General features: G+C 71.5%; 46 protein-coding genes and 1 pseudogene. 31 read left to right on the top strand and 16 right to left on the bottom strand.

Translation table 11 applies throughout. The annotated features are described in order from the left end of the window. Positions 1-646: 646 nt before the first annotated feature. The 5 genes from ABZ845_RS28740 to ABZ845_RS28720 all read left to right on the top strand — a co-directional run bounded on the left by ABZ845_RS28740 (position 647) and on the right by ABZ845_RS28720 (position 5358). The gene (locus tag ABZ845_RS28740; RefSeq protein ID WP_360985249.1) at positions 647-2266 is read left to right on the top strand and encodes an ATP-binding protein; all 1620 of its coding nucleotides are present in this window, start codon (positions 647-649) and stop codon (positions 2264-2266) included. After that, positions 2263-2670, top strand: coding sequence for a roadblock/LC7 domain-containing protein (locus ABZ845_RS28735; RefSeq protein ID WP_360985246.1), 408 nt, complete (start codon positions 2263-2265; stop codon positions 2668-2670). Before ABZ845_RS28740 ends, ABZ845_RS28735 begins: the two co-directional genes overlap by 4 nt. Continuing rightward, entirely contained in the window at positions 2667-3125 is a 459-nt protein-coding gene (locus ABZ845_RS28730) for a DUF742 domain-containing protein (protein ID WP_360985243.1), read from the top strand. Before ABZ845_RS28735 ends, ABZ845_RS28730 begins: the two co-directional genes overlap by 4 nt. Next, positions 3106-3726: an ATP/GTP-binding protein gene (locus tag ABZ845_RS28725; protein WP_360985240.1), complete on the top strand. Its 621-nt coding sequence runs from the start codon at positions 3106-3108 to the stop codon at positions 3724-3726. Before ABZ845_RS28730 ends, ABZ845_RS28725 begins: the two co-directional genes overlap by 20 nt. A gap of 99 nt (positions 3727-3825) precedes the next feature. Next, positions 3826-5358 (top strand): cytochrome P450, encoded by a 1533-nt coding sequence (locus ABZ845_RS28720; RefSeq protein WP_360985237.1) that lies wholly within the window; start codon positions 3826-3828, stop codon positions 5356-5358. Between the two features lie 6 nt (positions 5359-5364). On the opposite strand, the gene ABZ845_RS28715 is transcribed toward ABZ845_RS28720, so the two are convergent. From ABZ845_RS28715 to ABZ845_RS28705, 3 genes are all read right to left on the bottom strand, one after another. After that, positions 5365-6312: a pseudouridine synthase gene (locus ABZ845_RS28715; RefSeq protein ID WP_360985234.1), complete on the bottom strand. Its 948-nt coding sequence runs from the start codon at positions 6310-6312 to the stop codon at positions 5365-5367. Between the two features lie 191 nt (positions 6313-6503). Beyond that, the gene (locus tag ABZ845_RS28710; RefSeq protein ID WP_360985231.1) at positions 6504-7364 is read right to left on the bottom strand and encodes a siderophore-interacting protein; all 861 of its coding nucleotides are present in this window, start codon (positions 7362-7364) and stop codon (positions 6504-6506) included. Positions 7365-7466: 102 nt separating this feature from the next. Then, positions 7467-8396, bottom strand: a complete 930-nt coding sequence (locus ABZ845_RS28705) for a 5'-3' exonuclease (protein ID WP_360985261.1) — start codon at positions 8394-8396, stop codon at positions 7467-7469. A gap of 179 nt (positions 8397-8575) precedes the next feature. Here ABZ845_RS28705 and ABZ845_RS28700 point away from each other — a divergent pair. From ABZ845_RS28700 to ABZ845_RS28690, 3 genes and pseudogenes are all read left to right on the top strand, one after another. Further along, positions 8576-9330 (top strand): annotated as a pseudogene (locus tag ABZ845_RS28700) (glycine betaine ABC transporter substrate-binding protein); the annotation flags it as partial. A 509-nt stretch (positions 9331-9839) separates the two neighbouring features. After that, positions 9840-10415 carry an XRE family transcriptional regulator gene (locus tag ABZ845_RS28695; protein ID WP_360985228.1) on the top strand — a complete coding sequence of 192 codons (576 nt, stop codon included), beginning with the start codon at positions 9840-9842 and terminating at the stop codon, positions 10413-10415. Positions 10416-10419: 4 nt separating this feature from the next. Then, complete coding sequence (locus ABZ845_RS28690) at positions 10420-11142, top strand: helical backbone metal receptor (RefSeq protein WP_360985225.1); 723 nt, start codon at positions 10420-10422, stop codon at positions 11140-11142. Here the strand turns inward: ABZ845_RS28690 and ABZ845_RS28685 are convergent. Continuing rightward, entirely contained in the window at positions 11108-12235 is a 1128-nt protein-coding gene (locus ABZ845_RS28685; RefSeq protein ID WP_360985222.1) for a TDT family transporter, read from the bottom strand. The genes ABZ845_RS28690 and ABZ845_RS28685 overlap by 35 nt on opposite strands. A gap of 72 nt (positions 12236-12307) precedes the next feature. Between ABZ845_RS28685 and ABZ845_RS28680 the strand changes: the two genes are divergently transcribed. Continuing rightward, on the top strand, positions 12308-13231 hold the full coding sequence (locus ABZ845_RS28680; protein WP_360985219.1) for a LysR family transcriptional regulator: 924 nt from the start codon (positions 12308-12310) through the stop codon (positions 13229-13231). Between the two features lie 257 nt (positions 13232-13488). After that, positions 13489-14145, top strand: a complete 657-nt coding sequence (locus ABZ845_RS28675; RefSeq protein ID WP_360985216.1) for a hypothetical protein — start codon at positions 13489-13491, stop codon at positions 14143-14145. A gap of 73 nt (positions 14146-14218) precedes the next feature. Here ABZ845_RS28675 and ABZ845_RS28670 read toward each other — a convergent pair whose 3' ends face one another. Both ABZ845_RS28670 and ABZ845_RS28665 read right to left on the bottom strand, forming a co-directional pair. Then, complete coding sequence (locus ABZ845_RS28670; protein ID WP_360985213.1) at positions 14219-14908, bottom strand: gamma-glutamyl-gamma-aminobutyrate hydrolase family protein; 690 nt, start codon at positions 14906-14908, stop codon at positions 14219-14221. 85 nt (positions 14909-14993) lie between these two features. Continuing rightward, positions 14994-15764 carry an FCD domain-containing protein gene (locus ABZ845_RS28665; protein WP_360985210.1) on the bottom strand — a complete coding sequence of 257 codons (771 nt, stop codon included), beginning with the start codon at positions 15762-15764 and terminating at the stop codon, positions 14994-14996. Positions 15765-15839: 75 nt separating this feature from the next. Here ABZ845_RS28665 and ABZ845_RS28660 point away from each other — a divergent pair, with 75 nt between their 5' ends. From ABZ845_RS28660 to ABZ845_RS28650, 3 genes are read left to right on the top strand one after another with little or no spacing between them, the layout of a single operon-like run. After that, positions 15840-17210: a glutamine synthetase family protein gene (locus ABZ845_RS28660; RefSeq protein ID WP_360985207.1), complete on the top strand. Its 1371-nt coding sequence runs from the start codon at positions 15840-15842 to the stop codon at positions 17208-17210. A gap of 11 nt (positions 17211-17221) precedes the next feature. Next, a complete protein-coding gene (locus ABZ845_RS28655; protein WP_360985205.1) occupies positions 17222-18619 on the top strand; it encodes an aldehyde dehydrogenase family protein in 1398 nt (465 codons plus the stop codon). After that, positions 18616-19407, top strand: coding sequence for a 3-oxoacyl-ACP reductase (locus ABZ845_RS28650; protein WP_360985202.1), 792 nt, complete (start codon positions 18616-18618; stop codon positions 19405-19407). Before ABZ845_RS28655 ends, ABZ845_RS28650 begins: the two co-directional genes overlap by 4 nt. Positions 19408-19509: 102 nt before the next feature. Here the strand turns inward: ABZ845_RS28650 and ABZ845_RS28645 are convergent, their stop codons facing one another. Next, positions 19510-20712 carry an amino acid deaminase/aldolase gene (locus ABZ845_RS28645; RefSeq protein WP_360985199.1) on the bottom strand — a complete coding sequence of 401 codons (1203 nt, stop codon included), beginning with the start codon at positions 20710-20712 and terminating at the stop codon, positions 19510-19512. Between the two features lie 291 nt (positions 20713-21003). Here ABZ845_RS28645 and ABZ845_RS28640 point away from each other — a divergent pair, with 291 nt between their 5' ends. Then, the gene (locus ABZ845_RS28640) at positions 21004-22557 is read left to right on the top strand and encodes a hypothetical protein (protein WP_360985196.1); all 1554 of its coding nucleotides are present in this window, start codon (positions 21004-21006) and stop codon (positions 22555-22557) included. Continuing rightward, on the top strand, positions 22554-23744 hold the full coding sequence (gene mycP, locus ABZ845_RS28635) for a type VII secretion-associated serine protease mycosin (protein WP_360985193.1): 1191 nt from the start codon (positions 22554-22556) through the stop codon (positions 23742-23744). Before ABZ845_RS28640 ends, mycP begins: the two co-directional genes overlap by 4 nt. Before the next feature lie 47 nt (positions 23745-23791). Here mycP and ABZ845_RS28630 read toward each other — a convergent pair whose 3' ends face one another. Continuing rightward, positions 23792-24748: a serine hydrolase gene (locus tag ABZ845_RS28630; protein ID WP_360985190.1), complete on the bottom strand. Its 957-nt coding sequence runs from the start codon at positions 24746-24748 to the stop codon at positions 23792-23794. A 150-nt stretch (positions 24749-24898) separates the two neighbouring features. Between ABZ845_RS28630 and ABZ845_RS28625 the strand changes: the two genes are divergently transcribed. Continuing rightward, positions 24899-25630 (top strand): SseB family protein, encoded by a 732-nt coding sequence (locus ABZ845_RS28625; RefSeq protein ID WP_360985258.1) that lies wholly within the window; start codon positions 24899-24901, stop codon positions 25628-25630. A 36-nt stretch (positions 25631-25666) separates the two neighbouring features. On the opposite strand, the gene ABZ845_RS28620 is transcribed toward ABZ845_RS28625, so the two are convergent. After that, positions 25667-26044 (bottom strand): DUF1844 domain-containing protein, encoded by a 378-nt coding sequence (locus ABZ845_RS28620; protein WP_360985187.1) that lies wholly within the window; start codon positions 26042-26044, stop codon positions 25667-25669. 429 nt (positions 26045-26473) lie between these two features. Between ABZ845_RS28620 and infC the strand changes: the two genes are divergently transcribed. The 7 genes from infC (at position 26474) to pheT (ending at position 34063) form a co-directional block, all read left to right on the top strand. Then, positions 26474-27121, top strand: coding sequence for a translation initiation factor IF-3 (infC, locus tag ABZ845_RS28615; RefSeq protein WP_360985255.1), 648 nt, complete (start codon positions 26474-26476; stop codon positions 27119-27121). A 188-nt stretch (positions 27122-27309) separates the two neighbouring features. Then, positions 27310-27504: a 50S ribosomal protein L35 gene (gene rpmI / locus ABZ845_RS28610; protein ID WP_360985184.1), complete on the top strand. Its 195-nt coding sequence runs from the start codon at positions 27310-27312 to the stop codon at positions 27502-27504. Between the two features lie 95 nt (positions 27505-27599). Beyond that, entirely contained in the window at positions 27600-27983 is a 384-nt protein-coding gene (gene rplT / locus ABZ845_RS28605; RefSeq protein ID WP_055492778.1) for a 50S ribosomal protein L20, read from the top strand. A 115-nt stretch (positions 27984-28098) separates the two neighbouring features. Then, the gene (locus ABZ845_RS28600) at positions 28099-28959 is read left to right on the top strand and encodes an RNA methyltransferase (RefSeq protein WP_360985181.1); all 861 of its coding nucleotides are present in this window, start codon (positions 28099-28101) and stop codon (positions 28957-28959) included. A gap of 123 nt (positions 28960-29082) precedes the next feature. Beyond that, positions 29083-30216, top strand: a complete 1134-nt coding sequence (locus tag ABZ845_RS28595; RefSeq protein WP_360985178.1) for an ATP-binding protein — start codon at positions 29083-29085, stop codon at positions 30214-30216. Between the two features lie 212 nt (positions 30217-30428). After that, complete coding sequence (gene pheS, locus ABZ845_RS28590) at positions 30429-31553, top strand: phenylalanine--tRNA ligase subunit alpha (protein WP_360985175.1); 1125 nt, start codon at positions 30429-30431, stop codon at positions 31551-31553. Then, positions 31553-34063: a phenylalanine--tRNA ligase subunit beta gene (gene pheT / locus ABZ845_RS28585; RefSeq protein ID WP_360985172.1), complete on the top strand. Its 2511-nt coding sequence runs from the start codon at positions 31553-31555 to the stop codon at positions 34061-34063. Before pheS ends, pheT begins: the two co-directional genes overlap by 1 nt. 275 nt (positions 34064-34338) lie before the next feature. Here the strand turns inward: pheT and ABZ845_RS28580 are convergent, their stop codons facing one another. Further along, entirely contained in the window at positions 34339-35028 is a 690-nt protein-coding gene (locus ABZ845_RS28580; RefSeq protein ID WP_360985169.1) for a TetR family transcriptional regulator, read from the bottom strand. 116 nt (positions 35029-35144) lie between these two features. Between ABZ845_RS28580 and ABZ845_RS28575 the strand changes: the two genes are divergently transcribed. The 3 genes from ABZ845_RS28575 (at position 35145) to ABZ845_RS28565 (ending at position 38351) form a co-directional block, all read left to right on the top strand. Further along, positions 35145-36017 (top strand): SDR family NAD(P)-dependent oxidoreductase, encoded by an 873-nt coding sequence (locus tag ABZ845_RS28575; protein ID WP_360985166.1) that lies wholly within the window; start codon positions 35145-35147, stop codon positions 36015-36017. A 299-nt stretch (positions 36018-36316) separates the two neighbouring features. Next, entirely contained in the window at positions 36317-37657 is a 1341-nt protein-coding gene (locus ABZ845_RS28570; RefSeq protein ID WP_360985163.1) for a transcriptional regulator, read from the top strand. Positions 37658-37805: 148 nt separating this feature from the next. Continuing rightward, positions 37806-38351 (top strand): NUDIX hydrolase, encoded by a 546-nt coding sequence (locus ABZ845_RS28565; RefSeq protein ID WP_360985160.1) that lies wholly within the window; start codon positions 37806-37808, stop codon positions 38349-38351. Positions 38352-38383: 32 nt separating this feature from the next. On the opposite strand, the gene ABZ845_RS28560 is transcribed toward ABZ845_RS28565, so the two are convergent. Both ABZ845_RS28560 and ABZ845_RS28555 read right to left on the bottom strand, forming a co-directional pair. Then, on the bottom strand, positions 38384-38641 hold the full coding sequence (locus ABZ845_RS28560) for a hypothetical protein (protein ID WP_360985157.1): 258 nt from the start codon (positions 38639-38641) through the stop codon (positions 38384-38386). A gap of 502 nt (positions 38642-39143) precedes the next feature. After that, entirely contained in the window at positions 39144-40004 is an 861-nt protein-coding gene (locus tag ABZ845_RS28555; RefSeq protein ID WP_360985154.1) for a 3-hydroxybutyryl-CoA dehydrogenase, read from the bottom strand. Between the two features lie 174 nt (positions 40005-40178). Here ABZ845_RS28555 and ABZ845_RS28550 point away from each other — a divergent pair, with 174 nt between their 5' ends. Next, on the top strand, positions 40179-41405 hold the full coding sequence (locus tag ABZ845_RS28550) for a family 10 glycosylhydrolase (RefSeq protein WP_360985151.1): 1227 nt from the start codon (positions 40179-40181) through the stop codon (positions 41403-41405). A 180-nt stretch (positions 41406-41585) separates the two neighbouring features. Here ABZ845_RS28550 and ABZ845_RS28545 read toward each other — a convergent pair whose 3' ends face one another. Continuing rightward, positions 41586-41792 (bottom strand): DUF1918 domain-containing protein, encoded by a 207-nt coding sequence (locus tag ABZ845_RS28545; protein ID WP_360985148.1) that lies wholly within the window; start codon positions 41790-41792, stop codon positions 41586-41588. 74 nt (positions 41793-41866) lie between these two features. After that, a complete protein-coding gene (locus ABZ845_RS28540; protein ID WP_360985145.1) occupies positions 41867-42790 on the bottom strand; it encodes a DMT family transporter in 924 nt (307 codons plus the stop codon). On the opposite strand from ABZ845_RS28540, the gene ABZ845_RS28535 reads away from it, so the two are divergent. Both ABZ845_RS28535 and ABZ845_RS28530 read left to right on the top strand, forming a co-directional pair. Continuing rightward, complete coding sequence (locus ABZ845_RS28535) at positions 42789-44240, top strand: PLP-dependent aminotransferase family protein (RefSeq protein WP_360985142.1); 1452 nt, start codon at positions 42789-42791, stop codon at positions 44238-44240. The two genes, ABZ845_RS28540 and ABZ845_RS28535, sit on opposite strands and share 2 nt — an antisense overlap. 31 nt (positions 44241-44271) lie before the next feature. Continuing rightward, positions 44272-44859, top strand: a complete 588-nt coding sequence (locus ABZ845_RS28530) for a histidine phosphatase family protein (protein WP_360985139.1) — start codon at positions 44272-44274, stop codon at positions 44857-44859. Here ABZ845_RS28530 and ABZ845_RS28525 read toward each other — a convergent pair. After that, positions 44842-45312, bottom strand: a complete 471-nt coding sequence (locus ABZ845_RS28525; RefSeq protein WP_360985252.1) for a DUF6314 family protein — start codon at positions 45310-45312, stop codon at positions 44842-44844. The genes ABZ845_RS28530 and ABZ845_RS28525 overlap by 18 nt on opposite strands. A gap of 156 nt (positions 45313-45468) precedes the next feature. On the opposite strand from ABZ845_RS28525, the gene ABZ845_RS28520 reads away from it, so the two are divergent. Further along, on the top strand, positions 45469-47040 hold the full coding sequence (locus tag ABZ845_RS28520; RefSeq protein WP_360985136.1) for a hypothetical protein: 1572 nt from the start codon (positions 45469-45471) through the stop codon (positions 47038-47040). Here ABZ845_RS28520 and ABZ845_RS28515 read toward each other — a convergent pair. Beyond that, on the bottom strand, positions 46985-47458 hold the full coding sequence (locus ABZ845_RS28515; protein WP_360985133.1) for an SgcJ/EcaC family oxidoreductase: 474 nt from the start codon (positions 47456-47458) through the stop codon (positions 46985-46987). The genes ABZ845_RS28520 and ABZ845_RS28515 overlap by 56 nt on opposite strands. Before the next feature lie 92 nt (positions 47459-47550). Between ABZ845_RS28515 and ABZ845_RS28510 the strand changes: the two genes are divergently transcribed. Then, positions 47551-48000: a MarR family transcriptional regulator gene (locus ABZ845_RS28510; RefSeq protein ID WP_360985130.1), complete on the top strand. Its 450-nt coding sequence runs from the start codon at positions 47551-47553 to the stop codon at positions 47998-48000. Positions 48001-48254 lie beyond the last annotated feature (254 nt).

Here is a 48254-nt window from a genome sequence, read left to right as displayed (position 1 = left end):
GGCCACTTCTTCTGCGAACCCATAACAACAGACCTGCCTGACAAGGGAGAAGGAACCTGACCGATACCAGTCTCCCAAACATGCAAGAACTAAGCCGCGACAACCTACTAGCATCCCCCCACCCCTGTCAGTGCCCCGCGGAGACGCGGGGCACTGTCCGGTCGCCCTGCTCTGAAGCGGGTGGCCTCCGGGCCTGTCCGGCCGACGGTGCCGACGCGGGCGTCGTCGCCTTCCGGGTCGGCAAGAACCCGGTGCGCCGGGCCAGTTCGAGGTCCCGTTCGCTCAGCCCGTAGAAGTCGCCGGTGAGCGCGATCGGCCGCACCGTCACGCCGTCGTGGCGCACATCGATGGAGCGGGGTCACGTACGCCCGTTCCTCGTGACACAGTGTGTTCGAATTGTGGCACAGCGTGCAAATGGAGTTGAGCGTACTCCTGCGTGGTGGGCTTTTCAGGTGGTTGCTGAATATGACACAGCGATGATCCGGTCGGACTAGGCTCGCCCGCGGCGCACCAAGTTGAGGTGAAATCGTGCGCCTGTTCCCAAAAATAACGAAGATCCTATAGATCCTCATGTCTGATCCAGTACCTACCCCCACGTTCCTCCGCAAAGCATCCCGACCCCGCCGATTCATCTCAGAGGGCATACATGGTGAGTGTTCAATCGCCTCCCGGTGGCCGTGAACTTCCCTACGCACGCGAGTTGTTGCTGCCCGCCATACTGATGGGGGCCGCCACGGGTGCCGCCGTCGCGACGGTCCCGGCACAGGCCCGGATCGCCGTCGGCCTGTGCGGAGCCGTCGCCACGCTCCTCGTCACCGTCTTCGCGACCGTCGCGGCACGCCGCGGCCGGACCCTGCGCGGCCTGCGCGCCGACTTCGCGCAGCGCGCGGCCTACCTCGAACAGCGCATCGCCTCCCAGGACGAGGACATCGAGTACTTCCGCACAGAAGTGCTGCCGCAGGCGCTCGACGGCCTGCGTGGCGGTGTCTCGCCCCGGGAGGTGATGCGGACGGTCATCGACGGCAACCCCCAGTTCCGCGGGCTGCCCCAGCCGCAGCGGCAGTTGCTCCGCGCCGTACTGAAGATCGTCGACCGCGAGACCGCGATGCGCGACTCCATGCAGCGCGCCTTCGTCAACATCGCCCGCCGAGTCCAGGCCATCGTCCACCAGCAGGCCAACGAGCTCAGGGAGATGGAGGAGGACCACGGCCGCAACCCCGAGGTCTTCGACGACCTGCTCCGCATCGACCACGGCACCGCGCTGATCGGCCGCCTCGCCGACTCCATCGCAGTCCTCGGCGGCGGCCGGCCCGGCCGCCAGTGGCCCGCGCCCGTACCGCTATACAGCGTGCTGCGCGGCGCGATGTCCCGCATCCTGGAATACCGCCGTATCGAACTGCACTCGATCGCCAAGGTCAACATCAAGGGCATCTCGGTCGAGCCGATCATCCACGCGGCGGCCGAACTCCTCGACAACGCCACGCGCTACTCGCCGCCCCAGACCAAGGTGCACGTCACCGCCACCGAGGTGCAGACCGGCATCGCCGTCGAGATCGAGGACGGCGGCATCAGCCTCAGCGAGGAGAACCGCGCCAAGGTCGAGCGGATGCTCGCCGAAGCCCAGGCCGGTGTGGACATCCAGGAGCTGGGCGAGGCCCCGCGTCTCGGCCTCGCCGTCGTCGGACGACTGTCGACGATGTTCGACATGCATGTCTCGCTGCGGCAGTCCGCGTACGGCGGTGTCCGCGCGATCCTCGTCATCCCGAACGACATGCTCACCACCGAACCCGCCCCCGGCTTCGCCCACGGGATCGGCGCCACCTCCGTACCGACGCTGGACAACGACGGAGTCAAGGCCCCCGAGCGCAAGACCAAGAAGCGGCACCCGACCACCGGGCCCCGGATCCCGGACCAGTTCGCCATGGAGGACGACGTCCCCGTGGTCACCGAGTGGACGCCGGGCGGGCTGCCGCAGCGCCGCAGCAGGGTCACGATCCCGCTGAGCCAGCGGATCGCGGAGGCCGCGGCGGCGGAGGCGGCGGCGCAGGCCGTCGAGGCCACGACGCACTCCCCGTGGACGCCGGAGCCCGAACCGAAGAAGGAGGAGCCCGCTCCCGGACTGTGGGTCGAGGCGTTCATGAACGGCCTCAAGACCGCACCGGATCCGAACGCCTTCTCCGCCAGGCCCCCGGCCGACGACCCGCACGCACTCATCAACGACGAGCCGGCCCCCGCCCAGGCCGACGACGAGGGGGACTTCAAGTGATCCAGCAGCGAGGCAACTTCGACTGGTTGCTGAAGGAACTCGCCGACGGAGTACCGGGCATCCACCAGGTCGTGGTGCTCTCCGCCGACGGACTGCGCATCGCCCGCTACGGCGGCGACCCCGACGGGGCCGACCGCCTGGCCGCCGCGTGCGCCGGCCTGCAGAGCCTGGCCGGGGCGGTCGCGACGGAGATCCCGGACAGCGACGGCCGGATGCGCATGGTCATCATCGAGATCGACGGCGGCTACTTCTACATGATGGCGGCCGGTCCGGGGGCCTACCTCGCGGTACTCGCCGACACGGTCGCGGAGGCCGGCCTCATGAGCAACCGCATGCGCGATCTGGTCATCCGCATCGGCTCCCACCTCACGAGTCCGCCGAGGCGCAACGGGCAGACCGTATGACTCCTCCGCAACGACGCCGACGCCGCGCCGAGCGCCGTCCCGATCGCAACCCCGGGCAGCAGCCCCCGCCGGAGCCCGTCACAGCGGGCGACTCCGGGGGCGGCAGCGGCGAGGGCGAGGGCCGGCGGAAGAACCCCGAACGGCTGTACATCCTCACCAGCGCGGCCGGTGGGGACGAACGCGCCCCCATCGACCTGGTCACCCTGATCGTGTCGAACGCCGAGGCGCCGCCCACCGTGTCGCCGGAGCAGTCGGCGTTGCTCCGGCTGTGCCGGGCCCCCCTGTCCGTGGCCGAGATCTCGGCCTATCTCAGCCTGCCGTTCAGCGTGGTGACCGTCCTGCTCACCGATCTGCTGGCGGCCGAACTGGTCCAGGCGCGCGCCCCGATCGTCCGCAAGGCGATGCCCGACCGTTCCCTCCTCGAAGCGGTGATGCATGGACTACAAAAGCTCTGACACCGTCCCGGGTCCACGGGCCGAGGACCACCTGCCGCACACGACACAGGCCGCGGTCAAGATCGTGATCGTGGGCGGCTTCGGGGTCGGCAAGACGACCATGGTGGGTTCCGTCAGCGAGATCAGACCGCTGACGACCGAGGAGACCATGACGCAGGCAGGCATCGGGGTCGACGACAACTACGGTTCCGACAGCAAGACGGCCACCACCGTCGCCATGGACTTCGGCCGGATCGGCATCACCGAGCAACTGGTGCTGTACCTGTTCGGCACCCCGGGCCAGGAGCGCTTCTGGTTCCTGTGGAACGGCCTGTTCGAGGGGGCGCTCGGCGCGGTCGTGCTGCTCGACACCCGGCGCCTCGAGGTCAGCTTCGACGTCATCGGGCGGCTGGAGGAGCGCGGTGTGCCCTTCGTGATCGCCGTCAACTCCTTCCCCGACGCGCCCCGTTACCCGGTGGATGAACTACGGCTCGCGCTCGACCTGGCCCCGGAGATCCCGATCGTGGAATGCGACGCACGGCGCCGGGCCTCCAGCCGCGACACCCTGATGACGCTGATGCGGTTCCTGCACTCCCTGGCGGTGACCCGCGCCTCGGTCTGACCCGCGCCGTGTACCCATACGACCGTTCGCCCCCGCCCCGCCCCGCCTCCACTCCCACCCCCCAGACACCGGATCCACCTCAGCTTCGGAGCGATCACCGTGACGTCTGAATCCCACTCCCTGACCGGCAGGGACCTCACCGGTACGGACGACCCCACCCGTGTACCACCCCCCGGCTGCCCGGCCCACGGCCGCGGCCCCGGCGGCGCCTGGCGGCTGTACGGCCCCGAGGTGGAGGACCTGGGAGCCCTGTACGAGAAGATGCGCGCCGAGCACGGTGCCGTGGCCCCCGCGCTCCTCCATGACGACGTACCGATCTGGGTGGTGCTCGGACACAGCGAGAACCTGCACATGGTGCGATCCCCGGCGCACTTCACTCGCGACAGCCGGACCTGGGCCCCGCTGCGCTCCGGCGAGATCAAGCCCGACCACCCGCTGACGCCGCACTTCGCCTGGCAGCCCATCTGCTCCTACGCCGAGGGCGATGAACACCTGCGGCAGCGCGGCGCGGTCAACGGTGCCATCTCGACCATCGACTACCGGGGTCTGCGCCGGTACATCAACCGGGAGACCCAGGCCCTCGTCAACCGGTTCTGCGAGGAGGGCCGGGCCGAGCTGGTCGGCCAGTTCGCCGACCATCTGCCGATGGCGGTGATGTGCGAGGTCCTCGGCATGCCCGAGGAGTACAACGACCAGATCGTGCACGCCGCCCGGGACATGCTCAAGGGCACCGAGACCGCGATCACCAGCAACCAGTACATCGTGGACGCGCTGACCCGCCTCACCGCCCGCCGCCGGGCCCGGCCCGAGGAGGACTTCACCAGTCATCTGGTCATCCACCCCGCCGGGCTCACCGACGAGGAGATCCGGGAGCATCTGCGGCTGGTCCTGATCGCGGCCTACGAGGCGACGGCCAACCTCCTGGCCAACGTACTGCGCGTGGTGCTCACCGATCCGCGCTTCAGGGCACGGCTCAACGGCGGCCAGATGACGGTGCCGGAGGCGGTGGAGCAGTCGCTGTGGGACGAGCCGCCCTTCAGCAGCATCCTCGGCTATTTCGCCAAACAGGACATCGAGTTGGGCGGGCAGCGCATCCGCAAGGGGGACGGGCTGCTGCTCGGCATCGCGCCAGGCAATGTCGACCCCAGGGTGCGGCCCGACCTCGCCGCGAACATGCAGGGCAACCGTTCGCACCTCGCCTTCAGCGGAGGTCCGCACGAATGCCCCGGCCAGGACATCGGCCGCGCCATCGCCGACACCGGCATCGACGCGCTCCTGATGCGGCTGCCGGACATCCGGCTCGACTGCGCGGAGGAAGAGCTGCGCTGGACCGGTTCGCTCGCCTCACGCCATCTGGTCGAGCTGCCGGTGCGCTTCGAGCCCAGGCCGCCGCAGGATGTGACGCAGCGGCCGGCGCTGCACACGGTGCCGCGCCAGCGCCCCGGCTGGCTGATCGGCACACCGGGGACGGACGCACCGGCCCCGGCCCCGGCGTCGGTGCCGCAGCCGATGGCCGTCCCGCCCGCGACGGCGGGGCCGGAAGCCACCGCGGCGTGGCCCGCCCCGGCCGCCGAGACCCGACGGGGTCCTGGGCCCTGGCAGCGGTTGCTGCGCTGGTGGCGCGGTGAATGAGCATCCCTACCGGTCCCGGTCCCACGTCTCGTACGACGACCAGGCCTGAAGCACCCGTCCGCTGACGAACCGGTGGTCGCGCCCTGTGACCGGATCGGTGAACTCCAGTGCCCGCGCCAGCAGTTGCAGAGGGCGCCGGAAGTCGTCGGCCGGTCCCGGGCCGGTCACCACCGGATAGAGCGGATCGCCGAGGATGGGCAGGCCCAACGCGTTCATATGGACGCGCAGTTGGTGGGTCTGCCCGGTGCGCGGGAGCAGCCGGTAGCGTCCTCGCCCGGCGCGCTGCTCCAGCAGTTCGATCCGGCTGACCGCATTGGGCTCGCCGGGCACCTCCTGGGCCGTCAGCACCCCGCGCTCCTTCACGATCCGGCTGGACACGGTGCGCGGCAGGGCCACGCCGGGGTCGTAGGGGGCGACGGCCTCGTACTCCTTGGTGACCCGGCGGTCACGGAACAGCGTCTGGTAGATGCCGCGTTCCTCCCGCCGCACGGTGAACAGCACGAGCCCGGCGGTGAGCCGGTCGAGCCGGTGCGCCGCGGACAGGGCCTCGAGACCGAGGTCCCGCCGCAGCCGGGCGAGGGCGGTCTCGGTGACATGGCTGCCGCGCGGGGTGGTGGCGAGGAAGTGCGGCTTGTCGGCGACGACGATGTGCTCGTCGCGGTGGACCACCTCGACCGGGTACGGCACGGGCACCTCGTCGGGCAGCTCGCGGTGGAACCACACGTACAGGCCCGGCGCATACGCCGTGTCCCGCGTGACGGGCCGTCCGTCCGCCGTGACGATCAGCCCCGCGTCGAGCATCCCGTCGATCACCCCGTCCCCGGCGGCGAGCCGCGCCACGAGGTGGTCCCGTACGGTGGCCCAAACGCCGTCGAACGGCATCCGCACCCGTACGGGATCGACCCCGTCGCGCTGCGGCAGGGGAGAGGGCGGGGTGCGGGTTCGGCGTCTCATCGCGCTCCAGCCTACGAGGCCGGGTGCCCCCTGGCAGCGCCCTGCTGCACCAGGACGGCCGGCACGACATGCATCTGCACGCCCGGCTCCAGGACGACCGGATCCAGGACGACCCCCCGTAGGGCGTTGCCCCGAAGATCCATAGGCCCCCTGGGGGATGCCCCGCGCACGCGGGGCATCCCGGCGCCGTCTCAGGCGGCCGGTGCCGTGTGCTCCTGCTCCGGGTTCTCCTGTTCCACCTCGATGCGGGCGTTCCACTCGCGCTTCGACGACTGCCAGCCGTCCTCGTTGTGGCCGAGGCGCCAGTAGCCGGAGATGGACAGGTCATCGCGGGGGATCTGGAGTTCGACCCGCAGCAGCCGCCGCAGTTCCTTCACGCAACCGGCCTCGCCGTGCACGAACGCGTGCAGGCGGCCCTCGGGGAACTCCAGGGCGCGGACCGCCTCCACAAGGGCCTCGCCCTGCGGCCGGTTCCCGCGGTGCAGCCAGACCACGTCCACATCGCAGTCGATCTTCTGCTCCTCCCCGGGGCCCGCGACCTCCACGAAGGCGTAGGCCTCGGCGCCCTCGGGCAATGCCTCCAGGGCGGCGGCGATCGCGGGCAGGGCGCTCTCGTCCCCGGCGAGCAGATGCCAGTCGGCGTCCGTGTCCGGGGCGTAGGCGCCGCCGGGGCCCGTGAAGCGCAGGATGTCTCCGGGCTCGGCGCGCGAGGCCCAGGGGCCGGCGAGGCCCTCGTCGCCGTGGATGACGAAGTCCAGCGTCAGCTCGCGGTGTTCAGGGTCCCAGGCGCGCACGGTGTAGGTGCGCGTCACGGGCCACTGATCGCGCGGGAACTCCCCCCGGATGCGCTGAAGGTCGAAGGGCTCGGGGTAGTCCACGCCCTCGGCCGGGAAGAGCAGCTTCACATAATGGTCGGTGTACGTGCCCGCGGTGAAATCGGCCAGGCCCTCACCGCCGAGCACCAGGCGCTGCATATGCGGAGTCAGCCGTTCGGTGCGGATGACCTGCGCGGAGTGGATCGGACGGGCCCCCCGTGCCGGGCGCTCAGCCATGATGGCCTCCCAGTTCCCTCGTTAGGTTTACCTAAGTTACCACCAGGTTCCCGTCGACACCTCTCTGTGAAGCCCCTGTTCGTACGCGATGTCGGTGCACCGTCATGTCTCGAGCGTGGCCAGCAGGCGCTGCAGGGAGCCGCCGAGGCCCCAGCGGGCCGCCAGCCCCTCCAGTCCGGAGGGGTCACGCGGTGCGCGCGGCAGGGCCGTGGGCACCCCGGGCAGCGGCACATCGGCGGCGACCCGGACCACCTCGGGCGCGATGCCGACATAGGGGCGAGCCTCGTCGAGCCTCCTGCGCTGCGCCGGTGTCAGCCTCGAGCCCGGATCGCCGACGGCCGCCATGATTCCGGCCAGATCCCCGAACTCGGCGAGCAGCTTCGCGGCCGTCTTCTCGCCGATGCCGGGCACACCCGGCAGTCCGTCGCTGGGGTCGCCGCGCAGCAGCGCCAGATCCGCGTAACCCGGGCCGTCCACACCGTACTTCTCGCGCAGGAACGCCTCGTCGGTGAGCTGGAGCGTGCCGACTCCCTTGAGCGGGTACAGCACACGGATGCTCCGGGCGTCGTCGACCAGTTGGTAGAGGTCGCGGTCGCCGGTGACGATGTCGACCGGGCCCGTCGCGTGTGCGGTGTAGGTGCCGATCACGTCGTCCGCCTCGTACCCCGCCACGCCCACGCGGGCGATGCCGAGCGCGTCCAGTACGTCCTCGATGACCGGCACCTGCGGTGAGAGCGTGTCCGGCACCTCCTCCTCGTCCGGGCCCGTCTCGTGCTCCTCGGCCACGCGGTGCGCCTTGTAGGAGGGGATCAGGTCGACCCGCCACTTCGGACGCCAGTCCGCGTCCATGCATGCGACCAGATCGTCCGGCCGGTGGTCCTTGACCAGGCGGTCGATGAATTCGAGCAGACCGCGCACCGCGTTCACCGGTGTGCCGTCCGGGGCCTTCACGGAGTCCGGGACGCCGAAGTAGGCGCGGAAGTAGAGCGAGGCGGTGTCGAGGAGCATCAGGCGTCGGGTCACGTTCCGCATCATGCCGTACGGCACCGACAGCGACCCTGCGACGCCGGGTCCGGGTTCTCACGCGGCACCCGTTGACGACGTGTGAAGACGGCCACCTGTGCGTTTGCGCAGGACAGCGCGGGGCAGAGGCGCCCTCGGAGCGATGCCCGTTGCGAGTTCAACTGTTTGCGCCGACCGGTGTCGACGTCAAGCAGTTCGACGCGGGACCGCTCTACACCTCGCTCGCCCAGGGCGACGTCGATTTCCAGACCGACTCCTGGCTGCCGACCACGTCCGGGCCGTACTGGAAGAAGTACGGCGCCCGCCTGGACGACCTGGGCGCCTGGTACGGCCCGACGCCGCTGGAGCTGAGCGTGCCCTCGTAAAGGACAGCCTGAGAGACCTCGGCACCTGGTACCGGCCGACCTCGCTGGAGATCGCCGTGCCGTCGTATGTGAAGGGCGTGCACTCCCTCGAGGACCTGAAGGGCAAGGCGAACACCTTCGGCGCCAGGATCGTCGGCATCGAGCCGGGCACCGGCGAGATGAACCTCCTCAAGACGAAGGTCCTGCCCGGCTACGGCCTCGACAAGGAGTACAAGGTCGTGGACGGCTCCACGCCCGCGATGCTCGCCGAGCTCAAGCGCGCCTACGCCGCGAAGCAGCCCGTGGCGGTCGTCCTGTGGTCCCCGCACTGGGCGTACAGCCAGGACCGGCTCACCAAGCTGAAGGACGACAAGAAGCTGTTCGGCGAGGGCAACACGATCCGCACCATCTCCAGCCGGGCCTTCCCCGACCGGTACCCGCGGCTCACGAAGTGGATCAAGAACTTCAGGATGAGCGAGGCCGAACTGGGCAGCCTGGAGAGCGCGGTCAAGGACCGTGGCCAGGGCCATGAGGAGGCCGCCGTGTCAGCGTGGCTGAAGCAGCACCCGGACATGGTGCAGCGTATGACTCCGCAATAGGTCCGGGTGGGTGCGCCTGTGCTCCCGCACTGGCGTGCGAGCTGGATTTTGGACAACCCGTGGGCCCGGTGGGTCCGCGCATACTGCCCTGCGGGGGCGTCGAACAGGGTTTCGGCGCCCCCGCGTCTTGTCAAGGCGGGCCGCGGACCGCGGGACTTCCCATGGCATCAGGGGCCGTGGCCGGCCCACCGCCGGGATCATGGTTCATTCCCGCGCGCCACGGGGCCGGACCGGCGCGTGCAGGCCGCCCCATGCCGCCGGCCAGCGCCTTCACCTCCGTACGGGGGAGGCGCGCGCCGGGAGGCGGGGTGGCTCGTCCAGTGGCGCGAACCGTGACCCTCACCACTCTTGTATGAGGCAGCGATGTGACGGGCGCATGAAACGGTTTGCCGAACATGCGTAGGGTGCAGACAACTCAACAGAAGAAGTGCACCCATGAACATCGGACGGCGGCGGCACGCCCGCCGGGACGGACAGCGGACCGACGAGCGAGGGAGGGAGCCGGAGCGATGGGCGACCACAAAGAACAGCCCCTTCGAGTGGGCGCGGCCGTACGGCGGCGGCGCCGTGCGCTGGAACTCACCCTTGCCGTGGTGGCCGAACGCAGCGGTCTTTCCGTCCCCTTTCTGAGCCAGGTGGAGAACGAGCGGGCGCGCCCCAGCCGACCCTCCCTGGAGCGGATCGCCGACGCGCTCGGCACCACCGCCGTCGAACTGCTCGCGGCGGCCGACCCGGCGTGCAGCGTGGACGTGCTGCGCGCGGACGACGAGGAGGTCGCGCCGGGAGACGCGCGGGTGCGCGCCCTGGTGCGCGGTCACCATCAGCTGCACGCGATGGAGTTCATCGGCGATCACGACGGAGGGCGTGAATCCCAGCATCGCAACGACGAGTTGATGTACGTGGTCGACGGCGCCGTCGAGGTCGAGGCGGAGGGCCGCGCGTACCGGCTCGGGCGCGGCGACGCGCTGTACCTGAGCGGGGGAGTACGCCACCGCTGGCGGGCCACGGAACCGGAGACCCGCGTGGTCGTGGTCGCGGTCGCGGATCACATCGAGGCGGTCGAGAACCCCTCGGGGCGGCGCTGACGCCATGACGCGGGTCGTCTCGCTCGTGCCCTCGCTGACAGAGGCCGTGGCCGCGTCCGTGCCCGGCGCGCTCATCGGCGTGACCGACTGGTGCAGCCATCCGGCGGACCTCGGTGTCACCCGGATCGGCGGGACCAAGAACCCCCAGATCGAGCGGATCATCCGGCTCGCCCCCGACCTCGTCCTCGCCAACGAGGAGGAGAACCGCGAGCCCGACCTCACCGCCCTGCGCGAGGCGGGCGTCGACGTCCTGGTCACCGAGGTGCGCAGCGTGCCTCAGGCATTCCGTGAACTGGAGCGCGTGGTCGCCGCGTGCGGAGCGCCCGCGGAGCCGCGCTGGCTGAACGAGGCCCGCGCCGCGTGGTCCCGGCTGCCGGAACCGGACCCGCGGGCGACCGCCGTGGTCCCCGTCTGGCGCAGGCCCTGGATGGTACTGGGCCGGGACACCTTCGCGGGCGACGTACTGGCCCGGCTCGGGATCGACAACGTGTACGCGGCGCACCCCGAGCGCTATCCGCGCATCCGGCTCCAGGAGCTGCGGGACGCGGCGCCCGACCTCGTCGTACTCCCCGACGAGCCGTACCGCTTCACGGCCGACGACGGCCCGGAGGCGTTCGAGGGGACGCCCTGCGCGCTGGTCGGCGGGCGCCACCTCACCTGGTACGGGCCGTCGCTGACCGAGGCGCCGCGCCTCATCGCCGAGGCGCTGCGAGCAGCTCGCCGCTGACGACGCCACGGCCCGTGGCCGGGGCGGCTACGGCCCAGGCGGTGGCCAGCAGCACGAACAGACCTGTCGCGAGCACGTCGACCGCCACGAGCCCGGTACGCCGCGCCAGTGCCTCCGCGCCGGTGACACACGTGCCGACCGGGAAGGTGAAGGCCCACCAGGTCATCGAGAAGCGCATGCCCTGCCGCCGCGCCCGCACCGTCAGCACCGCCGAGAGGGCCAGCCACAGCAGGGCGAAGCCGATCACCGGTACGCCGTAGACGAGGGCGAGGACGCCGAGGCCCCGGGCGTACGGGGCCGGGACGACGCCGTCCGCCGCGTTCGCCGTCGCGGCGACCGCGGTGACCGACTGCCCCAGCGGGCCGAGGACCAGGAACAGGGCCGGAGCCAGGGCGGGCGGCAGCGGGCCCTTGGTGAGGAGCCGCGCCAGGATCAGCGGCAGCATCACGAGGGTGGCCAGCAGGCTCATCCCGAACATCGCGTAGCAGGCGAGCAGCAGTGTCTCGCGGGGCTGGCCGGCGGGCAGATGGGGGACCAGCAGCGGGCCCTGGGCCGCGGCGACCATCGGCGGGACGAGCGGCAGCAGCCAGACGGGGCTGGCCTGTCCCGGCTCGACGCGATGCCGGACGATCATCAGATACGGCACGGCGACGGCGGCGGCGACACCTATGAGCGTTCCGGTGGTGTAGAGGACGCCGTCCAGGGCGAGGGCCGCACCCGCCCCGATCCAGTCCCGGCCGACGACCAGTGAACCGCCTCCCACGGCGAGCAGCGCCATCGCCAGACAACCGTAGAAGGGGGCCATGGCATGGTCGAGCAGATGGGCGCGTGCCTGGTCGCGGTGGTGGATCCAGTGCAGCGCGCGGGCCACGAGGAGAGTCACGAGCAGGGCGAGCGAGAGAGCCCAGACGGCCGCGCAGGCGGTACGCAGCGCGGGCACCCGGGCGGCGTACGGCAGACCGGTTCCGGCCGTCGCGACGATCGCGGTACCCATCACGGAGGCGTACCAGTTGGGGCCCAGGTGCCGGACGGCGGCGGCACGCCGGGGACGAGTGGGGGAGGGAAGGGCGAGGGGCTGGACTGCGGTGGCCATACCCGCCACTATTCCGCCCGGCAGTCCCCCCTCACCAGGGAGTACGTTCCTATCAGGCCATAAGCTGGGTTGATGAGTGACGTCGATGACGGACGGCCCCCGGCGGCCGGGCTGGCGCACCGTGTACCGGATCTGGGCGCCCTGGAACTGCTGCTCGCCGTGGCCCGGCTGGGCAGTCTTGGGAGGGCGGCGCGGGAGCTGGGCGTCACCCAGCCCGCGGCCAGCAGCCGGATCCGGTCGATGGAGCGGCAGCTGGGTGTGGCGCTCGTGGACCGCTCGCCCCGGGGCTCGCGGCTGACCGACGCGGGAGCGCTGGTCACGGACTGGGCGCGGCGTGTCGTGGAGGCGGCGGAGGCTTTCGACGCGGGGGCGCAGGCCCTGCGGACCCGCCGGGACTCACGGCTGCGGGTGGCCGCGAGCATGACGATCGCGGAGTATCTGCTGCCCCGCTGGCTGATCGCGCTGCGCGCCCAGCGGCCGGACACGGCGGTGTCGCTCCTGGCCGGGAACTCGGCGGCGGTCGTGGAACGTCTGCTCGCGGACGAGGCCGACCTGGGCTTCGTGGAAGGGCTGTCCGTGCCGGCCGGGCTGGAGGAGGCGGTCGTCGCGCATGACCGCCTGATCGTGGTGACGGCACCGGGACACCCCTGGGCGTTGCGGCGCAGGCCGCTGACGGCCGCGGAACTGGCCGAGGCGCCTCTGATCCTCCGGGAGGAGGGTTCCGGCACCCGTCAGGTGCTGGACGCGGCCCTTGGCGGTCTGGCCCGCCCCCTCCTGGAGCTGTCCTCCACCACGGCCGTCAAGGCGTCCGCGGTCAGCGGCGCCGGACCGGCGGTCCTGAGCGAGCTGGCGGTCGGAGAGGAACTCGCGTCCCGCCGTCTGGTGCGTGTCCCGTTGGAGGGTGTGCGGCTCGACCGGGCGCTGCGGGCGGTGTGGCGCACGGGGCACCGGCCGACGGGGCCGGGGCGGGACCTGCTGGGGCTGACGCGGGGGTAAGTGCCGCGCCACTGGAGACGCGGCACTGGAGACGCGGCAGGCAACGGGTCTTTCGTCTGGATCGGGCCGTATCAGGGAGCGAGGCGCGGTGCCGGACCCCGCGAGCCCGGCCTGATCCGAACGAGAGGCCCTCAGTGGAGCGGGGGCTGCTGGTGCGAAATTTCCCACCGTTTACTATGCGTTGACGATCGAATTGTTCAATTGGGGGGCTTGTGCGAACGATATCGACCGTCGTGGCGGCGGCTTCGATGGTTCTCATGGTGGGAGTCATGTCCGGCTGCGCCAGTACCGCGGGGGAGCAACCCTCCGCCGGGCAGATGCTCAAGAACGCGAATGACACCATGAGCGCGCTCAAGTCGGTCACCATTGACTCGGTCACGTCCAAGAGCAGCGGTGACGGCTCTTCCACCCGTCTGACGACCGACCTCAAGAGCAGGTGCGCGTTCAAGGCGACCTGGGTGAGGGGTGCGAGCCTCGAGCAGATCCGGATCGGCGGGACGGACTATGTCCGCCCGAACCGCGCCTATATCGAGTGGTCCGGCCGGTCCATGGCCGGCACCGAGGAGCAGACTCGCTGGATCAAGACACCGTCCAGCGAGTCGACTCCGGGGGACGGACTCGCCAGGTGCACCCAGGACTTCGCCTCCTTCGGCGTGGCGACGAAGGGGAAACCCGTCAAGGTCGGGGGAAAGCCGGCAATTCAACTGGTGGTGACGGATAAGGCAGACAAGGCGGACAAGGGTGGTTCTTGCACCTTTTACGTCGCCACCGAGGGTAAGCCGTACATCCTCAAGGTCGTCTACAAGGGCGCCGAGTACAGCACCACCACCTCCTACAGCGCCTTCGACGAGCCGTTGGACGTACGGCCCCCGGCCAAGGCCGACGTGATGGATGTGAGCGGCCTGGCCCGATGAGGCCACGACCGGCAAGCCGGCATGTGCCGGGCGTCGCGACGGGGCGAACTGCCTGTCGCGGCACCAGGTGCGGTCAGACGGCGGACGCCGCCCGCACCAGGGCCTCCATCACCCGCAGGTCCTCACCCATCTCCGGATGCCACTGGACGCCCAGCACCCAGTCGGCGGACGGGAGTTCGATGGCCTCTACCGTGCCGTCGTCCGCGTGCGCCGACGCCACGAGGCCCTCGCCGAGGCGGTCCACCGCCTGGTGGTGGTAGGTCGGCACGGAGGTCGCGTCGGGGACGGCGGAGGCGTACAGCGTGCCCGGCACCGGCTTGACCGAGTGGCGGCCGAAGACCCCGACGCCCTCCGTGTGCCCGTCGATGTGCTGCACGAGCGTGCCGCCGAGGGCCACGTTCAGCAGCTGCATTCCCCGGCAGATGCCGAGCAGCGGGGTGCCCGACGCCAGCGCCGCCTCGATCAGCGCGAACTCCCAGGCGTCCCGCTCGGGCGCGGGCGGCCCGGTCCGCGGGGAGCGCTGCGCACCGTACCGGGACGGATCGACGTCCGGGCCGCCCGCGATCACGAGGCCGTCCAGCCGGTCCACCGTCGCCGCAGCCCGCGCCGGCTCGTCCGGGGGCAGCAGCGAGGCGAGCCCGCCCGCGCGCTGCACCAGCCTCGGGTAGCCCGCCGGGAGCAGTACGGCGTCCAGTTCCCACACGCCCCAGCGCGCACCGGCCTCCAGATACGTGCTGACGCCGATCAGCGGTCGTCCGGTCATATGGGCCTCCCCGGGTTCCAATGGCATACAGGCATACCATTACGGAACCGGGGCGCGGCTTCAAGCCCGTGCCGTGCGCGAGCCCTCACGCCAGGAAGCCCCGCAGCAGCGCAGCCGTGCCCGCGCAGTGCTCCCGCATCATCTCCCGCGCGCCGTCCGCGTCCCCGTCCAGCACCGCCTCCACCAGCGCCTCGTGCTGCCGCTGCGAGTGCTCCAGGTTGCGCACCAGCAGCGGGATGCAGTCGAGCAGGTCGTTCACCGAGGCCCGCACGGCCGCGTACTGCGCCGCCAGCGTCGGTGATCCGCACAGCCCCGCCAGCGTCAGATGCAGCAGCGTGTCCAGGCGCCGGTATTCCGCGAGCGGCGCGTTCTGGGTGCGCGCAAGCGCCTCCCGCAGCCGCTCGGCCTGTTCGCCGGTGAGTCCGTGAGCCGCGCACAGGCCCGCCGCCCCCACCTCCAGCACCTCGCGGAACCGCAGTACGTCCTCTATGTCGACCTTCGCGATCCGCCGGCGCAGTTCGTCCTCGCCGCCCGCGTCGACACGCGGCTTCACGAACGTGCCGCCGTAGCGCCCGCGCCGCGCCTCCACCAGACCCTGGTCCTGGAGCACCTTCAGCACCTCGCGCAGCGTCACCCGGCTGATGCCCAGACGCTCCGCCAGCTCCCGTTCGGAAGGCAGCCGCTCGCCGCCCGGCACCAGACCGAGCCGGACGACCTGGAGGATCTGCTCCAGGGCCTCCTCGAAGCCGTTGCCGGCCCGCACATGCCGCAGCACCGGCGTGAGCCGGTCCTGCGGGCCGTCGCCGCCTTCGGCGCCGCCGGCGCCGGTCGTGCCGACGGGTTCGGTCTCCGACATCTGGCCGTACCCCCTTCCCAAGCAATGGTTCTCGGAAATACCTTATGGCTCTCGGCGGACCTAAGGAGACTTCCCGTGGCACACCGCACACCCTCGCTCGGCGTAGAGGAACTGCATGCCCTCGTCGCGGGTGGCGAGATCGACACTGTCGTCCTGGCCTTCCCCGACATGCAAGGGCGACTCCAGGGCAAGCGGTTCGCCGCACGCTTCTTCCTGGACGAAGTACTCGAACACGGCACGGAGGGCTGCAACTACCTCCTCGCCGTCGACACCGAGATGAACACGGTCGACGGCTACGACATGTCCTCCTGGGAGCGAGGCTACGGCGACTTCGCGCTCCACCCCGACCTGGACACACTGCGCCGCGTGCCCTGGAACGAGGGCACCGCCATGCTCATCGCGGACCTCGCCTGGAACGACGGCTCGCCCGTGGCCGCCGCGCCCCGCCAGATCCTGCGCCGCCAGCTCGACCGCCTCGCCGAGCTCGGGCTCACCGCCCAGGTCGGCACCGAGCTGGAGTTCATCGTCTTCAAGGACACCTACGAGCGGGCCTGGGACGCGGGCTACCGGGGGCTCACCCCGGCCAACCAGTACAACATCGACTACTCCGTCCTCGGCACCGGCCGGATCGAGCCCCTGCTGCGCCGCATCCGCAACGAGATGGCGGGAGCGGGCCTGACCGTCGAGTCCGCCAAGGGAGAGTGCAACCCCGGCCAGCACGAGATCGCGTTCCGGTACGACGAGGCGCTGGTCACCTGCGACCAGCACGCCATCTACAAGACCGGAGCCAAGGAGATCGCCTCCCAGGAAGGCATGTCGATCACCTTCATGGCCAAGTACAACGAGCGCGAGGGCAACTCCTGCCACATCCACCTCTCCCTCACGGACCAGGACGGCCAGAACGTCATGGCCGGATCCGGGGGCGAGCCCGGCGGGATGTCGGAGACCATGCGGCACTTCCTCGCCGGGCAGCTCGCAGCCCTGCGCGACTTCTCGCTCCTGTACGCGCCGAACATCAACTCCTACAAGCGGTTCCAGCCCGGATCCTTCGCCCCGACCGCCGTCGCCTGGGGACACGACAACCGCACCTGCGCCCTCAGGGTCGTCGGCCACGGCCGCTCGATGCGGTTCGAGAACCGGGTGCCCGGCGGCGACGTCAACCCGCACCTGGCGGTCGCCGGGCTGATCGCGGCGGGGCTCCACGGCATCGAGCAGCGGCTGGAACTGCCCGAGCCGTGCCCGGGCAACGCGTACACCGCCGACTACGAGCACGTTCCCACCACCCTGCGTGAGGCCGCCGAACTCTGGGAGAACAGCCCCATCGCCAAGGCAGCCTTCGGCGACGAGGTGGTCGCCCACTATCGCAACATGGCCCGCGTCGAACTGGCCGCCTTCGACTCCGCGGTGACCGACTGGGAGCTGCGCCGCTCCTTCGAACGCATGTGAGAGGTCTTCCCATGTCCGACCGGCACGACCAGCACCATCCGCACGAACTGCGGGTACTCAACCCGGCCACCGAGGAGATCGTCGCGACCGTCCCCGCCGCGACCGCCGAGAACGTCGACGCGGCCGTCACGCGGGCGGCGAAGGCGGGGACCGCGTGGGCCGCGCTCGCGCCGGGCGACCGCGCCCGGCTGCTGCGCCGGTTCGCCGTCGCCGTGGACGAACACCTCGAGGAACTGGCGCTCCTGGAGGTACGGGAGGCCGGACACACCATCGGCAACGCCCGCTGGGAGGCGGGCAACGTCCGCGACCTGCTCGACTACGCGGCCGGGGGAGTGGAACGGCTCACCGGCCGACAGATCCCGGTGCCCGGCGGCCTGGACGTCACGATCCTCGAACCGCTCGGCGTCGTCGGCGTGATCGCGCCCTGGAACTTCCCCATGCCGATCGCCGCCTGGGCCACGGCCCCGGCTCTCGCGGCGGGCAACGCGGTGATCCTCAAGCCCGCAGAGACGACCCCGCTCACCGCCCTGCGCCTGGCCGAGCTGGCTCTGGAGGCCGGACTGCCCGAGGACCTGTTCCAGGTGCTGCCCGGCGCGGGCCCCGTCGCGGGCAACGCCCTCGTCGAGCACCCGGGCGTGGCGAAGATCGTGTTCACCGGGTCCACGGCCGTGGGCAAGCAGGTGCTGGCCAAGGGATCCGCCCTGCTCAAACGGGTCACCCTCGAACTCGGCGGCAAGAGCCCCAACGTCGTCTTCGCGGACGCGGACCTCGACGCCGCCGCTGCCGCCGCGCCCATGTCGTTCCTCGACAACTCCGGCCAGGACTGCTGCGCCCGCACCCGCATCCTCGTCCAGCGCTCCGTGTACGACCGCTTCCTCGACCTGCTCGCCCCCGCCGTGGAATCGGTCCTGGTCGGCGACCCGGCCGACGAGAGGACCCAGATGGGCCCGCTGATCTCGCGCGCCCAGCTGGAGCGGGTGCGCTCGTACGTCGACGCCGACGCGCCCGGTATCCGCGGCAAGGCACCCTCGGGCCCCGGCTTCTGGTTCGAGCCCACCGTCCTGACCGGCGTCGACCCGCACGCGCGCGTGGCCGTCGAAGAGGTCTTCGGGCCCGTCGCCGTCGTCCTGCCCTTCGAGGACGAGGCCGACGCGATCAGCCTGGCCAACGGCACGCCCTACGGGCTCTCGGGCTCCATCTGGACCCGGGACGTGGGCCGCGCCCTGCGCGTCTCCCAGGCCGTCCGCGCGGGCAACCTGTCCGTCAACTCCCACTCCAGCGTCCGCTACTGGACCCCCTTCGGCGGCTTCAAGCAGTCGGGGATCGGCCGTGAACTCGGCCCGGACGCCCTGAGCGCCTTCACCGAAACCAAGAACGTCTTCATCAGCACGGAGGGCCCCGCACAGTGACCGCAGAGAACACCGAGAGCATCTGCCGACGTCTCGTCGGCCGGACCGCCGTCATCACCGGAGCCGGGAGCGGCATCGGTCTGGCCGCCGCGCGCCGGCTCGCCGCGGAGGGCGCGCACGTCGTGTGCGGCGATGTCGACGAAGTCCGGGGCAAGGCCGCCGCGGAGGAGGTCGGCGGGCTGTTCGTGAAGGTCGACGTCACCGACCCGGAGCAGGTCGAGGCCCTGTTCAGGACGGCCTTCGACACCTACGGCAGCGTCGACGTCGCCTTCAACAACGCGGGCATCTCGCCCCCGGACGACGACTCCATCCTGGAGACCGGTCTCGAGGCGTGGAAGCGGGTCCAGGAGGTCAACCTCACCTCCGTCTACCTGTGCTGCAAGGCCGCCATCCCCTACATGCGGCGCCAGGGCAAGGGATCCATCATCAACACGGCGTCGTTCGTGGCCCGGATGGGCGCGGCCACCTCGCAGATCTCGTACACGGCATCCAAGGGCGGCGTCCTCGCCATGTCCCGCGAGCTGGGCGTGCAGTTCGCCCGCGAGGGCATCCGCGTCAACGCCCTGTGCCCCGGCCCGGTCAACACCCCGCTCCTCCAGGAACTGTTCGCCAAGGACCCGGAGCGTGCGGCCCGTCGCCTTGTGCACATCCCGGTCGGCCGCTTCGCCGAGGCCGAGGAGATCGCCGCCGCCGTGGCCTTCCTCGCCAGCGACGACTCCTCCTTCGTGAACGCGACCGACTTCCTGGTGGACGGCGGGATCTCGGGGGCGTACGTCACGCCTCTGTAGGCATGGGCGCAGGCGTTCGAGGGAGGCGTGGACGCAGGCGTACGGGGGCGAGGACGTGCCGGCCCCGTCCCGAAGGACGGAGCCGGCACACAAGACCATCGGTCACAGGAAGGTACGGCCCTCGCCGCGGTACGTCGGCACGGTCGCCGTCACCCGGTCGCCCTCGACGAGGTGCAGCGTGTCGAAACGCTCACACAGCTCGCCCGCCTTGGCGTGCCGGAACCACACCTTGTCGCCGATCAGCAGGTCGTCGGCGGGCGCGCCCAGCAGCGGCGTCTGGACCTCTCCGGGACCCTCCTGGGGGTCGTAGCCCAGCCCCGCGGGCAGATACGGGACCGGAAGCCGGTCGGTGCCCGCGACGCCCGACGCGGGATAGCCGCCGCCCAGCACCGTCACCACCCCGACGCCCGGCCTGCGCACGACCGGCAGGGCGAACAGGGCGGCCGGACGCCCCCGGAACGACGTGTAGTTGTCGAACAGCCGCGGCACATACAGGCCCGAGCCCGCCGCGATCTCCGTCACCGCGTCCTCGGCGGCCGTGTACTGCACACTGCCCGTACCGCCGCCGTTGACGAACTCCAGGTCCGGCACCACGGCACGCACCGCGCGCACCACCTCGGCGCGTCGCCGGGCGAGTTCCCGGCGCGCCGTCGCCTGCATCAGCCGGATCGCCCTCGACCGTGCCGGCCTCCCGGCCACCGCGTCGCCGACACCCGCTATGTGGCCCTCGTACGCCATGATCCCCACCAGCCGGAAGCCGGGCGTGCGCGCCACCGTACGGGCCAGCTCCGCGACCTGGGCGGGGGAGTGCAGCGGGGAACGCCGCGCGCCGACGCGGACACGGCCGCCGAACAGCTTCAGCGAGGTGTCCAGCTCGACGCAGACACGCACCTCTTCGGAGCCGCCCTGGCGCGCGTCGTCGATCAGACGCAGCTGGGCCGGGTCGTCGATCATCACCGTGACACCGGCGGCCAGTTTGGGGTCACCGGCCAGTTCGGCGAAGCCCTGGCGGTCGGCCGAGGGGTAGGCGAGCAGGATGTCGTCGAAACCGGACCGGGCGAGCCACAGCGACTCCGCGAGCGTGAAGGACATGACGCCCGCGAAACCATCGCGGGCCAGCACGCGTTCGAGCAGCGCACGGCAGCGTACGGACTTGCTGGCGACGCGGATCGGCTTGCCGCCGGCCCTGCGCAGGATGTCGTCGGCGTTGGCGTCGAACGCCTCCAGGTCCACGATCGCGACAGGCGCGTCGAGGTGGGCGGTGGCCCGGTCGTAACGGGCCCGGTCTGCGGCGCGGGCAGTCATGGACGCAGCCTGCCAGATGGGATTACCGCGGGGTAGGGGGACGATCCGGGCAGATGCCCCGGTGCCGCGGACTGGTTCCCGTTCGAGGCGGTTCAACCCGTAGAGTGACGCGCACGCGGGAAGCGGTGGATCCGCCCCGGGCGCGCGCCCGGGATGGGCGCCCGTCCGCGCGGGTATGCCTGCCGGGACGGCCGGGCGGTCCCGCACCACGCTGAAGAGACCGCTCCCCACGGGCGGTCGAACACCCCGGCGGCCCCGGGGTGGCCCGGCCAGTGACGAAACGGGGGGTGCATGAGCACGGAAGCGCGCCGCGCCTCCATCCCCCCGCGCCCCTCGGTCCCGCCCCGCCCGGCGGCCCCGCCCGGCGAGCCGTCCTCGGCGCCCGACCGTACGCCTCCCCCCGCCCCCGCCACCGCCCCCTCCCGGCCCGGTGGGCGCGACCGCGTGGACGTCCCGCCCCCGCCCCAGCGACCGCCGACGGCCGGTCGGGGCATATCGTCGCCTGCCACGTCGTCCTTCGCCCCGGCAGCGTCCGCCCCGGCGAGCGGTCTCTCCGGACGCCCGGACGCCTCCGGCGCTCCCGCCTCCTACGGTGCCGGGAGCGCGTCCCGTACCGGTTCCACCGGCGCCGCCGGCACGCCCGCACCGGCCCCCGAGGCCGCCCCTGATCCGGCGGCGCGTCGCACGCCCGCGTCCTCCCGGTTCCCCAACCTGCGCCTCGACCGGACCACCGAACGCACCGCCGGCCGCATAGCGCCGCCGGCGGAACCGCCCCCGCCGCCGCCCTCCGCCCGCTTCCCGGACCTCCCGCCGGGGGCCGGGGCTCCCATGGCCCGCACCACCACCGCTCCCGAGCGCACCACCGGACCGGACACGATCCCGCCGCAGCGCACCGCGCCCTTCGCGGAGGGCATCGTCGAGACCACCGCACGGCTGCGGATCGTGCGGCCCGAGCGGGACGCGACCCCGCCGGCGGCCCCGCCCGCTCCGGCCACCCGCCCCTTCGTCACGTTCGCCGAACCCGACACACGCGGCGTCGGCGGTCCCGGCACGCACGGCGTCGCCACCACCGCGCGACGGCCCTTCGCCGCCCGTCTGAGCTCCCGTGCCACCGCGGCCGCCGTCTGCCTGGTCCTCGGCCTCGGACTCCTCGGCGGCGCCGCGACCGGAAGCTGGCTCACCGGGGACGGCACCGACGACAGCGCCCACAACGCGTTCACCGTCACCGGAAGCCTGTGGCACAGCGTCCCCGTCGACCGCCTCCTGCCGCCCGTCGTCCAGGGACCCGGTGCCGGCCCGGGCGGTGCCGACCGAACCTGGACGCGCATCGCCGTGGCCCCGGACAGCGACTGCCGGTACGCCTTCGACCCGCTGCTGGGCAAGGCGCTCGCCCCGCTCGGCTGTCTGAGGCTGCTGCGCGCCACCTACACCGACGCGACCCGCAGCCATGTCACCACCGTCGGGCTGCTGTTCACCCGGGCAGACGCCGCGGCCACGAGCGCCGCCGGCCGCCGCTTCAAGAGCCAGCACCTGGACAGCCGCACCGATCTGATGCCGCGCCCGTACGCCGCGAAGGGCACCGTCGCCCAGGGGTTCGGCGACGCGCAGCGGGCCTCCTGGACGATCTCGGTCCTCACCGACCTGCCCGTGGTCGTCTACGCCGTCTCGGGGTTCGCCGACGGCCGCACGGTCACCGACCCGCAGCCGGCCGCGGCGGCCATGGCCAACGGCGCCACCACGGCCCCGGCCCAGGCGGGACTCGGTAACGAGGCGACCGGACTCGCCGACCCCGTCCAGTCCGCCCTGCGCAAGACCGTCACCTCGGTCACGGGGGAGCCGTCATGAGCGTCGGCAGGACCGGTGCCCGTACGACCGGCGCCCGCCTCCTCACCGTCCTGCTCGCAGGCTCCCTCGCCCTGCTGCCGTCCACCGCGGCGCACGCCGACGGGATACGAGCCCAGGAGTGGGCCGTGGACGCCCTTCACACCCAGCAGGTCTGGCAGACGACCAAGGGGAAGGGGATCACGGTCGCCGTCCTCGACACCGGGGTCGACGGCACCCATCCCGATCTGGCCGGAAACGTCCTGCCCGGCCAGGACCTCGTAGGCTTCGGCGCCCGGCGTGGCGAGCGCCCCTGGGCCCGGCACGGCACCGCCATGGCCGGGATCATCGCCGGCCACGGCCATGGCACCGGCGACTCGGACGGTGTCATCGGCGTCGCTCCCGAGGCGAAGATCCTGCCCGTCCGCGTCATCCTCGAGGACACCGACCCGGCCCGCACCCAGGCCCGCACCACCCGGGGCAACGCCCTCGCCGAGGGCATCCGCTGGGCCGCCGACCACGGAGCGGACGTCATCAACCTCTCCCTGGGCGACGACTCGAGTTCCGCGCACCCCGAGGCGGCCGAGGACAACGCGGTGCAGTACGCACTGAAGAAGAACGTCGTCGTCGTCGCGTCGGCCGGCAACGGCGGCGAGAAGGGCGACCACGTCTCCTATCCGGCCGCCTACCCGGGGGTCATCGCGGCGACCGCCGTCGACCGCTACGGCACGAGAGCCTCGTTCTCCACCCGACGCTGGTACGCCACCGTCAGCGCGCCCGGTGTCGACGTCGTCATCGCCGACCCCGACCGCAAGTACTACGAGGGATGGGGCACCAGCGCGGCGTCCGCGTTCGTCTCGGGCGCCGTCGCGCTGATCAAGGCAGCCCATCCGGGCCTGACCCCGGCCCAGATCAAGCAGCTCCTGGAGAAGACGGCCCGCAACGCCCCCACCGGCGGCCGGGACGACTCCCGTGGCTTCGGTTTCATCGACCCCGCGGCGGCCATCAAGGCCGCGGCCAGGCTCAAGCCGCAGGGACTGCGCGCGGCGTCGTACGGCCACCAGTACTTCGGCGCGGGACCCGACCCGTCCACCGGCGCGTCCGGATCCTCCGACTGGGCGGGCTACCTGGCCGGCGGCCTGGGGACGGCGCTGCTGGTGGCGTCGGTGGTGCTGTGGCAGGGCCGCGGCAGGACGCGCCGAACGACGTAGTACCACGCTCCCACGTCCCGGACGGTTCGGGCGCCGGGCTTCAGGCTTCAGCCGAACACCGAGACAGCGGCCCGCGCAGCCGTCTCCACCAGCGAAACGCCCTTTTCCATCGTGGAGTTGCCGTTCGACAGCGTGGCCACCAGATAGCCGTGGCCGCCGGCCGTGACCCACCCGATGCTGTTGACGTCCCACAACCCGGTCGTACTGCGCGCCAGCCAGCCGTTCTTCAGCGCCCACGCGGAGCCGTCGGCGGCCGCCGACACGCCCCAGGTCTGGTCCGGGGCGATATTGCCCATGAGCTTTTGCAGATACGCCCGCGAGGCGTCGCTCAGCAGGGAGTCGTTCCCGAACACCTGCTGGAGCAGGCCGAGCTGATCGGCGGCCGTGGTCTGTGTCAGACCCCACAGCCCCCCGTCGCCGCCCGCGGTGTCCGTCAGACCGAAGCGCTTGTTCGCACGGTCCAGCCCGTCCGCCGCCCCGATCGCGGTCCACAGCGCCGACGCGGAGGCGTTGTCGCTGTCCTCGATCATCGCGGTGGCGTACGACTTCTCCCGCGCCGTCAGCCGCCGGTCGGCGTCCTGCGCCTGGAGCAGCAGCGCCGCGAGGATGTCGACCTTCACGATGCTCGCCGTGTCGAAGGCGCCGTCCCCGTAGGTGGCGCTTTCACCGGAGTCCAGGTCGAACACCGCCACCGCCACGTCCGCGCCGTGCTCCACGGACACGGGTTCCATGGCCTTCGCCAGCAGCGCGTCCCGGTCCGCCGAGGGCTGCTGTGACGCTGAGTCCACCGATGCCTCCTGGCCCGCGCTCGCCGACTCCGGCGCCGAGGGCGCCGTGGACGACCGCGACGATACGGCCCCCGCGCCGGGGCGCGCCCGGTCCTTCACGTACGCCGTTCCGGCGCTGGTGCCGCCGACGATGACGGCCGACACCAGCACCGTACAGAGGAACGGGCGGCGGCGGACGCACCGGATACGGCGGCGACGGGCTCTGTGGGACGCCATGGCCGCGATCCTCGGGACCGCCTCTGTGCGTGCCGTTGGAGGGCCATGAGATCCGTGTCAGGAGAGCCTGAGAAACGCATGACAGCGGCGACCGCCGTGTCCGAGGGGTGGCACCAGGGTGGCGGAGAACCCCCGATAGGGTCGGTGACCGTGGCGAACAAGAACATTCCCGACTCCCCCTTCACGAACGACGACGGCAGCGCCGACCCGCGGCTGAGCGCGGCGCTGGCCGCGTGGGCGGCGGACCGCACCGCCGTCGGGCCCGTTCTGGAGGCGCTGAAGGGCGCGCGGCTGCTCGTCCCGGTGGTGGCGATCCTCGGAGAGGCGGAGGAGGACGAGAAGGGCCTGCGCCGCGAGAAGTCCAGCGAGATGGCCGTACCGACCCTGAAGGCAGGCGGCCGTACCGCGCTGCCCGTCTTCACGTCCACCGAGGCGCTGGCCCGCTGGGACCCGGCGGCCCGCCCCGTCGCGGTCCCGCTGCACCAGGCACTGCAGGCCGCCGTGCACGAGAAGGCCGACACGATCGTGCTGGACATGTCCGGGCCGGTGCCGTTCGAACTGACGGGCCCTGCCCTGCTCGCCCTCGCGGAGGGCCGCACGACCGCGGATCCGCTGGCCGACCCGGCCGTGACCGGAGCCGTGCGCGCCGCCGTGGCCGCCGAGCCCGCGGTGCTGCGCGCCCATCTCGGCCCGGGGCGGGCCGACGGCATCCTGGCGCTCGTCCTCGACCCGGCCGCGGTCCCCGGCGAGGCCGTACGCGCGGTGGCCGGGCGCCTGGCCGCCGACGACACACTGAGGGCCCGCCTGGTGCGCGGCCTCGACCTGGCAGTACTGCCGACCGGGACGACCCCACCGGGCGAGCCCCTTTTCGAACGCGATTGACCGGGCCGGACCAGGGCCTCTCGCTCGGATCGGACCCTAGCCGTACAAGGGACCGGTGTACTTCTCGCCCGGTCCCTGGCCCGGCTCGTCCGGGACGATCGAGGCCTCGCGGAACGCCAGCTGGAGCGACTTCAGACCGTCGCGCAGCGGGGCCGCGTGGAAGGAGCTGATTTCCGTCGTGCTCGCGTCGAGCAGACCGGCGAGGGCGTGCACCAGCTTGCGGGCCTCGTCCAGGTCCTTGTACTTGTCGCCCTCCTCGGTCAGACCGAGCTTCACCGCGGCGGCGCTCATCAGGTTGACGGCGACCGTCACGATCACCTCGACCGCGGGGACCTCCGCGATGTCACGGGTCATGGCGTCGAAGTCGGTGTTCTCGGCGGAAGCCGGGGCTTCCTCGGGGGAGGTGTCACTCATGCCCCACACGATAGGCCCCGCCTCCTGTTCTCCTGTGCACGGGAGGGGCGGGCGGGAACCGGCGGGAGGGGGCGCGCGGCGGCCCGGGTGCACGCTGGTTCGCGCCTCCTCCCGGGAGCTGCTAGCCTTGTGTGACGACCGGCCGGACATGGTAGTGCCCGGCCCACAAGTGGAGGCTCCGATCTCCCACCTGACCGTCCTCCGGGACGGCGGGTCACCGGTCAGGCGGCCACCACCGTTCCGTACGGACGGTGGAGTCGCCCGAAAGTGCGCCCCGCGGTTCACCGCGGCGGTGCTCCGGAAAGTTCGGAGTTCCGCCTGTGTACCGTCCGGGGCATTTTTCATGCGCTGTGATGCGTTGGTCCTGATGTCAACCAGACATGCACGGCTGTCCGCCAGGCGGCCGTATGGTGCTACCGAGGAGGATCCATCAGCACCGAGCCCCGCATCAACGACCGGATTCGCGTTCCCGAGGTGCGACTTGTCGGTCCCAGCGGCGAGCAGGTCGGCATTGTGCCGCTTGCCAAGGCGCTGGAGCTTGCGCAGGAATACGACCTGGACCTGGTCGAGGTCGCGGCGAACGCACGTCCGCCCGTATGCAAGCTCATGGACTACGGGAAGTTCAAGTACGAGTCGGCCATGAAGGCCCGTGAAGCGCGCAAGAACCAGGCGCACACGGTCATCAAGGAGATGAAGCTCCGGCCGAAGATCGACCCGCACGACTATGACACCAAGAAGGGTCACGTCGTCCGGTTCCTCAAGCAGGGCGACAAGGTCAAGATCACGATCATGTTCCGTGGTCGCGAGCAGTCCCGGCCCGAGCTGGGCTACCGACTGCTGCAGCGTCTCGCGGAGGACGTCCAGGACCTCGGTTTCGTCGAGTCGAACCCGAAGCAGGACGGCCGGAACATGATCATGGTTCTCGGTCCGCACAAGAAGAAGACCGAGGCGATGGCCGAGGCTCGCCAGGCGCAGGAGGCCCGCAAGGCGGAAGCGAAGGCCAACCCGGGCCGTTCGCAGAACGCCGCTGACGCCGAGGCTGCCGACGCCGAGGCCGAGGCCCCCGCCGAGGCCTGATCCCGGGGCCGCAGGTCCCCGGGGGAACGCCGGACGTACGGACGTACGACCGCCGCACGGTGGACGTACGGACCCCGGAAAACCCGGGACGACAGTTCCAGGACGCAACCGATACAAGAGCGACGCTCTCACGTGCCCGGTTTCACGACCGGGCACGAGAGCGCCACCGACGAGGAGAGAACGGCGCTATGCCGAAGAACAAGTCGCACAGCGGTACCAGCAAGCGCTTCAAGGTCACCGGCTCCGGCAAGGTGCTGCGCGAGCGTGCCGGCAAGCGCCACCTGCTCGAGCACAAGTCGTCCCGTCTGACGCGTCGCCTCACCGGCAACGCCGAGATGGCCCCGGGCGACGCCAAGAAGATCAAGAAGCTTCTCGGCAAGTGACGTGGCGGCGCGCGAGCGCCGTACGTCTGGACCGGGACCCAATCGATTCCGGGCCGCGTGAGTACCACCGCGGCCCCGCTACAAGGAGTTAACAAGTGGCACGCGTCAAGCGGGCAGTCAACGCCCACAAGAAGCGCCGGGCGATCCTCGAGCAGGCCTCCGGCTACCGCGGTCAGCGTTCGCGCCTGTACCGCAAGGCCAAGGAGCAGGTCACCCACTCGCTGGTCTACAACTACAACGACCGCAAGAAGCGCAAGGGCGACTTCCGTCAGCTCTGGATCCAGCGCATCAACGCCGCTGCCCGGGCCAACGGCATCACGTACAACCGCTTCATCCAGGGCCTGAAGGCCGCCAACGTCGAGGTCGACCGCAAGATCCTCGCCGAGCTGGCCGTCAACGACGCGGGCGCGTTCGCCGCGCTCGTCGAGGTCGCGCAGAAGGCGCTTCCGGCGGACGTCAACGCCCCCAAGGCGGCCTGACCCTGCACCGGCCTTGAGCCGAGGTGACTGAACGGACCCGTGGGCCTCGCGGCCTGCGGGTCCGTTGCGTTTGTCCGGTAATGAACCGCCGTACGTACTCCCGAAGGTGAAGAGCATGCCCCCGGCCACCCCCGACCTCATCTCTCCCCGCTCCGTGCGTGTGGCCGCCGCCCGGCGGCTGGCCAAGCGGAACTTCCGGGGCAAGGACCGGCTGTTCCTGGCGGAAGGGCCGCAGGCCGTACGGGAAGCGGCGGCGCACCGGGCCGACGGGCGGCCGACGCTCGTGGAACTCTTCACCACCACGGACGCCGCGGAACGGTACGCCGACATCATCGGCGAGGCGCACGACGCCGGTGCGCGCGTCCACCTCGCGGCCGAGGAAGTGATCGCGGAGATCTCCACGACGGTCACCCCGCAGGGCCTGGTCGGTGTCTGCCGGTTCCTGGACACCCCCTTCGAGGACGTGCTCGCCGCCCGCCCGAAGCTCGTCGCCGTACTCGCGCACGTGCGCGACCCCGGCAACGCCGGGACCGTGCTGCGGTGCGCCGACGCCGCCGGTGCCGACGCCGTGGTCCTCACCGACGCGTCCGTCGACCTCTACAACCCCAAGGCGGTGCGCGCCTCCGTCGGGTCCCTGTTCCATCTTCCCGTCGCCGTCGGCGTACCCGTGGAGCGCGCCGTGGGCGGCCTCAAGGAGGCAGGCGTGCGGATCCTGGCCGCCGACGGCGCCGGCGACCACGACCTTGACGACGAACTCGACCACGGCACCATGGGCGGCCCCACGGCCTGGGTCTTCGGCAACGAGGCATGGGGGCTCCCGGAGGAGACCCGCGCGCTGGCGGACGCGGTCGTGCGCGTGCCCATCCACGGAAAAGCCGAGAGCTTGAACCTCGCGACGGCCGCCGCCGTATGTCTCTATGCGTCCGCCCGTGCACAGCGCGCCGCCGGAGGGTGCCGTTCCGTGACCCCCGGCTAGTAGTGTGGCGGGCTCGGGGGCCCTCTCCCGGCCCTCGGCTCGTCCCCGCGCTCGCCGCGTCCGGGCCGGAGGCCCACGGGCGGGGAGGCACTCCCACAGTGGGATGAGAGGTGGGGTACGGGCATGATCGGCACGAGCAGGGCACCCGGAACACGCGACGCGCACCGCGCGCCCGTGTCCCTGCACGGTGATCTCGCCGAAGTCGGCATCGACCCGGACGACCTCCCCGACGGACTGGTGATCGCCGACGAGAACGGCCGGGTGATCTGCTTCAACGCCGCCGCCGCCCGTATCACCGCCGTCCCCGCCGTCGAGGCGCTCGGCCGGCCCCTGGAGCGGGCGCTGCCGCTGGAGGACCTGGAGGGGCGGCGCTGGTGGCAGCTGACCGACCCCTACGGCGGACTCGCGATCCGCGTACGGCAGCCGGAGCGCAATCTGCTGCTCCCCGGCGGGCGGGAGGTGCTCGTATCGGCTCGGTATCTGCGGATGAGCCCCACCGGACCCGTGCGCCGGGTCGTGGTCACCCTGCGCGACACCGAGGCGCGCCGCCGCACCGAGCGCAGCCACGCCGAACTGATCGCGACCGTCGCCCATGAGCTGCGCTCACCGCTCACCTCCGTCAAGGGCTTCACCGCCACCCTGCTCGCCAAGTGGGAGCGCTTCACCGACGACCAGAAGCGGCTGATGCTGGAGACCGTCGACGCCGACGCGAACCGGGTCACCCGGCTCATCGCCGAGCTGCTCGACATCTCCCGGATCGACTCCGGTCGGCTGGAGGTGCGGCGCCAGCCCGTCGACATAGGGGTGGCCGTGGGACGCCACATCCAGGCGTACGTAGCCGCGGGCCAGCCCGCCGACCGCTTCCTGCTGCGCAGGGAGCATCCCCTGCCCGCGCTCTGGGCCGACCCCGACAAGATCGACCAGGTGCTCAGCAACCTCCTCGAAAACGCAGTGCGCCACGGCGAGGGAACTGTCACGATCGACGTCACGCCCTCGGCGTCCCCGCGTGAAGGGGAGGACGCCGGTACGTCGGTCACGGTGAGCGACGAGGGGCCCGGCATCCCGGAGGAGTCCATGAACCGCGTCTTCACCCGCTTCTGGCGGGGCAGCAAGCGCGGCGGCACGGGTCTTGGGCTCTACATCGTCAAGGGCATCGTCGAGGCCCACGGCGGCACCATCACGGTCGGCCGCGCCCGCGGCGGTGGGGCCGAGTTCCGATTTACGTTGCCCGTGAGCGCACCGGCGTATCTGCAGTAACGCCACCGGCGCCCGCGGGCTCCTCCGCATTCCCCGAGGGGCGGGGCGGGTCCGCGGTGCGGACGCCCGGTCCGTCAGCCCCTCCCACCCCGTTAGACTCGGCCTTTGGCACCTTTGTGTCCCGAAGTCGGCCACGATTCGTCATCGGGTGAGTTTCGTCATCGGATGAGTGACGGGGACCTTCAGCCAGCCAATCGGAAGCACGGGAAGAGATGTCGGCACCCAATAAGTCGTACGACCCTGTCGAGGTCGAGGCCTTGAAACCGGAAGAGATCGAGCGCATGCGGGACGAGGCGCTCGCCGCCTTCGCCGCCGCGGACTCCCTCGACGCGCTCCACGAGGCCAAGGTCGCCCACACCGGCCCCGCCTCGCCGCTGGCCCTCGCCAACCGCGAGATCGGCGCGCTGCCCCCGCACGCGAAGGCCGACGCCGGCAAGCGCGTCGGCATGGCCCGCGGAGCCGTCAACAAGGCGCTCGCCGCGCGCCAGGCCGAGCTGGAGGCCGAGCGCGACGCCCGCGTGCTGGTCGAGGAGTCGGTCGACGTCACGCTGCCCTACGACCGCGTGACCGCCGGCGCCCGGCACCCGCTGACCACGTTCATGGAGCGGGTCGCGGACGTCTTCGTGTCCATGGGCTACGAGGTCGCCGAGGGCCCCGAGGTGGAGGCGGAGTGGTTCAACTTCGACGCCCTGAACTTCACCCCGGACCACCCGGCCCGGCAGATGCAGGACACGTTCTTCGTCGACGGCCCCAAGGCCGCCCACGGCGAGTCCGGTGTCGTGCTGCGCACGCACACCTCGCCGGTGCAGGCCCGCTCCCTGCTCGACCGTGAGCCCCCCGTCTACATCGTCTGCCCCGGCCGGGTCTACCGCACCGACGAGCTGGACGCGACGCACACCCCGGTCTTCCACCAGATCGAGCTGCTGGCCGTCGACGAGGGCCTGACGATGGCCGACCTCAAGGGCACGATGGACCACATGGTCCAGTCGCTGTTCGGCGCGGACATGAAGACCCGGCTGCGGCCGAACTACTTCCCCTTCACCGAGCCGTCCGCCGAGATGGACATGCTCTGCTACGTCTGCAAGGGCGCATCGGTCGGCAACCCGGACCGCCCGTGCCGCACCTGCTCGAGCGAGGGCTGGATCGAGCTCGGCGGCTGCGGCATGGTCAACCCGCGGGTCCTGGTCGCCTGTGGTGTCGATCCCCATAAGTACAGCGGATTCGCCTTCGGGTTCGGCATCGAGCGGATGCTGATGTTCCGCCACAACGTCGAGGACATGCGAGACATGGTCGAGGGTGACGTCCGGTTCACCCGGCCGTTCGGGATGGAGATCTGATGCGGGTCCCGCTTTCTTGGCTGCGGGAGTACGTCGACCTGCCGGCGACGGAGACCGGGCGCGACGTCCAGGCCAAGCTCATCGCGGTCGGTCTCGAGGTCGAGACCGTCGAACAGCTCGGTGCCGACCTCAAGGGGCCCCTGGTCGTCGGCCAGGTGCTCACCATCGAGGAGCTGGAGGGCTTCAAGAAGCCGATCCGGTTCTGCACGGTCGACGTCGGCCAGGCCAACGGCACCGGCGAGCCGCAGGAGATCGTCTGCGGAGCCCGTAACTTCGCCGTGGGCGACAAGGTCGTCGTGGTCCTGCCGGGCGCCGAGCTGCCCGGCGGCTTCGCGATCGCCGCGCGCAAGACCTACGGCAAGACCTCGCACGGCATGATCTGCTCCACCGACGAGCTGGGCATGGGCGACGACGGCACCAAGGGCATCATCGTCCTGCCGCCGGAGACCGAGGTCGGCGCCGACGCGATCAAGCTGCTCGAACTGGTCGACGAGGTGCTCGACATCGCCGTCACCCCCGACCGCGGCTACGCGCTGTCCCTGCGCGGCATCGCCCGCGAGGCGGGCATCGCCTACGGTCTGCCGCTGCGCGACCCGGCGCTGATCGACGTCCCGGCGCCGAACGCCTCCGGCTACCCGGTGCAGATCTCCGAGCCGCGCGGCTGCGACCGCTTCACCGCGCGCACGGTGACCGGGATCGACCCCGAGGTCCGCTCACCGATCTGGATGCAGCGCCGACTGCAGAAGGCGGGCATGCGCCCGGTCTCGCTGACCGTCGACATCACCAACTACGTGATGCTCGAACTGGGCCAGCCCCTGCACGCCTACGACCGCGCCAGCATCCAGGGCGCGATCGGCGTCCGCCGCGCCGAGCAGGGCGAGAAGCTCACCACCCTCGACGGCGTCACGCGCACCCTCGACCCCGAGGACCTGCTCATCACGGACGACCGGGGCCCCATCGGCCTCGCCGGTGTCATGGGCGGCGCGAACACGGAGATCGCCGACCACGAGCACGAGACCGGCGGCACCACGGACGTCGTCATCGAGGCCGCCCACTTCGACGCGATCTCCATCGCGCGCACGGCCCGCAGGCACAAGCTGTCCTCCGAGGCGTCCCGGCGCTTCGAGCGCGGCGTCGACCCGCTGGCGGCCCCCGCCGCCGCCCAGCGCACGGTCGACCTGCTGGTCCTTCTCGCGGGCGGCACCGCCGACCCCGGTGTCACCGAGGTCATCGCGCCCACCGCGCCGCGCACCATCAGCATCCCGGCCGACCACCCGGACAAGGTCGCGGGCGTCCACTACGGCCGTGAGACCGTCGTACGCCGCCTCCAGGAGGTCGGCTGCGACGTCTACGGGCAGGACGAGCTGATCGTCACCGTCCCGTCCTGGCGGCCCGACCTCACCGACCCGAACGACCTGGCCGAAGAGGTCATCCGCCTGGAGGGCTACGAGAACCTGCCCTCCACGCTGCCGAAGCCTCCGGCGGGCCGCGGCCTGACCGAGCGGCAGCGGCTGCACCGCCGCGTCGGCCGCGCGCTGGCGGGCGCGGGCTATGTCGAGGCGCCCAACTACCCGTTCATCGGCGAGCAGATCTTCGACCAGCTCGGCCTGGCCGCCGACGACCCGAACCGCACGGTCGTCAAGCTGCTCAACCCGCTCTCCGACGAGGAGCCCGCCCTCCGCACGACGCTGCTGCCGGGCCTGCTCGGCGCGCTGCGCCGCAACGACGGGCGCGGTTCGCACGACCTGGCGCTGTTCGAGACCGGGCTGGTCTTCCACCCGCGCGCGGAGCGGCGTGCCGCCGAGCGCCTGCGCGTCGACCTCCGCCCGACCGACGAGGAGATCGCCTCGCTCACCGCCGCGCTGCCCGAGCAGCCGCGGCACGCCGCGGTCGTCCTCACGGGCGCCCGCGAGCAGGTCGGCTGGTGGGGCAAGGGCCGCCCGTCCGACTGGGCGGACGCCATCGAGGCCGCGCGGATCATCGCCCGCGAGGCCGGGGCCGAACTCGTCGTGCGCAAGGGGCAGTACGGTCCCTGGCACCCCGGCCGCTGCGCCGAACTGGCCGTGGTGGCCGACGGCACCGAGCAGATCGTCGGGTACGCGGGCGAGCTGCACCCCGGTGTGCTGAAGACCCTGGGTCTGCCCGCCCGGACCTGCGCGATGGAGCTGAACCTGGACGTGCTGGAGCGGGCGGGTACCGGGCCGGTGAAGGGCCCCCGCATCTCCGCCTTCCCGGTCGCGACCCAGGACGTCGCGCTCGTGGTGGACCGGTCCGTGCCGCACGCCGCCGTCGAGGCCGCGCTGCGCGAGGGCGCCGGGGAACTGCTGGAGTCGATCCGGCTGTTCGACATCTACGAGAGCGAGCAGCTGGGCGAGGGCAGGAAGTCGCTGGCGTACGCGCTGCGCTTCCGTGCGGAGGATCGCACGCTGACCGTCGAGGAGGCCTCGGCGGCACGGGACGCGGCGGTGGCGCTGGCCGCCGAGCGCACGGGGGCGACACTGCGCAGCTAGGGTCTTTCGTTTGGATCAGGCCAGACCCCCGAGCCCGGTCTGATCCAAACGAGAGGCCCTGGTGCCGCGACAGGCGCCGTACTTGCGGGGCGCGGGATGGTGCGAACGCGCGGCGAAGCCGCGTGCGTGCCGCCCGCGCCCCGCGCCACTGTCGGCCGAGCCCGCTGCCACGCGGCCGAGCCGTATACCGACACCGGGTCGTTCGGATGTTCATGCCTGAGCCCGGTTCATGCCCCGCGTCGGCCGGATGTGGAACTGACGCGATACCGGTTGCTTCATCCATCGCCGGACCGGGCTTGGGCCAGGTGGCCGGTGAGCAGGGTACGCAGCGTGTCGCGGAGCGCCATGGTGAAGTCCAGGCGCAGAGAGGCGAGTTCTGGATCGGCGGCGTAGGCGCTGAGCATCGCCTCGGACGGACGCGAGTGGGTCCAGATGGCGCCGGTCAGCATCACGGCGGTGCCGGCGAACTGCCAGGAACCGGGCTCGTCGAGTTCGGGGACGCACGCGCGGACCAGACCCGCCAGTACTCCCACGTCGGCGACGGCCGCGCGCTTGAAGCGGGCGGCGATGTCCGGCGAGACGTTGTGCTCCAGGACCGCCGCCTGACTGGCGATCAGATCGCACAGCACCGGCCTGGCCGCCAGCGACTGGGCCAGCGCTTCCGCGAGGCGGGCGGTGCGCTCGGTGAGCGGGAGGCCGTCCGGCCAGTCCCGTAGCTGAGGGGTGAGGGCGGCGAGCCAGGCGTCGAAGGCTTCGGCGAGCAGATGGAGGAGGACGTCCTCGCGGGATTCGAAGTAACGCAGGACGTTGGACTTGGCCAGGCCCACGCGGCGGCTCAGCTCGTTGAGGGTGACCCGGCTCACGGGCGTGTCGGTCAGCATCGCGGCGGCCGTGTCCAGGATCGTCTTGCGGCGCAGCGCGCGCTGCTCCTCGCTGTGGGCGCGCTGGAACGGTGACGTCGTCATCCCCCGATCTTACAGACCCGCGGTCTCTTGTTGGCAGACCGTCGGTCTGTTACCTTCGAAGCGTACAGACCGGCGGTCTTTTAGTCGTCGGTTCGCGCTCGGAAGGAGAGATGGACATGAACGACACCGTGTGGCTGGTCACCGGAAGCGGCCGGGGGCTCGGGCGGGAGATCGCCCGGGCGGCGCTGGAGGCCGGGGACCGGGTGGTCGCCACCGCGCGGGACGTGCGGCAGCTCGATGACCTGGTCGGGGGCTTCGGGGATGCCGTCGTCCCGGTGCGGCTCGATGTCACCGACGCGGCGGGAGCCCGGCAGGCCGTCACGGCGGCCGTCGAGGTGTTCGGGCGGCTGGACGTGGTGGTGAACAACGCCGGGTACGCGACCCTCGCCTCCATCGAGGACACGACGGAGGAGGAGTTCCGCCGCCAGATCGACACCAACCTGTTCGGTGTCGTCAACGTGACCCGGGCGGCGCTGCCCGTTCTGCGCGAGCAGGGCAGCGGGCATGTCATCACCGTGTCGTCGGTGGGCGCGCGGACGGCGACCGCCGGGCTCGGCGCCTACCAGACGGCCAAGTGGGCGGTGAGCGGCTTCAGCGAGGTGCTGGCCCAGGAGGTCGCACCGCTCGGGATCAAGGTGACCGCCGTCGAACCCGGCGGGATGCGGACCCAGTGGGCCGGGGCGTCGATGGCCGTCCCGCCGGTCTCCGCGGCGTACGAGCCGACCGTCGGCATGGTCGCGAAGTTCCTGGAACCCGGCAACGACCGTTCGGCCGGGGATCCCGTCAAGGTCGCCCGGGCCATCCGCGCGGTGGCCGCCATGGACGAGCCCCCGGTCCGGCTGCTGCTCGGCTCGGACGCCCTGAACGTCGCAGGTGCCTCGGCCGCGGCACTGGCCGCGCGTGACGCCGCCTTCGCCGGCCTCACCCGTTCCACCGACCACGACGACGTCACCGCGGCCGAGCGCGATCCGCTCGGCGTCGGCGACTGAGGACCGTGCGATCTTTTACAACGCCCCGCGGGTCACAACGCGGCGTCAGCGGGAGTGTGCCGCCGTCCGCCCTGCCGCGGAGTGTCGGGCAGGCGGCCGGGCGGACGGCGCGGATCGGGCCGCCGCACTGTTCGAGGGGGAGCCGGCGGCCCGCGCCGGCCTCTTGCGAGGGGTTTCAGTCAACCGGCCGGAAACCCACCGCGACAGCGCACGCACAGCCCGGATGCGCGTACTCCGTTCACACCCCGTGTGAACCAGCACGCACTAACCTTGCGGCAGCGGCCACGGGGAGGGCACTCATGCAGCCCAACACACTGCTCGACGCGATCCTCGACGAGGCGGGTGTCTCCCACGCGGGACTCGCCGCGCACGTCAACCAGGCGGGCCGGGCGCGAGGTCTCGCACTCAGGTATGAACACACCGCGGTGGCCCGGTGGTTGAAGGGCCAGCGCCCGCGCGGCCAGGTGCCCGACCTGATCTGCGAGGTGCTCTCCGCACGGCTGCGCCGGCCGGTGACCCTGGACGACATCGGCCTCGGCGTACCCGGCGAACCGGCCGCCCCGCACGGCTCCAGCCTGTCCGGTTTCGTCGAACGGGCCACCGCCCTGTGGCGCTCCGACGAGCAGCAGCGCCCGCACGTCCTCGGTGCTCCCGCCGTCACGGGCACACCCGCCGTGATGCCCGTGTGGGAGTGGGAGAACCCGCCCGAGGACGTTGACGTCTCACGCGGCGGCCGGCACCGGGTCACCCCCGCCGACATCGACATGCTGCGTGCGGCCCGCGCCCATTACGAGCAGATGTACCGCAAGGCGGGCGGCATCGCGACCCGCAGCCGCGTCGTCGGCTTCCTCAGCGCGGAGACGGCGCCCCTGCTGCGCGGCAGCTACACCGACGCCATGGGCCGCCAACTGCACCGCGCCACCGGCGGCTTGGTGGCCATCGCCGGAATCTGCGCCTATGACTCGGACGCCCATGGCCTCGCCCAGCGCTACTTCCACCAGGCCCTGCGCCTGGCCAAGGCCAGCGGGGACCGCGGGCTCGGCGCCTATGTGATAGCCCTGCTGGTCAACCAGTCGCTGTTCATGAAGGAGTACCGGCAGGCCGTCGCCTTCGCCGAGGCCGCGCTGCGCGCAGCGGGCAGGCAGATCACCCCGGCGCTCGCCTCCGACCTCTACGCGATGCAGGCCAAGGCGTACGCGCACCTCGGCGATGCCACGAGCGCGCTGTCCTGCATCCGGCGTGCCGAGTCGGCCGCCGAGCACATCCGGCGCGGATACGAGCCGGACGAGACCGGATATGTCCAGCCGGGACTGGTCAATGTGCAGGTCGCCGAGGCGCTGCTGAGCCTCGGCGACCTGATCGCGGCGGGGGAGCACGCCGAGGCCGCCGTCGGCACGCCCGCCCATGACCGCGGCCGGGTGCACCGGCTCGCGATACTCAGCCAGATCGAGCTGCGCCAGGGCAACGCCGACAAGGCGGTGGCCACCGCGGTGGAGATGGCGGAGCAGGCGCGGGGAATGGAGTCCATGCGCCTGCGGGACAGACTGCGGACCGTGCGTGAGCACCTGGTGCGCAACGGCTGCGCCGGGGCGGCGGAGGCGGCCGAACTCATCGACGGGGCACTGCGCGTCCCGCTGTGACCCGGTCCCACCACGCCGTACGGCCGCCGCGTCCGCGAAACGCGGCCCACCGCGCCCGCCGTCGCGCAGGGCGTGCGCCGCCGTGAGTCTGCTGAGTGTGCGCTCCTGCTGCGATATTGCCCCTTACTCGGCGGAAGGTGGCAGAACCGTGCAGTGGACGAAACAGAACGAACAAACTGTGTATGCGAACCGCTGGTTCAGCGTCAATCTGGCTGATGTCGAGCTGCCGGACGGCCGGCATCTCGACCACTTCCTCATAAGGCTGCGGCCCGTCGCCGTGGCCACCGTGGTGAACGAGGCGGGCGAGGTACTGCTGCTGTGGCGGCACCGCTTCATCACGGACAGCTGGGGGTGGGAACTCGCGGCGGGCGTCGTGGAGGACGGCGAGGACATCGTCGTCGCGGCGGCCCGCGAACTCGAGGAGGAGACCGGTTGGCGGCCGGGACCCTTGCGCCATCTCATGAGCGTCGAGCCCTCCAATGGACTCACCGACGCCCGGCACCACATCTACTGGGCCGACGAGGCCGAGTACGTCGGGCATCCCGTGGACGACTTCGAGTCGGACCGCCGGGAATGGGTCCCCCTCAAGCTCGTCCCCGACATGGTCGCCCGTGGAGAGGTCCCGGCCGCCAACATGGCAGCCGCATTACTCCTGCTGCACCACCTCAGGCTCGGGCAGGACACATTGCCCTGAACCCTCGCCGCCGCCCTGGCGCGAGGAGACCCTCAACGCCCCAGGGCCTGCCAGATCGCCACGACGAGCGCGCCCACGGCGGTCAGCGCGGCGACCGCGGGCAGGGGCCAGCGCGTGTGCTCCAGAGCGACCACCCTCACGCTCAGGTCGTCCACGTCCTTGGCGGTCTGCTCGGCTCGATGACTGAGCAGGGCCAGGCCGCCCTCGACGCGGGCGTGTGCCACATCGAGACGGCGGCGTAACTCTGCGACTTCTCCATGGACCACGGGATGCTCGGGGTCGGCGGTCACGGTCCGCTCCTTTCCGTAGTCGTCACATCACATCCCTTGCCTGTGCAGCAGGAGTCAACTCGCCTGGTGGGCGCGTGGGGAGCGTGTGCGAGCGGCATATGCGGGTCCGGGGCGCACACGGTGTGTGAACGGCGCGGGCCCGGCACCACACCGGGGTGCCGGGCCCGCGCCCTGGGCGCCCGCAGTTCATCTCGCCCCGCAGATACGGGACGAAGCGCGCCACCCGGTCGGGGTCCTGCTTGGTCGCGGTCCGCACCAGTCGCGGAGGCGGGCGTCGCGGTCGCCCGCCTCGTCTTCAGAGAGAAGTAACCCTGAACTTCGCTTCGCGGCACGGGCAACGCGGCAGCGCCGTCTGTTCGGACGTCGAGTATTTTTCGCCGCTCGCCTGCTGTCGGACTGCCGGGCCAGCTATGCCGAGGGCCATCGCCCGGATCATGGACGATGGCCCTCAGTGCTGTACGGGTAGCCGGTATGCCGGGATGCCGGTAGGCGTCCGGGCCGGTCAGCCGTAGGTGTAGAAGCCGGAGCCGGTCTTCCGGCCGAGCCGGCCCGCCTCGACCATGCGCTGGAGCAGCGGGGGAGCGGCGTACAGGGGCTCCTTGTACTCCTCGTACATCGAATTGGCGATGGAGACGATGGTGTCCAGGCCGATCAGGTCGGCGAGCTTCAGCGGGCCCATCGGGTGGGCGCAGCCCAGCTCCATGCCGTTGTCGATGTCCTCGCGGCCCGCGATGCCCGACTCGAACATGCGGATGGCGGAGAGCAGATAGGGCACGAGCAGCGCGTTGACCACGAAGCCGGAGCGGTCCTGTGCGCGGACCGCGTGCTTGCCGAGGATCTTCTCGGCGAACAGCTGGGCCCGGCCGAGGGTGCCCTCGGAGGTGGTCAGCGCGGGGATCAGCTCGACCAGCTTCTGCACCGGCGCCGGGTTGAAGAAGTGGATACCCACCACGTGGTCGGGCCGCGAGGTGGCGACCGCGAGCTTCACCAGCGGGATCGAGGAGGTGTTGGAGGCGAGGATGGCGTCCGGGCGGGTCACCACCTGGTCGAGCACCTGGAAGATCTCCGTCTTCACCTGCTCGTTCTCGACGACCGCCTCGATCACGAGATCGCGGTCGGCGAACTCGCCGAGGTCGGTGGTGAAGGTGAGGCGGGACTGCGTCGAATCCCGCTCCTCCTCGGTGATCTTGCCGCGTTCGGCGGCCTTGGTGAGGGAGCTGAACAGGCGGGTCCGGCCGATCTCCAGGGCCTCGCCGGTGGTCTCGGCGACCTTGACGTCCAGTCCGGCACGGGCGCACACCTCGGCGATGCCCGCTCCCATCTGGCCGCAGCCGACCACTCCGACGCGTTCGATGTCGGTCACATCGTCCCTTTCGCTGTTGTACGGCTGTGGCAGGTCCGTTCGGGTACCGGTCGCCTGCTCCGTTCGTGCACGTTACTCCCAAGTATCGATGATCGATCGTCCGGGTGGGAGGATGCTGAGGCGCGGAGACGGACCGTGACGGCGCGGATCCGCAGGGTACGAGGGTGTGAAGTGATGAACCGTTTGTCGCGTCGGGCGTTCACGCTGGCCGCATTGTCGGCGATGTCGGCTCTCACCGCAGGTGCGGAAGCCGCCCCGCGGCACGGCGGCGCCCCCACCGCCGAGATGCGCGGAATGTGGCTCGCCACCGTGCTCAACCGTGACTGGCCCTCACGCCCGGGTCTGGCCCCCGCCGTGCAGCGCGCCCAGTTGCTCCAGCAGTTCGACACGGCGGTGAGGCACGGACTGAACGCGGTCTTCTTCCAGGTGCGCCCCTGCGCCGACGCGCTGTGGCCCTCGCCCTACGAGCCGTGGTCCGAGTACCTCACCGGGACCCAGGGCAAGAACCCCGGCTGGGACCCGCTGGGCACGGCGGTCCAGGAGGCGCACGCGCGGGGCCTGCAGCTGCACGCCTGGTTCAATCCCTACCGTGTGGCCGGCCACACGGACCTCTCGAGGCTCGCCGCCTCGCACCCCGCCCGCAAACACCCCGACTGGGTCGTGGCCTATGACGGGAAGCTCTTCTACAACCCCGGACTGCCCGAGGTGCGCGCCTTCGTCGAGAACGCGATCCTCGACGCCGTGGCCCGCTACCCCGTCGACGGCGTCCACTTCGACGACTACTTCTATCCGTATCCCGTCGCGGGCCAGACCTTCGACGACAGCGCGGCGTACGCGGCCTACGGCAAGGGCTTCGCGAACCGTGCGGCCTGGCGCCGCAACAACATCAACCTCCTGGTGCAGGAGAGCGCGGCCCGTGTCCGGCAGACCAGGCCCACGGCCCGCTTCGGGATCAGCCCCTTCGGGGTGTGGCGCAACGTCGCGACCGACGCGCACGGCTCGGCCACGCACGCCCTGCAGAGCTACGACGATCTGTACGCGGACACCAGAACCTGGGTGAAGTCCGGCTGGCTGGACTACATCTGCCCGCAGCTCTACTGGAACATCGGCTTCGCCCCGGCCGACTACGCGGAACTCGTCCGCTGGTGGGCGCAGGTCGCCCAGGGCACGCGTGTGCGCCTGTACGTAGGGGAGGCGCTGTACAAGGCCGGCGACCGCACGCAGCCCGCCGCCTGGCGGAACCCGGCGGAACTCTCCCAGCACCTGACCCTGGCCAAACGCTACCCACAGGTGGGGGGCCACGTCTTCTTCGCCGCCAAGGACGTCGCCACCGACCGGATCGGAGCCATGGCCCGAGTCCTGGCCGACCACTACACCCACCCGGCCCCGGCACCGCTCTAGGAACGGCGCGCGAAGGCCCCCCGACAAGGGGCGCGGGGGACTGCGCGAGAAACCACGACGCACCGCCACCCGGCAACGCACCACAACCCGCGCGGAGCGCTCCCGACAGGGGCGCGGGGAACTGCGCAGAACCCCGCATCGCGCCCGCACGCACCAACGCACAGCAACCCGCGCGGAGCGCTACCCTCCGATCGGCTGACCGATGTCCTTATGACGGATCTCGGTGTCGGGCCCCGGCGAGCACACACCTTCGTGCCCGTCCTGGAAGCGCACCCGATACGGGGGCGTCCCGTTCGTGCCCATCACTTCCACGATCTCGCCGATCTTGTCGTGCTGTCCGACGGTCCTGCCGTGCTGCACCAGCTTGTCGCCCACAGTTGCACGCATCTGTCGGGCCTCCTCGTCACACGCGGGAGTATCGGTCCGTGGCGCCGGTCCACCCCCTCCGCGCCCCGCCCGGTTCAGCCGCGCGTCCGCTGCGTGACCGCGATGCAGACCAGAACCGCGGCGGCCGTGAGCGGTGCGGCCAGGGTGAGGTGCTCGCCGAGGAGCAGTACCGACCACACCAGTGTGAGCAGCGGCTGTGCCAGCTGCAACTGGCTGGCCCTCGGTATTCCGATGGCGGCCATGCCCCGGTACCAGACGAACAGTCCGAGAAACTGCGATCCGGCCGCCACCCACAGCAGCCCGATCACCGCGTGCACGGTCGGACGGACGGGCTCGCAGGACAGCGCGGCCAGTGCGCCCGGCAGGGTGAGAGGCAGGCACAGCACCAGTGCCCAGCCGATGACCTGCCAGCCGGGCATGACACGGGCGAGCCGGCCACCCTCGGTGTAGCCGGCGGCGCAGATCAGGAGGGCACCGAAGAGATAGGCGTCCGCGCCGGTCAGCGCACCGCCGCTCTGCCGCACGGTGAACGTGATCACCGCGGCGGCGCCGGCGGCCGCGGCCAGCCAGAAGGTCCGAGATGGCCGGGTGCCCTCGCGCAGCGCCGAGAACAGGGCGGTGGTCAGCGGCAGGAGCCCGACGACGACGGCGGCGTGCGCGGTGGTCGAGGTCCCCAGGGCGAGCGTGCTCAGCAGCGGGAAGCCGAGCACGACCCCGGCCGCGACGACGGCGAGCCCCGCCCACTGCTCCTTCGCGGGCGGAGTGACGCGCAGTGCGAGCAGACAGCCGCCGGCGATGAAGGCGGCGAGCACGCTGCGCACCGCCACGAGGGACCAGGGGCCGAAACCCTCGAGCCCCCAGGCGGTGGCGGGAAACGTCAGCGAGAAGGCGACGACCCCGAGGGCGGCCAGCAGGGTGCCGCCCCGCCGTGACGGAGCCGCGGTTTCCGGGTCAACCGCTATTGCCGTATCAGCAGTAGCGCTATCCTGTGTCTTCATGCAAGAGCGTAGCAGTGTCGGTGAACTGGCGGAACGTCTCCGTTCGGAGCTGAATCGCTACTCTCCAGGCGAGAAACTGCCCTCCAGCCGCACGCTTGTCGAACGATTCCGGGTGAGCCCCGTGACCGTGTCCCGCGCGCTGGGGCAGCTGGCCGCCGAGGGCCTCGTGGTGACGCGGCCGGGAGCCGGGGCGTTCAGGGCGCAGCCCCGCGCCGAGTCCCCTGCCGCGGGGGACACGGCCTGGCAGGAGGTCGCGCTCAGCGCGGACGCGTCCGCGGAAGTGGTGCCGCGCAGCGTCGACGCCTCCGGAGTGCTGATCTCGCTGGCCGCGCCGCCCGCCGGTGTCGTCGAGTTCAACGGCGGTTATCTGCACCCCTCGCTGCAACCGGAGCGCGCGATGGGCGCGGCACTGTCACGGGCCGGGCGCAGGCCCGGAGTGTGGGCGCGTCCGCCCGTCGAAGGGGTCGCCGAGCTGCGCGAGTGGTTCGCGCGGGGCATCGGCGGCGCGATCACCGCGGCCGATGTGCTGATCACCGCGGGCGGCCAGTCCGCCCTCACCACCGCACTGCGGGCCCTCGCGCCTCCCGGCGCCCCGGTCCTGGTCGAGTCGCCCACATATCCCGGCATGCTGGCCATCGCCCGCGCCGCGGGCCTCAGACCCGTGCCCGTACCGGTGGACGCGGACGGGGTGAAACCGGCACTGCTGGCCGACGCGTTCCGGGCGAGCGGCGCCCGGGTGTTCGTCTGCCAGCCCCTGTTCCAGAATCCGACCGGTGCCGTACTCGCTCCCGGGCGCCGCCAGGAGGTGCTGCGCATCGCGCGCGCCGCCGGGGCGTTCGTGATCGAGGACGACTTCGTACGACGGCTGGCGCACGAGGACTCCGGCACGCTGCCCCCGCCCCTGGCCGCCCAGGACCCCGACGGCGTGGTGGTGCACGTGTGCTCGCTCACCAAGGCAACCTCGCCCAGCTTCCGGGTCGGGGCCCTGGCCGCCCGCGGCCCGGTCCTGGAACGCCTGCGCGCAATCCATGTCGTCGACACCTTCTTCGTGCCCCGCCCGCTGCAGGAAGCCGCGCTCGAACTCGTCGGCTCGCCCGCCTGGCCGCGCCATCTACGGGCGGTCGCCGCCGAGTTGAAGCAGCGCCGCGACACGATGACGGGCGCACTCGGTCTCACCCTGCCCGGTCTGGCCCTGCCGCACATCCCGTCCGGGGGGTACCACCTCTGGGTACGCCTGCCCGACGGAACCGACGAGTCCGCCGTCGTCGCGGGCGCCCTGCTGGCCGGAGTGGCCCTCACGCCCGGACGCCCCTACTTCAGCGCCGAGCCCCCCGCGGCTCATCTGCGGCTGAGCTTCGCGGCGGTCGCGGGTGCGGGAGAGATCGCGGAGGGCGTACGGCGGCTGCGCACGGTCTGTGACGAGCTGCTGTTGCTGCGTAACGGCTCTTGACCTGCACACTCGGGCGCCGCACGATCGCCGCATGCATCTTAGGGTGACGTTCGTTGCCGCCGCGCGCAGTTCCGCGCTGCTCGCCGAGCGATTCCAGGACAACCGGCCGCTGGACCAGGCGGGCTGGGACGAGGTGCAGCGTGCCGCCCATGACCTGGTGCCGCTCGCGGCGGCCGAGCTGCGCTACTGCTCACCGACCCCGCGCAGCCGGGCGACCGGAGACGCGCTCGGCTACGCGCCCCTGGTGCAGCTCGCGCTGCGGGACTGCGACATGGGCCGCTGGCGCGGGCTCACCCTGGGCGAGGCGATGGCCCGGGAACCCTCCGCCGTGGACGCCTGGCTCGCAGACCCCCGCTCCGCCCCGCACGGCGGAGAGCCGCTCATGTCGTTCATCTCCCGGGTGGGCGGCTGGCTCGACACCCGGCCCGTGGACGACGGCAGCCGCATCGTCGCCGTGGCGGAACCGTCGGTGGTGCGGGCCGCGCTGGTCTATGCGCTGAAGGCGCAGCCGTCGACCTACTGGAACATCGATGTCCGCCCACTGTCGACGATCACGCTCGTCGGTCACCACGGGCGCTGGAACCTCCGTCTGGAGGCCGCGTCACCCCTGAGCGCCTGACGGCCCGGGCTCGCGGGTGTAGTCGGTGGTCAGCACCAGGTCCTTCGCCGGTCCTCCCACTCGCCAGACCGTGCGCCAGTGGTCCTGGTCGAGGACCGTGAACTCGCCCCGGTAGAGGTCCGCGGAGCACGGATGACGGGCCACATGGCGGCCGGTCCTGAGATCGAGGTCGTGGAAGGGCCGGCCGTCGGCGAACCGAACGTCCGAGGTGCCGGCCGGCGTCCCGGGGAGGAAGCGCAGCTTCCGTTCGGCGGGCCGGGCAACGCCCCGCCAGACGAATGTGCCGGACTCGTCGTGCAGCAGCCCGCCACCGCCGTCCTCGATGGGGGAGAACACGGTCGTCCCGCTGAAGCGGCCTTCCTCGCCGCTCTTGAGATCCCGCACGGCGCGCTCGACGCGCCATCGGCCCTCGAGATGGGCCAGCACGTCCTTCACCGGCCAGAACTCGCCCATCCGTATCCCTTCGACTCCCCACATCGCCCAGGACGCGGCACGACCCATGGCCGCACCCCCCGCATCCTCCCCCCAGTCTCTCCCGCCGGCCGGCCTCTCCCGTCCACGTGGAAATTCAGCGTCCGCTCGGCCATGGTCCGGACAGGATGTCCTCCCGTGAACCATGTACTGTGCGGGCTGGCCGAGAATACGGCCCTTCTCCCCGAGCTGGCCGACCAGTTGATCGCGATCGCGGACGCGGACATCGCCGAGAGCCTTGCCCGTCGCATTGACCTCAGCCATGAGCAGGCCCTCGCCCTGGCGTCGCGGATCGGGGAGAGCGCGGTGCGGCTCGCGTACGAGGGAGTGCTGACCGCTGCCGACGTCGACCCCGTCGCGCAGCCGGAGGCCGCGCTCGCCTTGCTCGACCAGGGGTCCGGTGACCATCGGTGGGCGCGGCTGTTCGCCGTGGATCCGGATGCCGGGCGCCGGGAGACGCTGGCGGCGTGCCCCGGACTTCCCCCCGATGTGGTGGAGACGCTCGCCGCCGACCCGGATGTGCGGGTCGTCGCGGAGCTCGCGTTGTGGACGACGGCGGACCTGGCCGCCCGGCTCGCGCGGCATCCGCATGCCGAGGTCCGTCGCGCGGCGGCGGCGAACGAGGCGACGCCACCGGACGTGCTGGCGATGCTGATCACGGGCGAGGGCCTGCCTCCGGCACAGCGGTGCCTGGTCTGCGACGCCGAGGAGACACCCTTCACGCACGATCCGGAGTGTCCTCGGCTCGACTGCGATCTGCGGTCCGGCGCCTATTGCGAGGGATCCCACGAGTCCACCGTCCACGAAATGACGGCGCTGGCGCTCGGGAACCCGAGCACGCCCGCGGAAGCCGTCATCCGGTTCGCCGACCACCCCTCAGCGTGGTTGCGCCAGCCACTCGCTGCCCGCCAGGACCTGCCGCCGGAGATACAGGGACGGCTCGCCGGTGACCCGATGCCCGGTGTCCGGGCCGACCTCGCAGGGAACGCGGCGATCGACGGCGCGCTGTCGCGCACGCTTGCCGTCGACGACAGCCAGGACGTGCGGCGCACACTCGCGCACAACCCTCATGTGCCGCTCGATGTGCTCTCCGGTCTGGCCGGCTCGGTCAGGATCGGGCCGACCCTGCTGCCGCGGATCGCCGCCGCTTCTCCCGCCGAGATCGAGGAACTGGCGGCGTCGTCGCATCCGGCGGTGCGGATGCTCCTGGCCGAGCGGCGCGACCTGTCGGCCGGGATCCGCGACGCGCTGGCCGCCGACCCGGACGCCAAGGTGGTCAAGTCCATCGCGCCGCACCCGGGTCTCTCGGAGACTCCGCTGCGCACCATGGTCGAACGGCACGGGGTCCAGGTCGCCGCGAGGGTGGCGGCCAACCCGGACGCGCCCTCGGCGCTGCTGGAGGACCTCGTGAGACGTGCGCCGAAGGCGCACAAGGCGTTCCGCGAGGTCGCCCGGCACCGCAACGCGACGGCCCCGGCGCTGCTCGCCTGCCTGGCGGACCGGAAGGCACGGCCCAGGGTCGCGGGGCACCCGGCCCTGCCGCCGCCGGTCATCGTCGAACTGCTCGCCGATGACGACTGGCAAGTGGTGAAAGCGGCTGCCGCCAACCCCTCGCTGCCACCGGACGTGATGGCGGAGCTGGTGCGGGGGGCGGTCAAGGCCGTACCGGGACCGGCTGTCCGGCAGGTGCCGTTCGGGGCTGGAACGTGAAGGAGATCGCTTCCATGAGGCGGTTGTGCCTGGTCTTCTGCACGGCGGCGATGCGCCAGGTGCCGCCCGCGTCGCGGACGAGGGTGTAGGTGGCGCGTTTGCCCAGGCGCTTGGGGGACTTCTTGGCGACCTCGCCGCGGGTGACGACGACGGCGGTGTCCGGGGTGAGGAGTCGGGTCTCCATGACTTCCAGGTGGAGGCGGGTGCCTTTGAGGAAGCTGTCGAAGAGTGCCTGGTGGGCACGGCCGATGTCGTCGGCGCCGCGGTAGACGGTGCCGACGAAGGTGACGTCGGTGGCGTCGGGGGTGAAGCAGGCGCCGTAGGCGGCGCCGTCGCCGTGGTTCCAGGCGTCCTGGCTGCGGCGCAGAACAGCGGTGATCTCGGTGGCGGTGGTGTCCGCCAGGTCATGGATGGCCATGGGATTGCCCTTCCTCTAAACTCTTCCCGAGAGAGCTTTCTTCGTTAAGGAAGTCTCTTCCTTGTAGAAGAGATTAGGGAGTGGGTGACAGGATGTCAACGCCTGCGGAGGCGACGCGCGTCTACCGGCGGTATCTGAGCGCGGTGATGCTGCACGGCCATGCCGGCGCAAAGGCCTGCGGGCTCGGCGCGACGGACCTGTACGCGCTCAACACCCTCGAACTGGACGGGCCCATGACCCCCGGCGAGCTCGGCGCCCGCACCGGGCTGACCACCGGGCCCACCACCCGGCTGATCGACAGGCTCGAACAGGCCGGCTATGTCCGCCGTACCGCCGACCCGCTGGACCGCCGCAAGGTGATCGTCGAGCCCATCGGCAAACCGGCCGGGCTCGATGAGGCTCTGGCCCCCGCCCGCGAGGAGATCGCCGAGATCCTCCGCGGATACACCCCCGACCAGCAAAAGGCCCTGTTCGACTACTTCGCTCGCGCGGCCGACGCCTACCGGCGCGCAGCCGAACAGCTGCCCGGTGCCGGCCGCTGAATCCGCAGCCGGTGACACCGGCGGTCGGCCTCGGCCGCCTTCACTGTGATCGGATGTGACTGAGCGCTTCATCTGGCGGGGATCGCCAACTGAAGCGCTCAGTGTCGTGCGGCCTGGACAGGGCTGTGCGGCTGGTCGGGCACGCGGTGGCGAGCCGTTCTAGTAGGGCTTTGTCAGGTGCCTTGTAGGGTCGGTGGCCTGGTGCTTCCCTGCGGGTATGCGGGCGGATGAACTCTCTGCGTGTCGTGGCCGGT

It is taken from the genome of Streptomyces sp. NPDC047022 (assembly GCF_040644155.1).
In the GTDB taxonomy this organism is placed as follows: domain Bacteria; phylum Actinomycetota; class Actinomycetes; order Streptomycetales; family Streptomycetaceae; genus Streptomyces.
The sequence above is the reverse complement of the archived record's forward strand: the minus strand, read 5'-3'. Positions and strand labels throughout refer to the sequence as shown.

Coding starts and splice junctions, on each gene's coding strand:
- rpmI (WP_360985184.1), top strand. CDS start 27,310: ATGCCGAAGAACAAGTCGCACAGCGGTACCAGCAAGCGCTTCAAGGTC.
- ABZ845_RS28530 (WP_360985139.1), top strand. CDS start 44,272: ATGCATCTTAGGGTGACGTTCGTTGCCGCCGCGCGCAGTTCCGCGCTG.
- ABZ845_RS28730 (WP_360985243.1), top strand. CDS start 2,667: ATGACTCCTCCGCAACGACGCCGACGCCGCGCCGAGCGCCGTCCCGAT.
- ABZ845_RS28680 (WP_360985219.1), top strand. CDS start 12,308: ATGAGTGACGTCGATGACGGACGGCCCCCGGCGGCCGGGCTGGCGCAC.
- ABZ845_RS28640 (WP_360985196.1), top strand. CDS start 21,004: ATGAGCACGGAAGCGCGCCGCGCCTCCATCCCCCCGCGCCCCTCGGTC.
- ABZ845_RS28725 (WP_360985240.1), top strand. CDS start 3,106: ATGGACTACAAAAGCTCTGACACCGTCCCGGGTCCACGGGCCGAGGAC.
- ABZ845_RS28515 (WP_360985133.1), bottom strand. CDS start 47,458: ATGGCCATCCATGACCTGGCGGACACCACCGCCACCGAGATCACCGCT.
- ABZ845_RS28740 (WP_360985249.1), top strand. CDS start 647: ATGGTGAGTGTTCAATCGCCTCCCGGTGGCCGTGAACTTCCCTACGCA.
- ABZ845_RS28545 (WP_360985148.1), bottom strand. CDS start 41,792: ATGCGTGCAACTGTGGGCGACAAGCTGGTGCAGCACGGCAGGACCGTC.
- ABZ845_RS28570 (WP_360985163.1), top strand. CDS start 36,317: ATGCAGCCCAACACACTGCTCGACGCGATCCTCGACGAGGCGGGTGTC.
- ABZ845_RS28630 (WP_360985190.1), bottom strand. CDS start 24,748: ATGGCGTCCCACAGAGCCCGTCGCCGCCGTATCCGGTGCGTCCGCCGC.
- ABZ845_RS28655 (WP_360985205.1), top strand. CDS start 17,222: ATGTCCGACCGGCACGACCAGCACCATCCGCACGAACTGCGGGTACTC.
- ABZ845_RS28600 (WP_360985181.1), top strand. CDS start 28,099: ATGCCCCCGGCCACCCCCGACCTCATCTCTCCCCGCTCCGTGCGTGTG.
- ABZ845_RS28675 (WP_360985216.1), top strand. CDS start 13,489: ATGGTGGGAGTCATGTCCGGCTGCGCCAGTACCGCGGGGGAGCAACCC.
- ABZ845_RS28690 (WP_360985225.1), top strand. CDS start 10,420: ATGACGCGGGTCGTCTCGCTCGTGCCCTCGCTGACAGAGGCCGTGGCC.
- ABZ845_RS28710 (WP_360985231.1), bottom strand. CDS start 7,364: ATGGCTGAGCGCCCGGCACGGGGGGCCCGTCCGATCCACTCCGCGCAG.
- ABZ845_RS28670 (WP_360985213.1), bottom strand. CDS start 14,908: ATGACCGGACGACCGCTGATCGGCGTCAGCACGTATCTGGAGGCCGGT.
- ABZ845_RS28665 (WP_360985210.1), bottom strand. CDS start 15,764: ATGTCGGAGACCGAACCCGTCGGCACGACCGGCGCCGGCGGCGCCGAA.
- ABZ845_RS28540 (WP_360985145.1), bottom strand. CDS start 42,790: ATGAAGACACAGGATAGCGCTACTGCTGATACGGCAATAGCGGTTGAC.
- ABZ845_RS28595 (WP_360985178.1), top strand. CDS start 29,083: ATGATCGGCACGAGCAGGGCACCCGGAACACGCGACGCGCACCGCGCG.
- ABZ845_RS28525 (WP_360985252.1), bottom strand. CDS start 45,312: ATGGGCGAGTTCTGGCCGGTGAAGGACGTGCTGGCCCATCTCGAGGGC.
- ABZ845_RS28550 (WP_360985151.1), top strand. CDS start 40,179: ATGAACCGTTTGTCGCGTCGGGCGTTCACGCTGGCCGCATTGTCGGCG.
- ABZ845_RS28715 (WP_360985234.1), bottom strand. CDS start 6,312: ATGAGACGCCGAACCCGCACCCCGCCCTCTCCCCTGCCGCAGCGCGAC.
- pheT (WP_360985172.1), top strand. CDS start 31,553: ATGCGGGTCCCGCTTTCTTGGCTGCGGGAGTACGTCGACCTGCCGGCG.
- pheS (WP_360985175.1), top strand. CDS start 30,429: ATGTCGGCACCCAATAAGTCGTACGACCCTGTCGAGGTCGAGGCCTTG.
- mycP (WP_360985193.1), top strand. CDS start 22,554: ATGAGCGTCGGCAGGACCGGTGCCCGTACGACCGGCGCCCGCCTCCTC.
- ABZ845_RS28575 (WP_360985166.1), top strand. CDS start 35,145: ATGAACGACACCGTGTGGCTGGTCACCGGAAGCGGCCGGGGGCTCGGG.
- ABZ845_RS28695 (WP_360985228.1), top strand. CDS start 9,840: ATGGGCGACCACAAAGAACAGCCCCTTCGAGTGGGCGCGGCCGTACGG.
- ABZ845_RS28580 (WP_360985169.1), bottom strand. CDS start 35,028: ATGACGACGTCACCGTTCCAGCGCGCCCACAGCGAGGAGCAGCGCGCG.
- ABZ845_RS28685 (WP_360985222.1), bottom strand. CDS start 12,235: ATGGCCACCGCAGTCCAGCCCCTCGCCCTTCCCTCCCCCACTCGTCCC.
- ABZ845_RS28645 (WP_360985199.1), bottom strand. CDS start 20,712: ATGACTGCCCGCGCCGCAGACCGGGCCCGTTACGACCGGGCCACCGCC.
- ABZ845_RS28705 (WP_360985261.1), bottom strand. CDS start 8,396: ATGCGGAACGTGACCCGACGCCTGATGCTCCTCGACACCGCCTCGCTC.
- ABZ845_RS28510 (WP_360985130.1), top strand. CDS start 47,551: ATGTCAACGCCTGCGGAGGCGACGCGCGTCTACCGGCGGTATCTGAGC.
- ABZ845_RS28620 (WP_360985187.1), bottom strand. CDS start 26,044: ATGAGTGACACCTCCCCCGAGGAAGCCCCGGCTTCCGCCGAGAACACC.
- ABZ845_RS28535 (WP_360985142.1), top strand. CDS start 42,789: ATGCAAGAGCGTAGCAGTGTCGGTGAACTGGCGGAACGTCTCCGTTCG.